General features: G+C 65.8%; 56 protein-coding genes (2 of these 56 running past the window's edge). 28 read left to right on the plus strand and 28 right to left on the minus strand.

Features of this window, described 5'->3' with window-relative positions; translation table 11 throughout:
• Window positions 1–656, minus strand: the 5' portion of a protein-coding gene (locus tag VGT77_RS14405; protein WP_327463776.1) for a ligase-associated DNA damage response exonuclease. 343 nt of this gene lie to the left of the window's left edge; the window shows 656 of its 999 coding nt (coding positions 1–656); its start codon is at window positions 654–656; its stop codon lies beyond the left edge, outside the window.
• Window positions 653–1,105, minus strand: coding sequence for a hypothetical protein (locus VGT77_RS14410; RefSeq protein WP_327463778.1), 453 nt, complete (start codon window positions 1,103–1,105; stop codon window positions 653–655). Before VGT77_RS14410 ends, VGT77_RS14405 begins: the two co-directional genes overlap by 4 nt.
• Before the next feature lie 82 nt (window positions 1,106–1,187).
• Between VGT77_RS14410 and VGT77_RS14415 the strand changes: the two genes are divergently transcribed.
• From VGT77_RS14415 to VGT77_RS14430, 4 genes are all read left to right on the plus strand, one after another.
• A complete protein-coding gene (locus VGT77_RS14415; protein ID WP_327463779.1) occupies window positions 1,188–1,379 on the plus strand; it encodes a hypothetical protein in 192 nt (63 codons plus the stop codon).
• Between the two features lie 89 nt (window positions 1,380–1,468).
• Window positions 1,469–3,877, plus strand: coding sequence for a ligase-associated DNA damage response DEXH box helicase (locus tag VGT77_RS14420; protein WP_327463780.1), 2,409 nt, complete (start codon window positions 1,469–1,471; stop codon window positions 3,875–3,877).
• Between the two features lie 47 nt (window positions 3,878–3,924).
• The gene (locus tag VGT77_RS14425) at window positions 3,925–4,833 is read left to right on the plus strand and encodes a retroviral-like aspartic protease family protein (protein WP_327463781.1); all 909 of its coding nucleotides are present in this window, start codon (window positions 3,925–3,927) and stop codon (window positions 4,831–4,833) included.
• Window positions 4,834–4,935: 102 nt separating this feature from the next.
• Complete coding sequence (locus tag VGT77_RS14430; protein ID WP_327463782.1) at window positions 4,936–6,075, plus strand: dipeptidase; 1,140 nt, start codon at window positions 4,936–4,938, stop codon at window positions 6,073–6,075.
• Here the strand turns inward: VGT77_RS14430 and VGT77_RS14435 are convergent.
• A complete protein-coding gene (locus VGT77_RS14435; protein WP_327463783.1) occupies window positions 6,072–6,683 on the minus strand; it encodes a PEPxxWA-CTERM sorting domain-containing protein in 612 nt (203 codons plus the stop codon). The two genes, VGT77_RS14430 and VGT77_RS14435, sit on opposite strands and share 4 nt — an antisense overlap.
• Before the next feature lie 120 nt (window positions 6,684–6,803).
• On the opposite strand from VGT77_RS14435, the gene pdeM reads away from it, so the two are divergent.
• The 3 genes from pdeM (at window position 6,804) to VGT77_RS14450 (ending at window position 9,102) form a co-directional block, all read left to right on the plus strand.
• Window positions 6,804–7,469 carry a ligase-associated DNA damage response endonuclease PdeM gene (pdeM, locus tag VGT77_RS14440; RefSeq protein WP_327463784.1) on the plus strand — a complete coding sequence of 222 codons (666 nt, stop codon included), beginning with the start codon at window positions 6,804–6,806 and terminating at the stop codon, window positions 7,467–7,469.
• A gap of 110 nt (window positions 7,470–7,579) precedes the next feature.
• Window positions 7,580–8,185 (plus strand): CatB-related O-acetyltransferase, encoded by a 606-nt coding sequence (locus VGT77_RS15650; RefSeq protein ID WP_414713410.1) that lies wholly within the window; start codon window positions 7,580–7,582, stop codon window positions 8,183–8,185.
• Window positions 8,185–9,102, plus strand: coding sequence for a glycosyltransferase family 2 protein (locus VGT77_RS14450; RefSeq protein ID WP_327463785.1), 918 nt, complete (start codon window positions 8,185–8,187; stop codon window positions 9,100–9,102). Before VGT77_RS15650 ends, VGT77_RS14450 begins: the two co-directional genes overlap by 1 nt.
• Window positions 9,103–9,134: 32 nt before the next feature.
• Here the strand turns inward: VGT77_RS14450 and VGT77_RS14455 are convergent, their stop codons facing one another.
• The gene (locus VGT77_RS14455; protein WP_327463786.1) at window positions 9,135–10,025 is read right to left on the minus strand and encodes a SurA N-terminal domain-containing protein; all 891 of its coding nucleotides are present in this window, start codon (window positions 10,023–10,025) and stop codon (window positions 9,135–9,137) included.
• 115 nt (window positions 10,026–10,140) lie between these two features.
• On the opposite strand from VGT77_RS14455, the gene welK reads away from it, so the two are divergent.
• A complete protein-coding gene (gene welK, locus VGT77_RS14460; RefSeq protein ID WP_327463787.1) occupies window positions 10,141–11,154 on the plus strand; it encodes a beta-1,4-glucuronosyltransferase WelK in 1,014 nt (337 codons plus the stop codon).
• On the opposite strand, the gene VGT77_RS14465 is transcribed toward welK, so the two are convergent.
• Both VGT77_RS14465 and VGT77_RS14470 read right to left on the minus strand, forming a co-directional pair.
• Window positions 11,123–12,532, minus strand: coding sequence for an ATP-binding protein (locus VGT77_RS14465; RefSeq protein WP_327463788.1), 1,410 nt, complete (start codon window positions 12,530–12,532; stop codon window positions 11,123–11,125). The genes welK and VGT77_RS14465 overlap by 32 nt on opposite strands.
• 47 nt (window positions 12,533–12,579) lie before the next feature.
• Entirely contained in the window at window positions 12,580–12,852 is a 273-nt protein-coding gene (locus tag VGT77_RS14470) for an XrtV sorting system accessory protein (protein ID WP_327463789.1), read from the minus strand.
• Between the two features lie 291 nt (window positions 12,853–13,143).
• Between VGT77_RS14470 and VGT77_RS14475 the strand changes: the two genes are divergently transcribed.
• The 8 genes from VGT77_RS14475 to VGT77_RS14510 all read left to right on the plus strand — a co-directional run bounded on the left by VGT77_RS14475 (window position 13,144) and on the right by VGT77_RS14510 (window position 21,961).
• On the plus strand, window positions 13,144–14,469 hold the full coding sequence (locus tag VGT77_RS14475; RefSeq protein WP_327463790.1) for an outer membrane beta-barrel protein: 1,326 nt from the start codon (window positions 13,144–13,146) through the stop codon (window positions 14,467–14,469).
• 14 nt (window positions 14,470–14,483) lie between these two features.
• On the plus strand, window positions 14,484–15,350 hold the full coding sequence (locus VGT77_RS14480) for a polysaccharide biosynthesis/export family protein (protein ID WP_327463791.1): 867 nt from the start codon (window positions 14,484–14,486) through the stop codon (window positions 15,348–15,350).
• A gap of 12 nt (window positions 15,351–15,362) precedes the next feature.
• The gene (locus VGT77_RS14485; protein ID WP_327463792.1) at window positions 15,363–16,694 is read left to right on the plus strand and encodes a GNVR domain-containing protein; all 1,332 of its coding nucleotides are present in this window, start codon (window positions 15,363–15,365) and stop codon (window positions 16,692–16,694) included.
• A gap of 4 nt (window positions 16,695–16,698) precedes the next feature.
• On the plus strand, window positions 16,699–17,421 hold the full coding sequence (locus VGT77_RS14490; protein WP_327463793.1) for a CpsD/CapB family tyrosine-protein kinase: 723 nt from the start codon (window positions 16,699–16,701) through the stop codon (window positions 17,419–17,421).
• 5 nt (window positions 17,422–17,426) lie between these two features.
• Complete coding sequence (gene xrtV, locus VGT77_RS14495; RefSeq protein ID WP_327463794.1) at window positions 17,427–18,305, plus strand: exosortase V; 879 nt, start codon at window positions 17,427–17,429, stop codon at window positions 18,303–18,305.
• The gene (gene epsI, locus VGT77_RS14500) at window positions 18,302–19,003 is read left to right on the plus strand and encodes an exosortase-associated protein EpsI, V-type (RefSeq protein ID WP_327463795.1); all 702 of its coding nucleotides are present in this window, start codon (window positions 18,302–18,304) and stop codon (window positions 19,001–19,003) included. Before xrtV ends, epsI begins: the two co-directional genes overlap by 4 nt.
• Window positions 19,004–19,048: 45 nt before the next feature.
• Complete coding sequence (locus tag VGT77_RS14505) at window positions 19,049–20,530, plus strand: undecaprenyl-phosphate glucose phosphotransferase (RefSeq protein WP_327463796.1); 1,482 nt, start codon at window positions 19,049–19,051, stop codon at window positions 20,528–20,530.
• Between the two features lie 252 nt (window positions 20,531–20,782).
• Window positions 20,783–21,961 carry a right-handed parallel beta-helix repeat-containing protein gene (locus VGT77_RS14510; RefSeq protein WP_327463797.1) on the plus strand — a complete coding sequence of 393 codons (1,179 nt, stop codon included), beginning with the start codon at window positions 20,783–20,785 and terminating at the stop codon, window positions 21,959–21,961.
• Between the two features lie 3 nt (window positions 21,962–21,964).
• On the opposite strand, the gene VGT77_RS14515 is transcribed toward VGT77_RS14510, so the two are convergent.
• Genes VGT77_RS14515 through VGT77_RS14525 form a run of 3 tightly spaced genes read right to left on the minus strand, consistent with a single transcriptional unit; the run spans window position 21,965 to window position 24,992 of the window.
• Complete coding sequence (locus tag VGT77_RS14515; RefSeq protein ID WP_327463798.1) at window positions 21,965–23,557, minus strand: cisplatin damage response ATP-dependent DNA ligase; 1,593 nt, start codon at window positions 23,555–23,557, stop codon at window positions 21,965–21,967.
• 27 nt (window positions 23,558–23,584) lie between these two features.
• Entirely contained in the window at window positions 23,585–24,349 is a 765-nt protein-coding gene (gene hisN, locus VGT77_RS14520) for a histidinol-phosphatase (protein WP_327463799.1), read from the minus strand.
• 4 nt (window positions 24,350–24,353) lie between these two features.
• Complete coding sequence (locus tag VGT77_RS14525; protein ID WP_327463800.1) at window positions 24,354–24,992, minus strand: hypothetical protein; 639 nt, start codon at window positions 24,990–24,992, stop codon at window positions 24,354–24,356.
• 85 nt (window positions 24,993–25,077) lie between these two features.
• Here VGT77_RS14525 and ispH point away from each other — a divergent pair, with 85 nt between their 5' ends.
• On the plus strand, window positions 25,078–26,025 hold the full coding sequence (gene ispH / locus VGT77_RS14530; RefSeq protein WP_327463801.1) for a 4-hydroxy-3-methylbut-2-enyl diphosphate reductase: 948 nt from the start codon (window positions 25,078–25,080) through the stop codon (window positions 26,023–26,025).
• On the opposite strand, the gene VGT77_RS14535 is transcribed toward ispH, so the two are convergent.
• From VGT77_RS14535 to VGT77_RS14545, 3 genes are all read right to left on the minus strand, one after another.
• Entirely contained in the window at window positions 25,994–27,913 is a 1,920-nt protein-coding gene (locus VGT77_RS14535) for a PAS domain S-box protein (RefSeq protein WP_327463802.1), read from the minus strand. The genes ispH and VGT77_RS14535 overlap by 32 nt on opposite strands.
• A gap of 95 nt (window positions 27,914–28,008) precedes the next feature.
• Window positions 28,009–29,307: a DEAD/DEAH box helicase gene (locus VGT77_RS14540; protein WP_327463803.1), complete on the minus strand. Its 1,299-nt coding sequence runs from the start codon at window positions 29,305–29,307 to the stop codon at window positions 28,009–28,011.
• A 312-nt stretch (window positions 29,308–29,619) separates the two neighbouring features.
• Window positions 29,620–31,314 carry a hypothetical protein gene (locus VGT77_RS14545; protein WP_327463804.1) on the minus strand — a complete coding sequence of 565 codons (1,695 nt, stop codon included), beginning with the start codon at window positions 31,312–31,314 and terminating at the stop codon, window positions 29,620–29,622.
• A gap of 101 nt (window positions 31,315–31,415) precedes the next feature.
• On the opposite strand from VGT77_RS14545, the gene VGT77_RS14550 reads away from it, so the two are divergent.
• Window positions 31,416–32,717 carry a M20/M25/M40 family metallo-hydrolase gene (locus tag VGT77_RS14550; protein ID WP_327463805.1) on the plus strand — a complete coding sequence of 434 codons (1,302 nt, stop codon included), beginning with the start codon at window positions 31,416–31,418 and terminating at the stop codon, window positions 32,715–32,717.
• Between the two features lie 86 nt (window positions 32,718–32,803).
• Here VGT77_RS14550 and VGT77_RS14555 read toward each other — a convergent pair whose 3' ends face one another.
• Window positions 32,804–35,554, minus strand: a complete 2,751-nt coding sequence (locus tag VGT77_RS14555) for a [protein-PII] uridylyltransferase (RefSeq protein ID WP_327463806.1) — start codon at window positions 35,552–35,554, stop codon at window positions 32,804–32,806.
• 38 nt (window positions 35,555–35,592) lie between these two features.
• Here VGT77_RS14555 and VGT77_RS14560 point away from each other — a divergent pair, with 38 nt between their 5' ends.
• A complete protein-coding gene (locus VGT77_RS14560; RefSeq protein WP_327463807.1) occupies window positions 35,593–36,279 on the plus strand; it encodes a GNAT family N-acetyltransferase in 687 nt (228 codons plus the stop codon).
• Between the two features lie 86 nt (window positions 36,280–36,365).
• Here the strand turns inward: VGT77_RS14560 and mutS are convergent, their stop codons facing one another.
• A complete protein-coding gene (gene mutS, locus VGT77_RS14565) occupies window positions 36,366–38,930 on the minus strand; it encodes a DNA mismatch repair protein MutS (RefSeq protein WP_327464007.1) in 2,565 nt (854 codons plus the stop codon).
• Between the two features lie 104 nt (window positions 38,931–39,034).
• Here mutS and VGT77_RS14570 point away from each other — a divergent pair, with 104 nt between their 5' ends.
• The 5 genes from VGT77_RS14570 to VGT77_RS14590 all read left to right on the plus strand — a co-directional run bounded on the left by VGT77_RS14570 (window position 39,035) and on the right by VGT77_RS14590 (window position 44,496).
• Entirely contained in the window at window positions 39,035–40,081 is a 1,047-nt protein-coding gene (locus VGT77_RS14570) for a type III polyketide synthase (RefSeq protein WP_327463808.1), read from the plus strand.
• Window positions 40,078–40,761 (plus strand): methyltransferase domain-containing protein, encoded by a 684-nt coding sequence (locus VGT77_RS14575; RefSeq protein ID WP_327463809.1) that lies wholly within the window; start codon window positions 40,078–40,080, stop codon window positions 40,759–40,761. Before VGT77_RS14570 ends, VGT77_RS14575 begins: the two co-directional genes overlap by 4 nt.
• Entirely contained in the window at window positions 40,758–41,810 is a 1,053-nt protein-coding gene (locus VGT77_RS14580) for an NAD(P)/FAD-dependent oxidoreductase (RefSeq protein WP_327463810.1), read from the plus strand. Before VGT77_RS14575 ends, VGT77_RS14580 begins: the two co-directional genes overlap by 4 nt.
• A gap of 31 nt (window positions 41,811–41,841) precedes the next feature.
• Window positions 41,842–42,237 (plus strand): peptide-methionine (R)-S-oxide reductase MsrB, encoded by a 396-nt coding sequence (gene msrB / locus VGT77_RS14585; RefSeq protein ID WP_327463811.1) that lies wholly within the window; start codon window positions 41,842–41,844, stop codon window positions 42,235–42,237.
• A gap of 159 nt (window positions 42,238–42,396) precedes the next feature.
• Window positions 42,397–44,496 (plus strand): PBP1A family penicillin-binding protein, encoded by a 2,100-nt coding sequence (locus VGT77_RS14590; RefSeq protein WP_327463812.1) that lies wholly within the window; start codon window positions 42,397–42,399, stop codon window positions 44,494–44,496.
• Here VGT77_RS14590 and VGT77_RS14595 read toward each other — a convergent pair.
• The 3 genes from VGT77_RS14595 to VGT77_RS14605 are packed head-to-tail and all read right to left on the minus strand — an operon-like array spanning window position 44,475 to window position 46,160.
• Window positions 44,475–45,098, minus strand: coding sequence for a SprT family zinc-dependent metalloprotease (locus VGT77_RS14595; protein ID WP_327463813.1), 624 nt, complete (start codon window positions 45,096–45,098; stop codon window positions 44,475–44,477). The genes VGT77_RS14590 and VGT77_RS14595 overlap by 22 nt on opposite strands.
• A gap of 55 nt (window positions 45,099–45,153) precedes the next feature.
• Window positions 45,154–45,591 (minus strand): YcgN family cysteine cluster protein, encoded by a 438-nt coding sequence (locus VGT77_RS14600; protein ID WP_327464008.1) that lies wholly within the window; start codon window positions 45,589–45,591, stop codon window positions 45,154–45,156.
• Window positions 45,579–46,160 (minus strand): SCO family protein, encoded by a 582-nt coding sequence (locus VGT77_RS14605; RefSeq protein WP_327463814.1) that lies wholly within the window; start codon window positions 46,158–46,160, stop codon window positions 45,579–45,581. Before VGT77_RS14605 ends, VGT77_RS14600 begins: the two co-directional genes overlap by 13 nt.
• A 93-nt stretch (window positions 46,161–46,253) precedes the next feature.
• Here VGT77_RS14605 and VGT77_RS14610 point away from each other — a divergent pair, with 93 nt between their 5' ends.
• Window positions 46,254–46,808 (plus strand): ankyrin repeat domain-containing protein, encoded by a 555-nt coding sequence (locus VGT77_RS14610; protein ID WP_327463815.1) that lies wholly within the window; start codon window positions 46,254–46,256, stop codon window positions 46,806–46,808.
• Between the two features lies 1 nt (window position 46,809).
• Here the strand turns inward: VGT77_RS14610 and VGT77_RS14615 are convergent, their stop codons facing one another.
• From VGT77_RS14615 to VGT77_RS14665, 11 genes are all read right to left on the minus strand, one after another.
• The gene (locus VGT77_RS14615) at window positions 46,810–47,262 is read right to left on the minus strand and encodes an MmcB family DNA repair protein (RefSeq protein WP_327463816.1); all 453 of its coding nucleotides are present in this window, start codon (window positions 47,260–47,262) and stop codon (window positions 46,810–46,812) included.
• A 73-nt stretch (window positions 47,263–47,335) separates the two neighbouring features.
• A complete protein-coding gene (locus tag VGT77_RS14620; protein ID WP_327463817.1) occupies window positions 47,336–47,995 on the minus strand; it encodes a cell wall hydrolase in 660 nt (219 codons plus the stop codon).
• A gap of 174 nt (window positions 47,996–48,169) precedes the next feature.
• Window positions 48,170–48,505 (minus strand): DUF1491 family protein, encoded by a 336-nt coding sequence (locus VGT77_RS14625; RefSeq protein WP_327463818.1) that lies wholly within the window; start codon window positions 48,503–48,505, stop codon window positions 48,170–48,172.
• Complete coding sequence (locus tag VGT77_RS14630) at window positions 48,502–48,963, minus strand: PaaI family thioesterase (protein ID WP_327463819.1); 462 nt, start codon at window positions 48,961–48,963, stop codon at window positions 48,502–48,504. The genes VGT77_RS14625 and VGT77_RS14630 overlap by 4 nt, the downstream gene beginning before the upstream one ends.
• On the minus strand, window positions 48,953–49,417 hold the full coding sequence (locus tag VGT77_RS14635; protein ID WP_327463820.1) for a PTS sugar transporter subunit IIA: 465 nt from the start codon (window positions 49,415–49,417) through the stop codon (window positions 48,953–48,955). Before VGT77_RS14635 ends, VGT77_RS14630 begins: the two co-directional genes overlap by 11 nt.
• A gap of 66 nt (window positions 49,418–49,483) precedes the next feature.
• Complete coding sequence (gene hpf, locus VGT77_RS14640) at window positions 49,484–50,062, minus strand: ribosome hibernation-promoting factor, HPF/YfiA family (RefSeq protein WP_327463821.1); 579 nt, start codon at window positions 50,060–50,062, stop codon at window positions 49,484–49,486.
• Between the two features lie 35 nt (window positions 50,063–50,097).
• A complete protein-coding gene (gene dnaQ / locus VGT77_RS14645; RefSeq protein ID WP_327463822.1) occupies window positions 50,098–50,805 on the minus strand; it encodes a DNA polymerase III subunit epsilon in 708 nt (235 codons plus the stop codon).
• Between the two features lie 11 nt (window positions 50,806–50,816).
• Window positions 50,817–51,410 carry a dephospho-CoA kinase gene (gene coaE / locus VGT77_RS14650; protein ID WP_327463823.1) on the minus strand — a complete coding sequence of 198 codons (594 nt, stop codon included), beginning with the start codon at window positions 51,408–51,410 and terminating at the stop codon, window positions 50,817–50,819.
• A complete protein-coding gene (aroE, locus tag VGT77_RS14655; protein WP_327463824.1) occupies window positions 51,407–52,219 on the minus strand; it encodes a shikimate dehydrogenase in 813 nt (270 codons plus the stop codon). The genes coaE and aroE overlap by 4 nt, the downstream gene beginning before the upstream one ends.
• A complete protein-coding gene (locus tag VGT77_RS14660) occupies window positions 52,216–52,770 on the minus strand; it encodes a nucleoside triphosphate pyrophosphatase (protein WP_327463825.1) in 555 nt (184 codons plus the stop codon). The genes aroE and VGT77_RS14660 overlap by 4 nt, the downstream gene beginning before the upstream one ends.
• A 32-nt stretch (window positions 52,771–52,802) precedes the next feature.
• Window positions 52,803–53,621, minus strand: coding sequence for a pyruvate, water dikinase regulatory protein (locus tag VGT77_RS14665; protein WP_327464009.1), 819 nt, complete (start codon window positions 53,619–53,621; stop codon window positions 52,803–52,805).
• A gap of 277 nt (window positions 53,622–53,898) precedes the next feature.
• Between VGT77_RS14665 and hemE the strand changes: the two genes are divergently transcribed.
• From hemE to rho, 3 genes are all read left to right on the plus strand, one after another.
• On the plus strand, window positions 53,899–54,918 hold the full coding sequence (hemE, locus tag VGT77_RS14670; RefSeq protein WP_327463826.1) for a uroporphyrinogen decarboxylase: 1,020 nt from the start codon (window positions 53,899–53,901) through the stop codon (window positions 54,916–54,918).
• A complete protein-coding gene (locus VGT77_RS14675) occupies window positions 54,918–55,361 on the plus strand; it encodes a CopD family protein (protein ID WP_327463827.1) in 444 nt (147 codons plus the stop codon). Before hemE ends, VGT77_RS14675 begins: the two co-directional genes overlap by 1 nt.
• Before the next feature lie 133 nt (window positions 55,362–55,494).
• A protein-coding gene (rho, locus tag VGT77_RS14680; RefSeq protein ID WP_327463828.1) for a transcription termination factor Rho crosses the window boundary here: on the plus strand, window positions 55,495–55,520 show its 5' portion. Its footprint extends 1,231 nt past the window's final position; the window shows 26 of its 1,257 coding nt (coding positions 1–26); it begins with the start codon at window positions 55,495–55,497; its stop codon lies off the right edge, out of view.

The following is a 55,520-nucleotide window of genomic DNA, read 5'->3' on the forward strand; positions in this document are numbered from 1 at the left end:
GGGCGGAGTTCGCCGAGCGGGACGCGGTGCTGGGCATAAAGATCGCAAAGCCGCTGCAGCGCGCCATGGATGTAGATCGGGTCGTCATGGCCGCGCAGCCGCAGTTCGGTAATGACACGCTGCGCCTTGCCGAGCGCGTAGGCGCCGACCAGCACGCAGCGATCGGGGTTGGCGTGGAGCGCCGCCAGGAGTTTGTCGATCTCGTCCCCGGTTTCGGGGTGGAGGAAGACCGGCAAGCCGAAAGTCGCTTCGGTGATGAAGATGTCGCAGGGCTGCGGCTCGAAGGGCAGGCAGGTCGGATCGGGGCGGCGCTTGTAATCGCCCGACACGACGACCCGCTCGCCGGCATGTTCCAGCACGATCTGCGCAGAGCCGAGGACGTGACCGGCCGGCACGAAGCTGATCTCGACATCGCCCATGCGGATGGTTTCGCCATAGGCGACGGGGTTGGCGGCCTGCGACCCGTAGCGCGCGTCCATGATGGCGAGCGTCTCGGGCGTAGCCCAGACCGCCTCATGGCCGCCGCGCGCATGGTCGCTATGGCCGTGGGTGACGAGCGCTCGCGGCTTGGGTGTCGAGGGATCGATCCAGGCGTCGGCCGCGGGGACGTAGATGCCGTCCGGATAGGGCTCAATCCAGGCGCCGAGCGGCCTCATTCCTTGTCGAGCGAAACGCCCGCGGGCTCGTCTTCGTCGGCGCGGGCGGGGCTGCGGCCGGCCAGAAAGCCGCCGAGCGTCGCCGCCGCCAGCTTGTCGGCATAGGAAGCGGCCATCGTCGCAAGTTCGAGCCGGTCGGCATTGCCGAACAGCAGGATGATCAGCAGATCAAGGAGGATGAAGGCGAGGCCGGTCATCAGCCCGGTCATCGTCGCCTCGCGTCCATGGAAGGGACGCCCGGCGAGCCAGCCCGCCCCAAGCGCGACGAGCCCGCCGACGATCAGGTCGACGCCGACCGCGCGCGAGATTGCCTGGCGCTGGAACTCCGCCGCCGCGTCGCGGGAGCCGGGCACGCCGACCAGGAACAGCAGCACGATGGCGCTGAGGATCGCGGAGACGATCAGGGCGAGCACGGCAAAGAGGATGGCGCGGGAGAGCGGCTTGGTCATGGGCGTATCGCTAGCGCAACCCGCTTGGATCGCAAACCGTTCCGCTTCGTTGACGAGTTCGACTAGAGCCAAGGAGTGAGACGTGGGCACCGCATGGATCGTGACTTTGGGGATCGGCACCATCTTGCTGGGGCTGATCATGTTCCTGGCGATGCAGCGCAACCGCAAGCATGAGAGCCCGGAAGAACTGGCCCGCACCGATGCCGGCACGCGGGAGATCTATGCGCGCGAAGATGCGGAGGAGCACCGGCGCGACGACGGCGTGGAGCGTTAGCTTCCTGTGCTCCGGCGAAGGCCGGAGCGCTGTTCGGATGAGCTCGGGCGCTGCTACGCAGAGCTCCGGCCTGCGCCGGAGCACAGAAATTGGTTGAGCTTCCTCCCCAACTCTCCGCCTGGTTCGCCAGCAAGGGCTGGGCGCCCAGGCGGCATCAACTGGAGATGCTGGAGGTGGCGCGGCGGGGGGAGCATGGGCTGCTCGTCGCCGCGACGGGCGCGGGCAAGACGCTGGCGGGGTTCCTGCCCAGTCTGGTCGAGCTGATCGAGGAGCCGACCGACGCGCTGCACACCCTTTACGTGTCTCCGCTCAAGGCACTGGCGGTCGACGTGCAGCGCAACCTGCTGACGCCGATAGAAGAGATGGGGCTCGACATCAGGGTCGAGACGCGGAGCGGGGACACGCCGTCCGACCGCAAGGCGCGGCAGCGCGTGCGGCCGCCGCAGATGCTGCTGACTACGCCCGAATCGCTGAGCCTGCTGCTGTCCTATCCGGACAGCTTCACGATGTTCTCCGGGCTGCGCACCATCGTCGTCGACGAGGTGCACGCCTTTGCGACCGGCAAGCGAGGCGACCTGCTCAGCCTGTGCATGGCGCGGCTGCAGCGGATCGCGCCTGGGCTGCGGCGGGTCGCGCTGTCTGCGACAGTCGCCGATCTGGACGATTATCGCGCCTGGCTGGCGCCGGACGGGGACATCAACACCGTCACCTTGGTCGAGGGCGAGCAAGGCGCGGACCCGAATATCTCGATCCTTATCCCAGAAGATCGCATTCCCTGGGCCGGACATTCCGGACGCTACGCCGCGGCGCAGGTGATGGCGGAGATCGAGACGCACCGCACCACCATCGTCTTCTGCAACACGCGTAGCCTGGCCGAGCTGATCTTCCAGGATCTGTGGACGGTCAACGAGCTGAAGCTGCCGATCGGCATCCACCACGGCTCGCTCTCCCGGGAGGCACGGCGCAAGGTCGAACTGGCGATGGCCGAGGGGCGGCTGCGGGCGCTGGTTGCGACGGCATCGCTCGACCTCGGCGTCGACTGGGGCGATGTCGACTGCGTGATCCAGATGGGGGCGCCCAAGGGCGCGTCGCGGCTGCTGCAGCGCACGGGCCGCGCCAATCACCGGCTCGACGAGCCGTCCGAGGCGATCCTCGTCCCCGGCAACCGCTTCGAATATCTGGAAGCGCGCGCGGCGCTCGATGCGGTCGAGCAGGGCGAGCTGGACCATGAAGTGTTCCGGTCGGGCGCGCTCGACGTGCTTGCCCAGCACATCATGGCCTGTGCCTGCGCCGCGCCGTTCAGTGAGGCCGAGCTGCTGGACGAACTCCGCTCGGCCCTCCCCTATTCGGCGCTGACAGACGAGCGCTTCGGCCAGGTGCTGAGCTATATCGAGTCGGGCGGCTATGCGCTCAAAGCCTATGACCGGTTCAAGCGGCTGACCAAGGGTCCGGACGGGCTGTGGCGGGTCACTCATCCGAAGTTCGTGACGCAGCACCGGCTGAACGCCGGCATCATCGTCGAGGCGACGATGCTGAACGTCCGCTTCAAGAACGGGCGCAGCGTCGGCAAGGTCGAGGAAGCGTTCGCCGCCACACTGTCGCCCGGCGACACTTTCTTCTTCGCCGGGCTGGTGCTGGAAGTGGAGCGGCAGGAGGTCGAGGACCTGATCGTCAGGGCGACGTCCAAGCCGGCGCGCATCCCGACTTATGGCGGCGCGCGCATGCCGATCTCGACCAACTTGGCAGACCGGGTGCGGGCCTTTCTTGCCTCGCCCGAGGAATGGCCGCGCTTTCCCGACGATGTGCGCGAATGGCTGGAGATGCAGGCGCGGCGCTCCGCCCTGCCCGCCCCCGACCAATTGCTGATCGAGACGTTCGAGCGGGAGAAGCGCCACCATATGGTGGTGTACAGCTTTGAAGGATGGAACGCGCACCAGGCGCTCGGCATGCTTGTCACCAAGCGGATGGAAACTTTCGGCCTGAAGCCGCTCGGCTTTGTCGCATCCGACTATGCGATCGCGACCTACAGCCTGGAGCCTGTCGCCGACCCGCGGCCGCTCTTTTCCGCCGACATTCTTGAGCATGAGTTCGTCGACTGGGTTCAGCAATCCTCGCTGCTGAAGCGCGCCTTTCGCGAAGTGGCGGTGATCGGCGGCCTGGTCGAGCGCCAGCATCCGGGCAAGCGCAAGACCGGCAAGCAAGTGAGCTTTTCGACCGACCTCATCTACGACGTGCTGCGGCGTTACGAGCCCGACCATCTGCTGCTCCGCGCCGCCTGGGACGATGCGCGGGCGAAAATGACCGATGTCGGCCGCCTCGCCCGGCTGCTCGACCGCGCCCAAGCAACGATGCTGCACGTCGATTTGCCCCGCGTCAGCCCGCTCGCCGTGCCGGTGCTGGTGCTTATCGGCCGTGAGCGGGTGAGCCAGGCGAGCGCCGAGGACTCGCTGTTGATCGAAGCGGAAGCGCTGGTCGCCGAAGCGATGGCGACGGATTGAGCTTCTGACAGCTTAGGTTACTCTCTCGCTCCAAGAGGAGAGACAAGATGCTGAGCCTGATCCTGGCCATGGCGATGACGCCGCCCGCCGAGGCGCCGGAGGATATCTCCTCGGTGGCGCTCGGCGCGGACGGCTCGAGGCGGATGACGGTGCAGGTCCGGGTCCATGACAGCGCCCCGCTCCCGTTCGTGATCGACACCGGCGCCGAACGCACGGTCATTTCGCGGCAGTTGGCCGACCGGCTCAACCTGCAAAAAGGGCCGGTTCGCAACCTCGTCACCGTCACCGGCTCGGGCAAAGTGAACACGGTGATCGTGCCGCATCTCGAGCTGTCCGGCACCAAAGTGAAGGAGATCGAGGCTCCGGCGCTTGACCGGGCCCATATCGGCGCGCCCGGCATGCTCGGCATCGATGCCTTGAAGAGCCGGCGCGTGACCATCGACTTCAGGAAGAACGAGATGCGGGTCACGCCGGCCCGTCAGGTGGAGGATGTTGATCCCGACACGATCGTCGTTTCGGCCAAAAGCAAGTTCGGCCAGCTGATCCTGGTCGATTCGCGTTTCATGGGCGAGCGCGTGCGGGTGATCGTCGATACCGGCGCGCAGACCAGCATCGGTAATCTGGCGCTGCTCCACCGGCTGCAGCGGCGCAACAAGATCGGCCCGCTGCGCGCAGTAACATTGAGCGGCGTCACCGGCGAGACGGTGTCCGCGCAGTTCGCAACGGTCGACCGCATCCAGATCGGCGGGGCCGACTTCAGCAACATCCCCGTCGCCTTCACCGACGCCGAGCCATTCAAGCGCTTCGGTCTCGCCAATCAGCCGGCGCTGCTGCTCGGCATGGACGCGCTGCGGCTGTTCGATCGGGTGTCGGTCGATTTCGCGAACAAGCAGGTGCGCTTCATGCTGCCCGACGGCGCGGCGCTCGGCGCGCGGGTCTTGCTGGCGAGTCGTTGATTCCTCGTCATCCCGGCCTTGAGCCGGGATCCCGCTTTTCTTCTCGGGTTTCTTGAAGGAAGAAGCGGGACCCCGGCTCAAGGCCGGGGTGACGGAGTAGAAATGTCACTTCTTCTTGCTGTTCTTCTCGCCACGCCGTCGCTGCACGATCGGATCATCACTCTCGACACGCATCTCGACACGCCGGTGAACCTGGGCCGGCCGGGCTGGAGCTTCGCCGAGCGGCACGGCTTTGCGGACACGATCACGCAGGTCGACCTGCCGCGGATGAAGCAGGGTGGGCTCGATGGCGGCTTTTTCGTCATCTACACCGAACAGGGGCCACTGACGCCCGCAGGCTATGCGGCCGCCAAGGCACATGCCTGGCGGCGCGCGGCCTGGATCCGCGCAATGGTGCGCGAAAATGCCCGCGAGATGGAGCTCGCCTTCACGCCCGCCGACGCGCGCCGCATCGCGAAGGCCGGCAAGCGCATCGTCCTCCAGTCGATCGAGAACAGCTATCCGCTGGGGGATAGCGTCGCCGCACTGCGCGACTTTCACGAAACCGGCGTGCGCATGGCGGGGCCGGTGCACAATGGCGACAATCAGTTCGCGGACGCCGCCAACAAGGGCAAGCGGACATGGGGCGGCCTCAGCCCGCTCGGCCGTGAATGGGTGAAGGAAGCCAATCGGCTCGGCATGCTGATCGACCTGAGCCACGCCTCAGACGAGGCGTTCGACCAGGTGCTGGAGCTATCGACGGCGCCCGTCGTGCTGTCGCATTCGGGACCTAAGGCTTTGTTCGATCACCCCCGAAATCTTGATGATGCGCGGATTAAGCGGCTGGCGGCCAAAGGCGGCGTGATCTTCGTCAACTCGGTGTTCCTGGCGAAGATGGACGCGCGGCCGGAGAGGGACCAGGTCGGCGCCGAGCTGATGGAGAGTGTCAGCCCCCGCGAGCAGCGGGAGATCGGCGCCAGGCACGCCCAGCTGGAGCAGACCGGGCCGAGCAATCCGGTCAGTTTCGAGCGCTACATGCAGAGCCTGCTTCACGTGCTGAAGCTTGTCGGCTCCGATCATGTCGGCATCGGGATGGACTGGGATGGCGGCGGCGGGCTGATCTCCATGCCCGATGTCAGCCGCCTGCCGCGGATCACGGCTGCGCTGAAGACGGCAGGCTATTCGGACGCCGACGTCGAGAAAATCTGGAGCGGCAATCTGCTCCGCGTCATGGAGCAGACGCAGGCGCGGGCCAGCCGCTAAGCCAGTACCGGCCGGGGCCTCCGGCGCAACGCCGCGCCCGCGAACGCAAAGCCGCCGATCATCATCGCCCAGCTCGCCGGCTCGGGCACCGCTGTGATCGACACATTGTCGAGGCCGGTGTTGAGCGAACCGCCATTGGTAGAGACGAAAGTAAAGCGCGTGACCTGAGTGAGCGTGCTGCTGAACGAGACGGTCGAGAATTTATTTGCCGGCGAAGCATCCGCGAGGAAGGTGAAGGAAGCGACTGTCGCGTTTCCGTTGAATAGTGTCACGGTCGCGGGACCCAGATCATTCAGGTAGACGTCCATGGAGATTGAGCGTGCGGCAAAAGCAAGGGTCACGTCGAAGGACTCATCGCCATTGGCCACGAGGATCGAACTCGTCGTCGGATTGTTGCCGGGGCCGGAATTATTATAGCCGGGCGAGGCGATGAAGACGTTGGCGAAGGGCGACCCGGCCGCGCCGGTGAATGTGCCCACGGGCGAAACGATCGACGGCAGCGGCGTATCTTTCGGTGCCAGCGTTCCGAACCTCTCGGTGATCGTCAAGGGCGAAACCGGTGCGGCAAGCGCGATCGCGGTGGCAGCCAGCAGAAACTTCACGGACATGGGCACCCCTCCCCTTCCTGAGTCGGCGTTAACCACAACTCATTTCGGCTCTCGGGCCTAAGCGCAAAAGTTTCGCTTCCGTCCCGTTGCAGGACGGGCGGAGAACGGTAAGGGATGTGCATGGTTCCCTTTTCGTTCGCCGGGCATGAGCTGATCGCGCTGAAGGACGGTGCGCTGTTCTGGCCGGCGCGACGGGCGTTGATCGTCGCCGACCTGCACCTGGAGAAAGCGAGCTGGTTCGCGGCGCGCAGCGGCCAAATGCTGCCACCTTATGATTCGCAGGCGACGCTGACCGCACTGGCGGCGCTGGTCCGGACGACACAGGCGGCGGAAATCTGGTGCCTGGGCGACAGCTTTCACGACAGCGAAGGCTGCGAACGATTACCCCCCGAGGCGCGGCGCATGCTGACCGATTTGACGAGCGCCACGCGCTTCGTTTGGATCACCGGCAATCACGATGCCGCGCTGGTCGACCATTGCGGCGGCGAGATCATGATCGAGGCGGAGGTGGACGGGCTGGTGCTGCGCCACGAGGCCGAGGCGCGGGAGACCCGGCCGGAGCTGTCCGGGCATTTTCATCCCAAGCTGCGGCTCAGCCATCGCGGGCGAAACGTCGCGCGGCGCTGTTTCGTGCTGACGCAGACCAAGCTGATCCTGCCGGCGTTCGGGGCGCTGACCGGAGGGCTCGATGCCCATCACCCTGAAATCATTCGCGCCGTGGGACGCCGGGCGGAGGCGCTGGTGCCGCTCGCCGATCGCCTGCTCCGCTTTCCGCTGGTCGCCTGACGCTTTTTTTGCACGGCGCGCGCGCCTATGCACCTGTTGGTAGCATCAGCGCGTCAAAGGCGGCGCGGCGGGAAACGGGGTGCAGCGGCCTGATGGGTCTGGGGACGGCATTGGACGAGTTTGTCGGGCGGCTGCGTGTGCGGCTGGCGAAGCTGCGCGGGGAGGAGCCGCCGCTCGATACGACGGCTCGCCACTTCCCGCATTATGAGATCGGACGCGGCACCTATGGGCGCCCCCGCATCCTCAGCTATCCCAATGACGCGAAGCTGAAGATCGGCGCCTATTGCTCGATCGCAGCCGACGTCCGCATCTTTTTGGGCGGCGAGCACCACCCGGAATGGGTGACGACCTATCCGTTCGGCGCCCTGTGGCGCGAGCATGCCCATCCCGATCAGCCGAAGAGCCGCGGCGACGTGGTGATCGGCAATGACGTCTGGATCGGACGCGAGGCGATGATCATGTCCGGCGTGACGATCGGCGATGGCGCGGTGGTGGCCGCGCGGGCGCTGGTCGCCAAAGATGTACCGCCTTATGCAGTGGTCGGGGGCAACCCGGCCAAACCGATCCGGATGCGCTTTTCCGACGAGGTGATCACGCGGCTGCTGGCGCTGCGCTGGTGGGACTGGCCGGACGAGCGCATCCGCCGCGCCGCGCCTCTGCTGCAAAGCCCGGACATAGAGGCGTTCCTGAATGCGGCCGAAGAAGGGCGCATCTGATGCAGTTGACCATCGGCATACCGACCTTTCGCCGCCCGGCGATGCTGCGCGAGTGCCTCGATTCGCTGGTGCCGCAACTGGAAAGCGGCGTGGAGTTGCTCGTTGTCGACAATGATCCGGGCGCCAGCGCGCGAGAGACAGTCGAAGGCTATGGCCGGACCGATGTCCGCTATGCGCATGAGCCGAAGCCAGGCGTCGTCCAGGCGCGCAACCGGGCAGTGCGCGATGCTGCCGGCGCCTATCTGGGCTTCATCGACGATGACGAGGTCGCGCGGCCGGGCTGGATCGCGGCGCTGCTGCGGCATGTCGAAATGGGCGTGACGGCAAGCTTCGGAATGGTCGTGCCGCGCTATCTGGGCGAGGTCGCGCCGGGGCTTCAGGGGCTGCTCGACGATCTCTACACCCGCGACCTGAAGCGCGCAGCCGATGCCGACATTTCGGACCGCTGGATCCATGTCGGCACCGGCAACTCGCTCTTCCGCAAGACAGAATGTTTCGTTGAGACCGAACCATTTTCAGCCAAGCTGAACGGAACCGGCGGCGAGGATGTGTGGCTGGTCCGCTCGCTGGTCGAACGTGGGCTGACCTTGCGCTGGAACCCTGAAGCGGTCGTCGAGGAGCAGATTCCGCCCGACCGCTCGACCCAGGCCTATGTGAGCAGCCGCAAGTTCCGGCACGGCCAGCAGCGGATCATCATGATGCGTGGTGCGGGCGGCCCGAAAGGCTGGGCCAAGGCGGCGATCTGGATGGGTGTGGGGGCGGTGCAATATGGCCTGCATGGCGGCCGGGCGCTCGCGATGCGGGCCGTAGGTCGACCGGGCTGGCGCAGCGCCGCCGTGCGCGCCAGCGGCGGCCTGGGCAAGCTGCTCTGGTGGAAGCTCTGGGACGAAACGCCCTATGCGGGCTCGCCGGGCTGAAACGAAAGGGGCGGCCGAAGCCGCCCCGATCCTTACTTGCTGGCCCCGACGGCGCCGCCGGCCTGAGCCGGCTTCTTCGGCGGACCGAAACCGGCCTGATACTTCACTTCGCTTTCAGCCTTCTTCACCTTGGGTTCGAGGTCGCGCTTGATCAGCTCGTTGAACTTGCGCTGCTGGATCATGCCGGCGGCGAGCTGCTGGGCCTCGTTGCCGGTCAGCGGCTGGACCTTGGTGTCGGTAATCAGGTTTGCGACCATCACCTGTCCCGCCGGGATGATGAAAATGTCCTCGCGGTTCATCTTCAGAACCTGGCTGACCAGTTCCGGATTGGCGCGGGCGACGTCGAGCGTGGCGGGCGCGCGGCGATATTGCAGGCCGTCCTGCTTCAGCATCGCCTCGACTTCCGCCATCGTCTTCAGCGGCTGATATTTGCGCAGGATGTTCGGGTCACGCGGCGTCTGGAACTGAATCTGGTCGACGGTGAAGATCTTCCGTTCGGCGAACAGGTCCGGATTCTGCGCCATGAAGGTCGCTATCTCGGTCTGGGTCGGCTGCTTCACGGCCGAGCTCATCTGCCGCTGCAGCATCTGGACGAGAATGCCTTCTTCGGCGCGGCGCTCTTGCAGCAGGAACATCGGCGTCTTGTCGAGGCCGCGTTCGCGCGCGACGTCGGCCAGGATACGGCGGTTGACGACCTGCTGCAGCGCCTGCTGCTCGACCTGCTTGCGCTGCTCGGGCGTGATGTTCTGCGGCAGCTGCGCGCCCTGCAGTTCGGCATTCAGCTCGTGAACGGTGATGTCCTTGCCGTTGACGGTCGCAACGACCTGGCCCTTTTCCAGCTCACCGCCGCCTTCCTTGTCGCCGCAGCCGCTGACCAGCAGCGCGCTTCCCGCCATCAACGCCGCCGTAAAGATTTTCCGCATAGATCACTCCCCATCGGGCGCGAGGCGCCGCCGATTTGACGCCGCTCTCTTAGCAGGCAAATGGGCGGGCGGAACCGAAAATAACGTTAAGCCCAGGGCAAGAACCGGAGGTCGCGTGACGAAGAACAGGCTCAAGCTTTGCCTTGCGGCGTCCGGCGGCGGCCATGTCCGCCAGTTGCTGGACCTAGAGCCGGCCTGGCGCGAGCATGACTATTTCTTCGTCACCGAAGACACGGCGCTCGGCCGCAGCCTGGCAGATAAGCATCCGGTGCGCTTCGTCGACCATTATGCGATCGGCCAGGCGAAGCTCGGCCGAGGTGCCGACATGGTGAAAGGCGCGCTGCGCAACGCCGCCCAATCCGCGCGGATCGTCATGAAGGAGCGGCCGGACGCGGTGATCACGACCGGCGCGGGCGCGATGTACTGGACCGCACTCGTCTCGCGCGCGCAGGGCGCCAAATTGGTACTGATCGAGACATTTGCCCGATTCGACGCGCCTTCCAAATTCGCCCGCGGCGTCAAGCCGTTCGCGACCGAGACGATCGTCCAGTCGCCCGCGCTGAAGGAACATTGGCCGGACGCGACCTTGTTCGACCCGTTTCGGCGGCTGGAGGGTACGCCGCCCGAGAAGCAGCCGCTGCTGTTCGCGACGGTCGGCGCGACGCTCGGCTTTCCGCGGCTGGTCGACGCGGTGCTCGACCTGAAGCGGCGCGGCGAGCTGCCGGAGCGGGTGATCCTGCAGATTGGCGATGTCAATCTGCCGCAAGACCTTCCCGAGGGCGTGGAGGTGCATCGCTCGATCCCCTTCGATCAGGTCCAGGCGATCCTGAAGGATGCGGCGTTCGTCGTCTGCCACGGCGGCACCGGATCGCTGATCACCGCCCTGCGCGCCGGCTGCCGGACCATCGCTATGCCCCGTCGCTTTTCGCTCGGCGAGCATTATGACGATCACCAGGAGGAGATCACCGCCGCCTTCGCCGCGCGTGGACTGATCGAGATCGCGCTGGAGGCAGGCGATCTGGGCGCCTGTATCGAACGGGCGCGGGCCAAGCCGCCGGTGCTGGCGACGACCGACCTGACGCCGCTGTCAGACTATCTCAAGACGCGACTGAGCGCGTGGGCGGCGTAACCTTGTCGGAGTCGAGATTGTCGCGAGCCACGCGCATCCAGAGATAGGTCGGCAGCGGCTCCTCGCGGAAGCGGAAGCGGGCGCCGTCGCCTTCAGCGGCGCGCTCCGCCACGCCGGCGAGGGTCAGTTCGTTCAGCTCCTTGAGCATCCGCTCAGGGGGGCAGTTGTCGCAAAGCGACAGCGCGTCCTCGGGCGTGAACCAGCCATCGGGGGTGCTCGCCGCGCGAGCGGCCGCATGGATGACAGTCCGATGCTGTGGTCCCAGGAAGGGCTCCACCGCCGCAATCAGGCGCGGATCGATGCGGCTCGCCGATTCCTCGACGACCTTGTCGAGCGCCGCCCAAACGTCCCCGAGCTCGATGCGCATCCGCTCGGCATCGAGCGCGATCATCGAGGCGTGATGGCTGACGAGGCGGACCAGATATGGCGAACCGTTCGACAGCGACTCGATTGCCTTCACCGCATCCTCGTCGAACGCGACGCCCGCGCTCTTCTCGCCGATGCGAATCAGCGCCCGCACTTCCTCGCTCGACAGGCGCGGCATTGGCAGGCCCATGATGTTGCGCCGGATCGACGGAATGTAGCCGATCAGCTGCTGGAGGTTCGAGGCGACGCCCGCCAGCACCAGCTGCACGCGCGCCGCGCGGTCCGACAGGTTCTTGATCAGCTCGGCGACGCTCTGGCGGAACTGGTCGCTTTCCGCGCGGTCATATTCATCGAGAATGATGATGACGCGCGTGCCGGTCACATGGGACAGCAGCTCGCCCAGCTGGCGCGCATCGAAATCTTCGGTCAGCCTGTCTGCGACACTGCCCTGGTTTTCGCTGATCGCGGTCGGATCGATGTCGCGCAAATAGAGCTGCGGAATGTCGCGAAGGACTGCGCGGAAGATATCCTCGAAGCTCGAAAAAGCGCCGCAGGATGCATAGACGACCACGTAACGCGACTCGCGGGCGATGTCGGCAAGGATGTGGACCAGCGACGTCTTGCCGATGCCGCGCTCGCCATAGATGACGACGTGACTACGCTGATCCTCCAGAATTTCGATCAGCCTTGCCAGCACGCCGAGCCGGCCGGCGAACTTGCTCCGCTCGGTGACCGGCTGCGCGGGCGTGAAGACATCGCGCAGGGTCATGCGCGCCTTGGCGAGCCGCGAAGTCTCGCCGCGGGGAAGGCCGCGCTCCACCGCCGAGGAACGGAAGGTCGGGAAGCTCGAATCGAGCGGAGTGGCGGCGGGCTGCGCCTCGGCTGCCTGCGCCTCCAGCGCAGCCTGGCGCGCGCGCCGGCGCTCGATCAGCTCGGCCCGGTCCGGCCGCGTCTGTTCCGCGGCGTTACGTCCGCGACGAAACCAGCCGAAAATCCTGTTCCAAAACGCCACGCTTCAACCTCGCACCATCATCATCACGTTCGGCGGCATGCCAGAGCCTAGCTCTTGCCCTGTCCTTGAAACGGCTTGATGACGTAAAAAGTATAGACCAGCACCGCGACGATGCCCAACGCGCCCAGCACCAGATAAGCGACATTGTCGTTTTCGAGCCCCTCGTTGCCGAAATAGTTCGAGACGGCACAGCCGATCGACGGGGGCAGGTAGCTGAGGATCGAGTCCTGGGGCTCGCCGTCTCCGACCGAACGCTGCAGGAAAATCACGATCAGCCCGGCGAAAATCGCCACCGTCACCCAGTCATAGATGGTCTGCATGCTACCTCGTGCGCCTAAACGGTGCGATCAGGGCATCCCGCTAACATCGAACTTCGCCGATGACAAAGTCCAACAATCCGCAGTCACCCCGATCTCTCAGGGGAAAGGAATGCAGGAAAGGGTGTTTAGATGCTATAAACAGGTGAACAACTAGCAAACCAGTGTCTCCGAATCGCCACAGGCGCAGCCGATATGCGCGGCGGCGGTGGTCCGGCGATTGCGGCTCGTCTGACAAAGCGATAGCCGCTTGGGTGGCGGGGACCGGCGCGCTGGACGAAGAAGGACAAAGGGTTGACGAAATCACGTTGGCTGGTGCTGCTTCTCACGGGCGCGGCGAATGCCGCCCTAGCTCAAACTACCGCGACCCGGCCGCAGACGTTCGGCGCAGCACCACGGGTCAATGCGGGTGCACCGAGCCGGCAGATCGATATTCGTGCTTCGGTCGAGGCCAGTTACGACAGCAACGTCTTTGGTGTCGGCAGCGGCGGTCTCCTCAATCGCCGATCGAGGGACGATTTCTCGCTTACGCCGTCGCTGCTGCTCAATGTGACGCTGCCGTTCGGCCGCAACTCCGCCTTTATCCGCGGACAGATCGGCTATGACTTCTACGTCAAGAACTCGCAGCTGAACCGCGAACGCATTTCGCTCGATGGCGGCGCGAACCTGGCCGTTGCGGGCAGCTGCGTCGTCAGCCCGAGCGCAGGCTACGCACGGCTGCGTTCCAACGCCGGCGACATCTTCGTCGCCGACGCTGATGGATTTCGTGCGCGTAACAATGTTCAGGAGAGCACCTCCTTCGGCGCGCAGGCGCAATGCGGCAGCGCAACGGGCATTTCGCCGAGCATCGGCTACCGCCATATTTCGGTGCGCAACAGCTCGGCCTTTTTGGAAGGGCTCGACTCCGATCAGGACGTGATCGACGGATCAATCGGCTACCAACGCCCATCGCTCGGCCGAATCGCGCTCTACGGCAGCTATGCCAAGGCGGAGTATCTGGGGCGCGACGTAAACGGCAATGTCCGTAGGCTGCCGATTGCGGACTTCCCGATCAATCCAGCTTTCGACCCCGATGCGCTTGATGGCGTCACCAATTACTCGGCGGGCATTCGCTTCGAACGCAACATCGGATCGCGCATCTTCGGCGCGGTGGCGGTGGGCTATAGCTGGGTCAATCCAAAGTCGGCCAATGCGCGCAAGTTCCGCGGCAACAACTATTCCCTTAACCTCGGACTGAGGCCAACGGATCGGTTGAGCATCGACCTTCTCGCATCCCGTTCGGCCGACGTGTCCAACACGGTGTTCGCGACCTATTCGGTCACCGAAGTCTATAGCCTGAACGGCACTTACCGCTTCAATCCGCGGCTTAGCCTTAACTTCGGCAGCTCCTATCAGACCCGCGATTACCGCACGAACTTCGATTTTGGCCAAGGCCAGGTCTTCACCTTTCTGGACGAAGACAAGTTCACGCGCGGCTATGTCGGGGTCGCATATGATCTCAATCGACGGTTAAGGCTAACTGGTCTATTCAGCCAGCAAGGCAGAAAAGCGAACAACAGCTTGTTCAATTATACCAATTCGACGGTGACGGTGGGCGCCAGCTACCGTCTCGGCCGCTGATCCGGCGAGGGACCATGAAGATTGTGAAGCATATTCTGGGTGGGATGGCTCTGTTGGCGGCAAGTGTCGCGACGGCTCAGCCGCCGGCCCCCGTGCCGATGCCGCAAGGCGCCAATCTGCAGGCGCAGACCAGCCCTGCCCGCCCGCCCGCCCCCGCCACCCAGCAGCAGCGCGACGTGACTGCCGGCTATGTGCTAGGCGCGGACGACGTGGTGGAGGTCACGGTCCTCGGACAGCCTGAATTCGCCACCCGCGCCCGGGTCAAGGCGAACGGCACTATCCAGCTGCCCTTCATCGGTGAGCAGAAGATCGCTGGCGAAACCGCGCTAACGCTGGCGCCGAAGATCGCCGAGAAGCTGCGTTCCGGCGGCTTCTACGCCAAGCCGGTCGTCAATATCGAGATTGCCAGCTTTGCCAGCCGCTATGTCGTGCTGCTGGGCGCCGTGGCTCAGGCCGGGCTGCAGCCGGTCGACCGCGACTATCGCCTGTCCGAGATCATCGCCCGCGCCGGCGGCCTGCGCGATACGGGCGCCGACTTCGTGACGCTCACCCGCGCCAATGGCGAACAGCGTAATTACCCGTTCGAGAAGCTCGCTTCCGGCGGTCCGGACGACGATCCCTGGGTGAGCCCCGGCGACAAGATCTTCGTGCCCGAGGCCGAGCTCTTCTACATCTACGGCCAGATCAATGCGCCGGGCGTCTACCCCATCCGTGGCGGCGAAATGACGATCCGCAAGGCGGTCGCCCGGGGTGGTGGCTTCACCGCCTCAGGCTCGGCCAAGCGCATCAAGCTCTTCCGCGATGGCGAGGAGACCAAGGCCAATCTCGACATGGTCATCAAACCGGGCGACGTTCTCGTCGTTGGCGAACGGCTTTTCTAAGGACACGCGCTCATGAGTTTCGCTCAATTCCTGCGCATCCTGGCGGCGCGTAAGGCGATCATCCTGGCGACGCTGATCGCCTGCTTCCTGGCCGCGACGATCACCGTCCAGCTGCTTCCGGAGCGGTATGAGGCGCGCAACCGCGTGCTGATCGACTTGAGCCGGCAGGATTTGATCGGCAGCGGGCCGATGTCGGCCAGCGCTATCTCCTCCTATGTCTCGACACAGGTCAAGCTGATCAAGGACGTGCAGACCGCCGGCATTGTCGTCGACCAACTCGGCTGGACGTCGGACCCCGCCTACCAGGCTGCGTTCGAGGCGGCGGGCCGTCCAGGCGGCGACATTCGCGACTGGCTGGCGCAGCGCATTATCGAAAATACCGAGGCGAATTTCGTCGAGGCGAGCAGCATCATCGAGATCAGCTATCGCGGCAACGATCCCGCTTCGACCCAAGGCATCGCCCAGGCGATCCGAGAAGCCTTTCTGAAGCTCAACCGCGACCAGAAGACGAACAATGCGCAGCGCAGCGCAGCGTCGTTCGAGGAACAGGCACGTCGCGCGCTCGCCGAAGTGACGAAGGCCGAGGAAGAGCGTACCCAATATGCCAAGGCCAATGGCATCGTGCTGCAGGCCGGCAATATCGACCTTGAAAACTCGAAGTTGACCGCCTTGTCGAGCGCCGCCGCGGCGCCGACCGCACCTCAAGTGGTGCCGGGCGTGCAGGCGAACCCGCAGGTGGCGATCTTGCGCCAGCAGGTGGAAACCGCCCGCCAGACCTTGGGGCCCAACCATCCGCAACTCCAGGCGATGCAGCGGCAGCTTGCCGCGTTGCAGGCGGAGTCGGGGCGGTCCACCGGCAGCGTGATCCAGGGCACCAGCCGCGCCGAGATCGAAGGTGCCTATCAGGCGCAAAAGGCACGCGTGCTCGCCCAGGCCGACAAGATCGACCGGCTGAACCAGATGCAGTCGGACATCATCGTCAAGCGCGACCAGTATCAGAAGCTCGTCGCCAAGGCCGAGGAAGCGAAGGCCGAGGCGTTGAGCCAGACGCCGCTTGAGCCGATGGGCAACACCAACCTGCCCGACCAACCGGTCTGGCCGAACAAGCCGCTGGTGATCTTCGGCGCGATCGCGCTGGGCCTCGTGCTGGGTGTGCTGCTCGCGCTGCTCGTCGAACTGCTGGCCCGCCGTGTGCGCAGCGAGGACGATCTGGAGTTCGCGACCGGCGCGCCGGTGCTGGCCGTGGTCGGCCAGCCCAAGCAGGACAATTTCCTGGTGGCCTGGGTACGGCGACTGATCGACCGCGAGGGCGCCAGCCGGCGCCGCGCGCTGGCGGAGGCGTGACGAGATGAGCATGAAGATGGCGCTCCAGGAAATGGAGCAGGACGCGGTCGCCCCGGCGCGCGCGCTCGAACGGGTCGAGCTTTCGCCAAGCCATGCGCCGGCGATCGAATCGGTAATGATCAACGATCCGCAAGGTCTGGAGGCGGAATCGATCCGTGCGCTGCGGACGCGTTTGGCCGCTCAGCATCTGCGCGAAGGCCGGCGGTCGCTCGCCGTCTGCGCGGCCGCCGCGGAAGCGGGCTGCACCTATGTCGCCTTGAACCTGGCCGTCGCCATGGCCCAAGCGGGCGTGCGCACCGCGATCGTGGATGCCAATCTGCGCAATCCGATGATCGCCGATCTGTGCAGCCTGCCGCTCTCCATGCCGGGCCTGGCCGATTATCTCTCCAATGACGGGGTCACTCTGGCGGACATCGTCGATGCCGAGCTGATGCCGAATCTTGCGGTGATCGGCGGCGGCGAGCCTCCCCACAATCCGCAGGAATTGCTGTCCGGCGCGCGGTTCCGCGGGCTCGTCGACCAGCTGCTCCGCGAATATGACCTGACCATCTTCGACACGCCGCCCGCCAACATCTGTTCGGACGGCCAGCGGGTCGCCACCATGGCGGGCTTCAGCCTGATCGTGTCACGCAAGCACCAAAGCTATGTCGAGGATGTGAAGACGCTCGCCAAACAGCTCCGCGCCGACCGCTCGGTGGTGGTGGGCTCGATCCTGAACGATTTCTGATGGAAATGCCCGCTCGAGCCCTGCGGCCGCAGCCGCTCCTGCTCCAGATGCTGGCCAAGCACTGGCCGCTGCTCGGCGGCATCGCCCTGCTGCTCGTGCCGACGATGATCGGCATTGCGACCCAGTCCTGGACCGGAGAGGCGGGCGTGCACGGCCCGATCGTGCTCGCGACCGGCATCTGGCTGTTCGCGCGACGCTGGAAGGAGTTGCAGAGCATCCAGCAGCCCGGCCGCTGGACATGGACGCTGGCGCTGCTGGTGCCGTCGCTGCTGGCTTATGCATTCAGCCGCGCCTTCGGCTTCCTTGCGACGGAAGCATTGGCACTGGGCGGCGTGTTCGTGGCCATCTTCTATGGCTGGTTCGGTGCCGAAGCGGTCAAGCGCATGTGGTTTCCGCTGCTCTACATGGCATTTGTCGTGCCGATGCCCGGCTGGGTGGTGACGACGCTCACCTCGCCGATGAAGGAATGGGTGTCGTGGAGCGCGACCTGGCTGTTGGGCAAGGCCGGCTATCCGATCGTGCGGGAGGGCGTGACGCTGTACGTCGCGCAATATCAGCTGCTGGTGGAGGACGCCTGTGCGGGCCTCAACTCGCTGATCAGCCTTACTGCCATCAGCCTCTTCTACATCTACATCCTGCACAACGCCTCCTGGCGCTATGCGCTGTTCCTGATGTTCTGGATCATCCCGGTGGCGCTGCTGGCCAATCTGGTGCGGGTGATCATCCTGGTGCTGATTACCTATCATATGGGCAATGCGGCGGCGCAGGGCTTTCTCCACTCGACGGCAGGACTGGTGATGTTCGCGACCGCGCTGATAGGCATCTTCATGGTCGACGGGCTGATGACGCCGGTACGCCGTTTGCTGACGAGGAAAGCGGCATGATCAATCGACGCGAGCTGATCATCGGCGGCGCTTGCCTGGCGACGGCGGCGACCGCCGAAGTGTTGCGCCCGAACCGCCGGGTCTCGCTGCTGGCCGAGGGCCAAAAGCTGGACAACGGCATCCCTCGCGCCTTTGGGCAATGGGAGATGCGCGACAGCGACGGGGTATTGGCACCGCAAAGCGAGGACAGCCTCGCGGCCAAGCTGTACAACCAGACGGTCACGCGCATGTATGCCGGGCCGGACGAAAGCCTAATCATGCTGCTGATCGCTTATGGCAACACGCAGAGCGACACGCTGCAACTGCATCGGCCGGAGGTTTGCTATCCGGCCTTCGGCTTTGAGGTGACCGAAAGCCGGCCCACCGCTCTGCCCCTTGCAGGTGGCGTTGCAATCCCCGGACGCGACCTGGTCGCCGTCTCGCCCGGCCGTGAAGAACGCATCAGCTATTGGACTCGCGTCGGCGAATATCTGCCGGTCGACAATGGCGAACAGCGGCGGATGCGCTTCCGCACCGCTCTTGCGGGTATTATTCCTGATGGCGTACTGGTCCGCATCTCCAACATGCAAGCGGATGCGAAGGCGGGCTTTGCGATGAACGCGCGCTTCGCCGCCGATCTGATCCGGGCCGTCCCGCCGGCCTATCGGCCCGCGCTCGTCACGACAGAAAAAGCGCGCCAGCTGGCGAGCGCCGCCTGACCGAAAGTCCGCGGCGGCCGATCAGGGGCGCGGAACAGGGGATTGATGCTGCAAGAACCGACCATCACCGCCGCCGAAAGCGCCTCGACCGGTATCGCCCGGTCGAGTGCTTCGCGCTCGCCGGTGCTTCTGGAGGTCGGCATTCTCGGGCTTCGGGCGGTCGAAATGCTTGCCGTCGGTGCAACGGCCTGGCTCGCGGCGGGCTTCGCGCTCGAGCTGATCCCGCGCGGCATGGAGGCCGCCTATAGCAATGCCGCACTAATCGCCTGTCTGTTCTACGCGGCGCTGGCCGAGGTGACCGGCTGCTACGATATCGATACCCGCTTTTCCGTCCGGACCGGCTGGACGCGCGTAATGACCGCCTGGCTTTCGACCGGCATGTTCTTGATGACTTTGGGCTTTTTGCTCAAAGTGTCGGAGGATTTCTCGCGCGCCTGGGCGCTGACCTGGTTCGGCACCGGCGCGGCCGCTTTGCTCGGCGTACGTGCGGCGGGCACGATGTGGATGCAGCGCCTTAAGAAACAGGGCGTGTTCAACCACCGCGTGGCGATTTTTGGCGCGGGCTCGCAAGGCGACCGCCTGGCCAAATATATTCTCGGCAACGAAAAGCTGACAATCGACCTGCTCGGCTTTTTCGACGACCGGCTGCCGGAGCGGTTGCCCGAGCGCGAAGTGCATCTGCCGCTCTACGGCAATCTGTCTGACCTGATCGGGCATATCCGGCAAGGCGAGATCGACCAGGTGATCGTCGCCCTGCCATGGTCGGCCGAAAAGCGCCTGCAGGAAGTCGTCGCCGAGCTTGCCATCACGCCGGTCCGGATCCGCCTGGCGCCGGACCTCGCCACCTTCGCCTTCTCGCAGCGCCCAGTAGTCCTGCTCGGCGACCTGCCGGTGATGACGCTGTTCGAACGGCCGATTTCAGGCTTCGACCAAATCGTCAAACGGATCGAGGATCTGGTGCTGACCAGCATCGGCTTGATCTTCGTGCTGCCGCTATTCGCGATCATTGCGATCGCGATCAAGCTCGACAGCCCTGGCCCGGTCTTCTTCCGGCAGGACCGCGAGGGTTTCAACAATCAGCGGTTCCGCATCTGGAAGTTCCGCTCGATGCGGGCCGACCGCTGCGAGGCGGACGGCATCACCCAGGCGCGCAAGGACGATGACCGGATCACGCGCGTCGGCCGCATTCTGCGCCGCACCAGTCTCGACGAACTGCCGCAGCTGTTCAACGTCATGACCGGCGAAATGTCGCTGGTCGGTCCACGTCCCCACGCGCCGTCCACCAAGGCGGGCGATCGCGTCTTTTCCGACGTGGTCTCCCACTATGCGGCGCGGCACAAGGTGAAGCCCGGGATGACCGGCTGGGCGCAGGTTCATGGCTGGCGCGGCGAGACCGACACGGAAGAGAAGCTGCTCAAGCGGCTCGAGCACGACCTTTACTATATCGAGAATTGGTCGGTCCTGCTCGACCTCTACATATTGATGCGTACGGTTGTCACGCTGGCGTTCCAAAAGACTGCATATTGAACGGCTTAGTTCCGCCGCTCGCCGCTTGAGGGGCACGTCTCGGCGCTTTGTAGTCGTGCGTTAACCGGGCGCTCTCTAGCGCCGGTGACATGTCGCGGGGGCGGCACAACAAGCATAAAGAACTTCGTGCTCACTCGAACCTGTCGGGGGGTTCCCGATTAGCGTTCCGAGTGCGCGATACCTTCGATCCAATCTCGGCGCTGTGCCGATTCAGCAACCCGCCGCATACGCGGCCGTCCGGGGGGACGACTCATGGCCATTATCAACGTTACCAATGCAGCCCAGCTGCAGACCGCGCTTTCGACTGCGGTCGGCGGCGACACGATCATGCTGGCGGCCGGGAACTACGGCAATGTCAGCATCTACAACCGGAACTATGCGTCGAACGTTACGCTCCAGGCCTCTTCCTGGAGCAATCGCGCGCACATGGACGGGCTGTTCGTCTCCAAATCGTCGAACATCACCTTCAAGGGCCTTGATCTCGGCCGAGCGTTGAATGCGGGCGAGTCCAAGGAGTTCACGCAGCTTAACTGGATCCGCGACTCGAGCAACATCCGGTTGAACGGTGTGCAGATCCATGGCTCGCGCGACAATGACCCAACCAACGACGGTGTCGGCATGGTCGTGTCGGCTGTCACCAACTTTCGCGCCGATCTCTCCAATTTTTCCGAGCTGTTTCGCGGCATTTTCGTCCAGGCAAGCACCAATGCCACGCTGCAGTCGAACAGCTTCAAGACCATCCGCTCCGACGGTATTCTCGCCGCCGGCAACAATGGCATGATGATCGACGCCAACAGCATGACCGACTTCCGCCCCATCGCGGGAGATCATGCCGACGGCATCCAGTTCTGGAACACCGGCCAGACGGTCGGCTCCAGCAACGTAACGATCCGCAACAACGTAATTGCGCCCGGCGCGACCAGCGGTGAGGGGGTCGGCGGGGTGCAGGGCATCTTCATCTGGGACCCCGGCACGCTCGGCTACAAGAACTTCAATATTCAGAATAATCTGATCTACAGCCACAGCGCATGGAATGGCCTGACGGTGAACGGCCTTCATGGCGGCCAAATCACGGGCAACACCCTGGTGTCGCAGAGCGGCGACCCCGAATATCTCTGGATACGGGCCGAGAACAGCAGCAGCCTGACGTTGAAGGGGAACATCGCCGAGGACGTGGTGCTCAAGAACGTCACCGGCCTGATCGACACGGGGAATATCGACCTGTCCAACACGCCGACGCTGCGTTCGCTGATCCCGGACCCCGATTCTCCGGATACACTCAGCCAGCTGATTACCCCCGGCTATGGTTTCCAAATGCCGGTCGCAACCAACAGCGCCGCCTATGCGACGGTCAACGCCGACGCATCCACCTTCTATGCGCCGGTCTCGCCGGTCCTGGCGCATGTGGAATCCTTCGTCGCCCTGCCCTGATCCTCAGGTCACCAGCCGCCGAAGCGTGTCCACCCGGTCCGCTTCGGCGGCGGGCTTGTCGGTGCGGATGCGGGCGATGCGGGGAAAGCGCATCGCCACGCCGGACTTGTGCCGGCTCGAGCTATGTATCGAGTCGAAGGCGACTTCGAACACTAGGCTCTTCTCCACCTCACGCACAGGGCCGAAGCGCTGGACCGTGTGCTTGCGCACCCAGCGATCAAGCCATTTCAGCTCCTCGTCGGTGACGCCCGAATAGGCCTTGCCGACCGGCAGCAACTCGCCTTCTTCCGTCCAGCAGCCGAAGGTGAAGTCGGAGTAGAAGGACGAGCGGCGGCCATTGCCGCGCTGAGCGTACATGACGACGCAATCGGCGGTGAGCGGATCGCGCTTCCACTTGTACCAAAGGCCGACGCGCCTTCCCGCGACATAGGGGCTGTCGCGACGCTTCAGCATCACGCCTTCGATTGCGGCGTCGCGGGCCCCGGCGCGAATAGCTTCGAGCGTGGTGAAATCCTCCGCCTCGATTAGATTGGAGACGTCGAACCGGTCCGGATCGAGTGCGGCAGCAAAGGCTTCGAGCCGCTGCCGGCGGGCCGTCCAGGGCAGCTCGCGCACATCCTCGGCGCCGTCGAACAGGATGTCGTAGAGGCGGACAAAGGCGGGATAGTCGGACAGCATCTTGCCCGTGACCGCCTTCCGGTTGAGCCGCTGCTGGAGCGCATTGAAGCTCGCCGCCGCGCCGCCATGCTCGTCGGCGCCCTGCGCTTCCCCCTTTACCATCAGTTCGCCGTCGAGCACGCCGGGGGTGCGGAAGGCGGCGGCGATCTCGGGAAAGCCGCGGGTGATGTCGTCGCCGGCGCGGCTGTAGAGCCGCGTCTCGCCGCCGGCATGAACGAGCTGGACGCGAATGCCGTCCCATTTCCACTCAGCCGCATAGTCGGCCATGTCGACGCGCAGATCTTCCAAGCCATGGGCGAGCATGAACGGCCGGAAAACCGGCAGCTCGGAAGCGAGCGGCTGCGGCGCTTGACCTTCCGCCCAGGCGAACAGCGTCGGATAGGGCGGGCCGATGCCGTGCCAAACCTCCTCGACTGCCGCGACATCAAGCCCGAACGCCTCGGCGAGCGCGGTCTTGGCGAGCCGCGCCGTTACGCCGACGCGGAGCGCTCCCGTCGCCATCTTGAGCAGGGCGAACCGCTCTTCGGGCTCCATCCGATCGAGATGAGTGGCGAGCACGCCCGGCGCCTCGGAGCGGGACAGGGCACGGAGTCGCTCCACCACTGCGCCGAGCGACAGATCGAGCGGCGTGTCGGGTACCCGCTCGGGCCGCGGCCAGATGAGCGAGACCGTCTCCGCGGTGTCGCCGACATAGTCGCGGCTGAGCCAGAACAGGGTGGGGTCCACCCGCTCTTCGACCAAGGCGCGGATCAGCGCGGGCTTAACGGCGGGCAGGTCGAGATCGCCGGTCAAGGCAGCGAGCGCCCAGCCGCGGTCGGGATCCGGCGTTGCGCGAAGATAGTCGCCGATCAGCTTCAGCTTGGCGTTGCGCGACCGCGTATAGACCAGCCGTTCAAGCAGGGTCGCGAAGGCGCGCATGGCAGGGACAACCTCCGCCCGATCGTTTCAGTTCCGGGATGACTGCAGCAGGGGCAACACCTGCTCGAGCAAGGCCTGGTCGGCGGCGGCGATCACCTGACCGCCGCTACCTTGCTGAAGGGTCGAGCCCGACCAATCGGTCATGCGCCCGCCCGCGCCTTCGACCACCGGCACCAACGCGGCATAGTCGTAGAGCTGAAGGCCTTGTTCGACCACTAGGTCGACCTGGCCCGATGCGAGCAGGGCGTAGTTATAGCAATCGCCCCCGAGTAGCGTGTCTCCTGTGGCGCCGCGCAGTGCATCGAATGGCGGGCAGAACCACGGCGCGGTGGTGGCGAAGATCGCTTGGCCGAGACTGCGGCCTTTGCGAGTCTTAGCCGGCTTGCCGTTGAAGAAGGTGGGATGCCCTGCGGCGCCGATCCAGCGCTCTCTGGAGATGGGCTGGTCGATCACGCCCAGCACCGGCCGGCCTTGCTCCAGCAGCGCGATCAGCGTGCCGAAGATGGGGCGGCCGGCAATGAAGGACCGTGTGCCGTCGATCGGGTCGAGCACCCAGACCCGCTCCGCATCGCTACGCTCTTCGCCATATTCCTCGCCGATAATGCCGTCGCGCGGCCGTTCGCGGTTGAGTAGCGTGCGGATCGCCGCCTCCGCTTCTTGATCGGCTTGGGTGACCGGCGACGCGTCTCCTTTTACTTCCTGGTCGAACGCTGCGCGGAAGTAGGGCCGGATCGCTGCGCCACTCGCGTCAGCCAGAGCGTGAGCGAGCGCGATATCCGCCCCGGAAGCCACGCGTTTAGCGGGTCACGTTATATTGCAGCTGGTCGGGCGTCAGCTGGAAGCCGACGAGCAGTTCGAAGCTTGCGCGCGCCACGGCCGCGCGGACGCCCGGCTCGCTCATCGGATCGACGGCGGCATCCTCGTCGCCCGCCCGCCGACGGCGCGTGATCTGCTTGCGCACATCCTCGGGCAAAGTGGCGGCGGCACGGGCAATCACGCTCGACCCTTGAGCCGAGGCGGTGGCGCGGTCCTGGCCCGCGGCGAAGCTGATCGCGACGCGGCTTATCCGCTTGGCGACGACGACATTGCCGCCGCGCACGATGGTCACGAAATAGGGAAGCACGACCTCGCGCGGCGCTGTCGCATCTCGGCGGCGGGCCTGCACGTCGAAGGTGGTGGTCGCCACCACCTCAGCGCCGCTCTCATCGCAGCTGGTGCGCAGATTGGTGATGACGGCGGTCACATCGATCGCGCGCGCGTCGCGGCTTTGCGGCGGGTCGAACAAGGTAATGTCGCCGGTGTGGGCAGGGATGCCCACCGCCGGGCAGGCCGAACGCGCGGCGAGCACGCCCCCGTTTGTGATCTCGCCTTCGCGGCTGGCGCAGGCGCCGAGCGTCAAGAGAAGGGCAGCGGCAGACAGGGTGCGAAGCGACAAAGATCGTTCCTCTGGGCGAAGAGTTGGCGAAATCCATAGGAAGGCGCTTTGATGCAGGCAAGCAATCGCTTATCTGAGCGCAGGCATGGCCTCCCTTCCTCCCCTGAAGCTGCTGATTGCCGCCCCGCGCGGCTTTTGCGCCGGCGTGGACCGCGCGATCCGGATCGTCGAGCTCGCAATCGAGCGGTTCGGCGCGCCCGTCTATGTACGTCACGAGATCGTGCACAACCGCTTCGTCGTCGATGCGCTGCGGGCGAAGGGCGCAGTATTTGTGGACGAGCTGGACGAAGTGCCGGATTCCGCGCCTGTGATCTTCTCGGCCCATGGCGTGCCCAAGTCGGTGCCGGCGGAAGCCGAGGCGCGCCGATTGCAGTATCTCGACGCGACCTGCCCGCTCGTCTCCAAGGTGCACAGCCAAGCCGAAAAGCTTGTGCAGGCGGGAAGGCACATCCTCTTCATCGGCCATCGCGGCCATCCCGAAGTGATCGGCACCTTCGGCCAAGTGCCTGAGGGCGTGATGACTCTGGTGGAAACGGTCGAGGATGTGGCGGCGCTCGCTCCGACCGATCCCAACAATCTGGCATTCCTTACCCAGACGACATTGTCGGTGGACGATACGGCCGAGATCATTTCCGCGCTGAAGACCCGCTTCCCGAGCATTGCCGGCCCGCGCGGCGAGGATATCTGCTATGCCACTTCCAACCGTCAGGCGGCGGTCAAGGCGATAGCACCCCTTTGCGACGCGATGCTGGTCATTGGCGCACCGAACAGCTCCAACTCACTGCGGCTGGTTGAAGCGGCCGAACGGGCTGGCACGCGGGCGATGCTCGTGCAGCGCGGATCCGATGTCGACTTCGCCTGGCTCGACGGCGTGAAGATTCTTGGCCTGACCGCCGGCGCTTCGGCACCCGAGTTGCTGGTCCGCGAAGTGGTCGCGCGGCTGGCGGAGCAGTTCGCGATCGAGGAGGAGCAGGTCGAGACCGCTCAGGAGAATATGATCTTCAAGCTTCCGCGCGCGCTGCAGGCGGCTTAGCCAGCGTCCGCGCCAGCGCTTCGACCAGCGCATCGCGACTATAGGGTTTGCGCACCAGTTCGAAGTCGCGCGCATCGCCTTTGAGTACATCGGCGCTATAGCCAGTCGCCAGCAGCACCGGCAGCGCCGGCGCATCCTCGCGCAGCCGCTTAGCAAGTTCGATGCCGCTCAACCCGGGCATTACGACATCGCTGAAGACGAGATCGACGGAACTGCCCTTCAACAACGCAAGCGCTTCGTCGCCGGACGAGGCGGACTGCACCTTGAAGTCCAGATCCTCGAGCAACTGGCGGGCAAAGGCGCTGACCTGCTCATTGTCCTCGACCAGCAGCACGGTCAGGCCGTTCGGAAGCTCGGGCAGTTCCGTCTCGGTAATCGCCGAACTCAACGCAGCATGGCTTCGCGGCAGCAACAGGCGCACGGTTGTCCCCTCGCCTTCGCGGGACTCGATCTCCGCCCGCCCGCCGGTCTGTGCCGCGAACCCGTGTATCTGCGACAGGCCCAGTCCAGTGCCCTTGCCGGTCGGCTTCGTCGTGAAAAAGGGTTCGAAGGCCCGCTCGCTCACCTCGGCGGGCATGCCCCAGCCATTGTCCTGCACCGCGACGCAGACGAAATCCTCTTCGCCCGGCCGGTTCGCCGTCGACAGGGTTATGGTGCCGCCGTCTGGCATTGCGTCGCGGGCGTTTATCGCCGCGTTCAGCAGGGCGGTTTCCAGTTGGGTCGGGTCGGCCTCGATCAGCCAAAGGCCGGGCTGAAGATCCAGCCGCACCTCGATCGTCGAGCCGAGCGTGCGGGCAAGCACATCGGCGAACGCGTCCAGCCGGACGTTCAGGTCGAGCACTTCCGGCTGCAGCGCCTGGCGGCGGCTGAAGGCGAGCAAATGGCTGGTCAGGGTCGCCGCGCGGTCCGCCGTGGAGACGATCGCCTCGACGTAGCGCTGCCGGCGCTCTTCGCTCAGCCCTTCGCGGCCAAGCAGTTCGGCCGAGCCGCGGATCACGGTGATCAGATTGTTAAAATCATGGGCGATGCCGCCGGTCAGCTCACCCAAGGCCTGGAGCTTTTGCGACTGGGCGAGCGCGGCCCGGGTGACTTCCAGCTCTTCCTCGGCGCGCTTCCGGTCGGTGACGTCGCGCGTGATCTTCCCGAACCCGATATGATTGCCCTGGTCGTCGAAGATCGGATCGATGACCACGCTGGCCCAGAACAGACTTCCGTCGATGCGCTTGCGCCATGCCTCGGTCTCGTACTTGCCCTCGCGCAGTGCGGTGGCCAGCGCGCGCTCGGGAATGCCGGCGGCGCGGTCCTCATCGGTGTAGAAGATCGAGAAATGCTTTCCGACGATCTGCTCGGCCGTATAGCCCTTGATGACCTCGGCGCCGGAATTCCAGTTGGTGATGATGCCCTGCGTGTCGAGCATGTAGATGGCGTAATCGCGCACGCCCTGGACCAGCATGCGGAAGCGCTGCTCGCTTTCGTGCAGCGCTCGCTCCGCCTCCTTCCGCTCGGTGATGTCCCGGGTGATCTTGGCGAAGCCGATCACCTCTCCATCGGGTGATTTGACTGGATCGAGGACCACATGCGCCCAGAAGCGCCGTCCGTCCTTGCGGACGCGCCAGCCTTCGGCCTCGAAGCGTCCTTCGCGCGCGGCAGTCTCCAGCGCGCGCCAGGGCAGGCGCGTCGCCAGATCCTCGGGCGTGAAGAACCGCGAGAAATGATGCCCGATGATCTCGTCGGCGCTGTAGCCCTTGAATCGTTGGGCGCCGGGATTCCAGGTCGCGACCTTGCCTTCGCGATCCAGCATGTAGATCGCGTAATCGGTCACGGCGTTGACGAGCAGCTGAAAGCGGTCGTTCGGCGAAATGGAAAAGGCGCCGTTCTGATCGGCCATGGAACGTCCTGCGGAGCCGAACTTGCGTCCGGCCGGGATTGGGCCCCCGCCCGGACGCAGTTCCTATTGGCATCGCACCTTAAATCAAGCGGCGATCAGCCCGCCCGCTTCACCGCGCCCTTATGCGCCCCGACGCTGCCGCTGCGGCGGCGGAACGGGCGGTGCGGACGGTCGCCCGCGGGCCGCGCGCGCTGCTCGTCGTGCCGGCGCTGGGCAGTCGGCTTGGCCTGAACCGGCTTGGGCAGCAAAGCCTTGGCCTTTTCGAAGCCTTCCGGCAGCGGTACCGGCTGCAGCGCCACGCGGGTGAGACGCTCGATCTGCTTCAGATAAGTGCGTTCCTCGCCATCGACAAAGGCGATCGCGATGCCGCTCTTGCCAGCGCGCGCCGTGCGGCCGATGCGGTGGACATATTGCTCGGCCACGTTCGGCAGCTCGTAGTTGAACACATGGCTGACGCCCGACACGTCGATGCCGCGCGCGGCGATGTCGGTCGCGACGAGGATCTTGATCTCGCCCGAACGGAAGGCCTGCAGCGCCTGGGTCCGCTGCGGTTGGCTCTTGTTGCCGTGAATAGCGGCACAGCCGATGCCAGCCGCCTGCAGGTTGCGAACCACTTTGTCCGCGCCATGCTTGGTGCGGGTAAAGACGAGCGCGCGGTCGATGTCTTTGGACTTGAGCGTCAGCGTCAGCAGCGCCGTTTTTTCCGCCTGGTTGACGAAGGTGACGAACTGCTCGACCCGCTCCGCGGTCGAGGCGACCGGCGTCACCGCGACCTTGACCGGATCGGTCAGGAAGCGGTCGCCGAGCTCCGCGATCGTCTTCGGCATGGTGGCCGAAAAGAACAGGCTCTGGCGCTGCTTGGGCAGCATCTTGTCGATGCGCTTCAGCGCGTGGATGAAGCCCAGGTCGAGCATCTGGTCAGCCTCGTCGAGCACGAAGATCTCGACATCGCGCAAAGTCAGCGCACGCTGGTCGATCAGGTCGAGCAGGCGGCCGGGCGTGGCGACGAGCACGTCGACGCCGCCCCGCAGCTTGTTGATCTGCTTGCCGATCGGCACGCCGCCGAACACCGTCTCGACCGACACACGCATGAAGCGCGCATAGTCGCGGAAGCTGTCGGCGATCTGCGCGGCCAGCTCGCGAGTCGGCGAGAGGACGAGCATGCGGCAGCCCTGGAGCGGCCGGGGCTTGGGGTGACGCGCGAAATAGTCGAGGCTTGGCAGCGCGAATGCCGCCGTCTTGCCGGTGCCGGTCTGGGCGATGCCGCACAGGTCGCGGCCCTGGAGCAGCGGCGGGATCGCCTGGGTCTGGATCGGAGTCGGCACGGTATAGCCCTTGGCGGCAAGCGCCTTGGTCAAGGGCTCGACAAGGCCGAGGTCGGTAAACTTGGTCATGAAATACTCGCAATATGCGCTTGGCGGCGCGCAAGGCTGCGCAGCCGCGAGACGCGGGGTTGTTCTGACAACCCGCGTGAAAAGGGAAGCCTGTTGCAGGGAGGCGCTAAGCGGTTCCGGCCGGGCTCTCACAAGAGCTGTTCACGCTGCCAGACCATCGGGGCCGAGCCCCGTGCGCACCGGCCATATGGGGGAGAAGTATGAACAAAGCAAGGTCAGCCGTGACCTCGTCATTGCGAGGAGCCAAAGCGACCAAGCAATCCAGCCGCGCTGAAGCTGGATTGCTTCGCTGCGCTCGCAATGACGAGGCTGTCACAATCGCTCCAACACCAGCCATTTCCGGTCGCCGCTCCAGCGTTTCTCCACCTCCGCCAGCGTCGCGCGATTGTCCCGGCCAAGGCCGGCCTCGGCCTGAGCGCGTCCCCAAAGCGCCCAGGCGCTGCCGGGACGGCGGAGCAGCGCGCGGTCGAACGCGGCCTTGGCCCGGCGCGCATCGCCTGCCTTGAACAACGCGGCGCCGAGTGCGGCTTCGGGCGGATGGTGCCAGGCCGGGGGCTCGCGATAGGGCAGCGCCGCATCCGCCTTGGCCGCTCTGGCAAAACGGCTCGCCGCGCCCTGGTAGTTGCGCGTCGCGAAGTTGATGCGGCCGATCGCCATATGCTCGGCGATGCGGATGAGCGGCAGCGCTTCCTCGTCCGGCTTGTCGCGCATCCGCTCGCGCCGCATCAGGAAGATCTCCTGCCGCGCCTCGGCAAGGCGGTTCTCGCGGGCGAGCGCTTCGGCGCGGAGCGAACGCCAGATCTGGCGCAGCACCGGCTGACCGGCATGCGGCTCCGGCAGCTTCAACAGATCGGCCGCCGTGCCGAACTGCGCGCGCGCCTGCAGCGCCGTGGCGAGCAGCACCTGGGCGAAAACCGGTCCGCGCGGATGGGCGCCCGATGCGGCCTCGAGCTGGGCCGCCGCTGACAAGGCCGTCGCCGCATCGCCGACCTGTTCGGCCGCCGATACGATGAAATGGCTGTGGTGGCGGAAATAGCCGTAAAAGGGCTTCGCCTCGTTCAGCCTTGACGCCATGGCGTCATCGACCTGGATCGCGCGCTTGTTGGCCCGGATCGCCGCGTCGAACCGGCCGACCCGGTAATAGGTATGGCTCGGCATATGGACGAGGTGGGCGGAAGCGGGCGCCGCCACTTCGAGCATATCGGCCGCGCGCTCGGCCTTGCCAGGCTGCAACGAAGCTTCGGTCAGGTGAATGTAGAGGTGCTGTGCCTGAGGCTGGTCGGGATTGCGCGCCAGCACCGTCTCGATCAGCTTTAGCGCGCGGCCGCCCCAAGGCAGCGGCGTGCGTCGGTCCGCCTGCCAATAGTCCCAAGGCCTGACTTCCATTGCCGCTTGGCCGGCGAGCACCAGCACGACATCGTCCGCGGGATGAGCCTCGGCCAGTCGCGCCAGCGCCTCGGCATAGGCGACGCCATGCACCGCCAGCTTGTCATCGGCCGGCGGCGCGGGCGCATAGCGCGCGGCGAGCGCTTCGGCGAGACCGCGTTCGAGCGGGTTCAGCCTGCCTTTCAGCGCCTGTTCGACGAGCCCGCGCGCCCTTTCGATCTTCGCCGGATCGGCAGGCCCGCTGTTCTGATGGGGTCCGAGCGCCAGCGCCTCGCCCCAGCGGCACATGGCGCAGTCCGGATCGATCGCGCTCCCGCGTGCGAAGCTCCGCTGGGCCTTTTCATATTCGAAGCCGTAGATCAGCGCCAAACCCTGATCGAAGTAACGCTGCGCCTCCGCACTCGCCAAGGAAAGCGGGAAGTGCACCTTGGCAAGCCCGTCGATCAACGGCATCGCCTTGGCCGGCGAGCCGGCTACCGGCGCCTTGCAGCCATTGGCCGACTGATATGAGGGCTCCAGCTTCTTCAGCTGATCGGCGGCCTCTTGGGACTGCGCCCCTGAGGGAGCAAGCAGCGGCAGGGCGAGCGCCAGACCTCCGATGCCGAGCCACACCTTGCCCATGCCAATCTCCCCTCTTCAGCCGGGCGCACCCTAACCCCGGAACGGAGGGGACGTAAGTGCGTGTCTCGACTTCGCTCCACAGGGGCGGTTAGGAAGAGCCCATGAAGAAGATCGCCATCGCCCTGCTGCTCACCGCCCTCGCCACACCCGCTGCCGCTGCGCTGACGGCTGCCGAACGCAAGATGAGCGCGACCGTTGATGCGGAGCATGGCCGGTCGGTCGCCCTGCTCGAAAAGCTCGTCAACCAGAACTCCGGATCGCTGAACATCGAGGGCGTGACGAAAGCCGGCGAGATGATGCGCGCGGAGTTGGAGCCGCTTGGCTTCGATGTGAAATGGGTGCCGATGACTGAGGCTAAGCGCGCCGGGCACATCGTCGCCACGCACAAGGGCAATGGCCGGGGCAAGCGCCTGCTGCTGATCGGCCATCTCGACACCGTGTTCGAGGCCGATTCGCCGTTCCAGCGCTTCCGCCGCATCGACGACAACAAGGCCGAGGGGCCCGGCATCGACGATGACAAGGGCGGCATGGTCGTGATGGTGGCGGCATTGAGGGCGATGCAGGCGGCCGGCACGCTCAAGGACGCCGATGTCGAAGTGGTGCTCACGGGTGATGAAGAGGATGTCGGCGAACCGGTCGAAATCGCCCGCCGCGACCTGATCGCGGCCGGCAAACGTGCCGATGTCGCGCTCGACTTCGAAGGTCTGGTGGTGATCGACGGCCAGGACTGGGGCTCGATCGCACGCCGCTCATCGTCGAGCTGGACCCTCAAGGTGACGGCGCAGGGCGGCCATTCCAGCGGCATTTTCTCGGAGCGGGCCGGCGACGGCGCGATCTACGCTGCCTCCCAGATCATCACGGCCTTCCGCAAAGAACTGCCCGAACAGAACCTGACCTATAATGTCGGCCTGCTGCTGGGCGGCGAACGGGCCGAGCTGGACAAGGACCAGATCCGCGGAACTGCGGCCGGCAAGACCAACATCATCCCGCAAATCGCCATCGCCCGTGGCGACATGCGCACGCTTGCCGACGAACAGACCACGCGCGTGCAGGAGAAGATGAAGGCGATCGTCGCGCGCAGTTTTCCCGGCGCCAAGGCCGAGATCAGCTTCGATCAAGGCTATCCGGCGATGGCGCCGACCCAAGGCGCCAAGGAGCTGCTCGCCAGGCTCAATGTCGTGAACCAAGACCTGGGGCTGAAGGAGATGCCGGCGCTCGATCCGCTGCGGCGCGGCGCGGGCGACATCGCCTTTGTCGCCAAGGATGTGGACGGTCTGGTCGGGCTCGGCACCAGCGGCGAAGGTGCGCACGCGCTTGGCGAAACCGTCGATCTCGACAGCATCCGCCGCCAAGCCAAACGCGCCGCGATCCTGATGACGCGGCTGAGCCGGGAGAAGAGGTAATCGTCATTGCGAGCGAAGCGAAGCAATCCAGTGCGGCACTCGAAGCCACTTGGATTGCTTCGTCGCGTCGCTCCTCGCAATGACGATTAGGCCGCAACTTTCTCCGCTTCTGCCCCTTCGGCCGCTTCCAGCAGCCGCTTCTCGAGCGCCTTGAGGCGCGCCGGAGCCGCGATCTTCTCGCCCAACAGGTCGGTCACGTAGAAAGTGTCGACCGCGCGCTCGCCATAGGTCGCGATATGGGCGGAATGGATCGTCACCTTCGACTGGAAGAGGGCATAGGCGAGCGCATAGAGCAGCGCCGGGCGGTCGCGCGCATTCACTTCGATGACGGTGAAACGGTTCGACGCACGATTGTCGATCAGGACATTGGCGGCGATCGGAAAGGCGTCGGCGCGGGGCCGTGGCAACGGCTTGGCGGAGAGACGTTCGGTCAGCGCGCTGCGGTTAACCAGGGCTTCTTCGACGCTGGCCTTGAGCCGCTTCAGCCGCGCTTCGTCGTCGAACGGGCGGCCGAACGGGTCCTGCACCAGGAAGTTGTCGAGGGCCATGCCGTCGCGCGTGGTGTGAATCCGCGCATCGATGATGCTGCCGCCGGCTAGATGGATCGCGCCGGCGATGCGGTAGAAGAGGCCGGGATGGTCGCTAGCATAGATGGTGACCAAAGTCGCGCCGCGCTCCGGATCCGGCGCGGCGTCGATCCGCAGCCCCTCCCATCCGGCTGCATCGATCGACCGGGCGTTGCGCTCGAGCACGTCGACGGGCTCGGCCACCCAATAGGGCTCCGGCAAACGCTTGGCGAATGAGGCGAAGCGCGCTTCGTCCCAGCCGAGGCGCGCCCGCAGCTCGCGCTGCTTCGCCTCGATCCGCTCCTTGCGGCCGGTCTGCTTATGGCCGAGCCGGAGCACTTCCTCGGCCCCGTCGAACAGGTCGGCAAGCAACTGCCTTTTCCACCCATTCCAGACGCCGGGTCCTACGGCGCGGATGTCGACGATCGTGAGCACCAGCAGCAGCTTGAGCCGCTCGGGGCTCTGCACCGCCTCGGCAAAGTCGAGGATCGTCTTGAAATCCGACAAGTCGCGCTTGAACGCGGTCGCCGACATCAACAGGTGGTGCCGCACCAGCCAGGCGACCGTTTCCGTCTCCGCTGGCGAAAGACCGAGGCGCGGACAGAGCGACAGCGCGATCTCGGCGCCGAGCACGCTATGGTCGCCGCCGCGGCCCTTGGCGATGTCGTGGAGCAGCACGGCCACGTAAAGAACGCGTCGCGACACGATCTGCCGTATGACGGACGTCGCGATCGGATGCTCGTCCTTGAGGTCGCCGCTCTCGATCCGGGCCAGCAGGCCGATGGCGCGGATCGTGTGCTCGTCGACCGTATAATGGTGATACATGTCGAACTGGGTCTGCGCGACGACGCGGCCGAAATCCGGCACGAAGCGGCCGAACACGCCGGCCTCGTTCATCCAGCGCAGCACTGTTTCGGGGTCGCGAGGTGACGTCAAAACGTCAAGAAACAGCCCGTTGGCGCGCGGATCGGCGCGGACCTTGGCATCGATCAGCCGCGCGTCGCGCCGGGCGCAGCGGATCGCGGCGGGGTGAATCTCCAGCCCATGCTTGTCCGCTAGCGCGAACATCTCGATCAGCCGCACCGGGTCTTCTTCGAGAAAGTCGTCCGACGGCAAAGCGAGCCGGCCGCGCACCAGCTTGAAGCCGTTCAGCTTGCGTGGGCGGCGGGGGATGGCAGCGAGGGTGAAGCGACGCCCGCGGCTGGCGAATTGCTCGTCGAGGTGGGCGAGGAACAACCCGGTCAGGTCGCCGACCGTCTTCGCCTGCAGGAAATAATATTGCATGAAGCGCTCGACAGCGGATTTGCCGGGCCGCGTCGCGTATTGCATCCGCTCGGCGATCTCGCGCTGGTAATCGAAGGTCAGCCGCTCCTCGGCACGCCCGGCGACCATGTGCAGATGGCAGCGCACCGCCCAGAGGAAGTTCTCGGCACGCTGGAATTGATGAAGCTCCTCGCGGCTGAGGAGTCCGGCGTCCACCAGCCCTGCGACCGAGTCGACGCGGTGGATATATTTGCCGATCCAGAACAGCGCGTGAAGGTCGCGAAGGCCGCCCTTGCCTTCCTTGACATTCGGTTCGACCACATAGCGGCTGTCGCCCATGCGCCGGTGACGCTCATTCCGCTCCTCGAGTTTGGCGGCGACAAAATCCTTATCGGTGCCGGCAACCACCTCGCGGCGGAAGCGCTGCGCCGCTTCGCCGCTGAGCGCTTCGTCGCCCCAGACGAAGCGCGCTTCAAGCAGCGCGGTGCGGATGGTCAGGTCCGACTTGGCGAGCCGCACCATATCGTCGAGCGATCTGCTCGAGTGGCCGACTTTCAGCCCCAGGTCCCAGAGGGTGTAGAGCATCGACTCAATGACCTGCTCGACCCAGCCGGTCTGCTTCCATGGGGTGAGGAAGGCGATGTCCACGTCCGAATGTGGAGCCATTTCGCCGCGCCCATAGCCGCCGACCGCCAGCACCGCGATGCGTTCGCCCGCCGTTGGATTGTTAGCGGGGTAGAGTCGTTGCGTGGTGAAGTCGTAGGTGAGGCGCAAAATCTGGTCGATCAGAAAGGCCTGCGCGCCGGCCGCCTCCAGGCCGCGCGAAGGGTTGAGCAGCAGGCGGTCCGCAATCTCGGTCCGGCCATGGTCGAGCGCTCCCTTCAAGATATCGACCAGTTGCCGGCGGAGCGCGGTGCCATCGCCTCCCAGTTGCGCGAAGCGCTCCGCCAGTGCCCGTCGATCGATGATCGCACGGCGGTAAGGCACGGAGTCGATGCGGCTGGCCATAGACGCTACATAGGCGCACGGAGCAGAAAGGGGGAGAGATGAGCGCACATCCGCTCAACCGGCCAGTCTGGAATGCGCTGGCGACGCGACAATCTGGGCTGTCGATCGGTGATGAACGGGCGCGCCGCTATCGGCCCGAGATCAACCTTTTCGCCGCAGCAGCTGAGACAGGCGATGGCGAAGCGCTTGCTTGGCTTGCGGGCGACAGCGTGATCGGCACCGTGGAGCCGGAGCCGGTCGCGGCTCTTCCGGGCATGACGTTGCAGAAGCAGGCGATCGTCAACCAGATGGTGGCGGAGCAATCGCCCGGCTTGCCGGACGGTTTCCTCTATCAACTGCTCGGCGACACCGATGCGGCCGAGATGCTCGAACTAGCAACAATGACCGAGCCGGGACCGTTCTTCGCGAACACCCACCTGATGGGCCACTTCATCGGCGTGCGGGAGCAGGGGCGACTGGTCGCCATGGCCGGGCAGCGGATGCGGGTGCCTGGCTTCACCGAAGTAAGCGCCGTCTGCACTCATCCGGAGCATCGCGGGCGCGGCTATGCCGGCAAGCTGATGCGCGTGCTGATCGACCGCATCGTCAGCGAGGGCGATGCGGCGTTCCTGCACGTCTATCCGGACAATGCTGGGGCCATCGCCTTGTACGAAGCGCTGGGCTTGCGCTTCCGGCGTCAGCTGCACTTCCAGACCTGGTCCCGGACCCAACCCCGTTTGAGCTGAGCTTGTCGAAGCTCTGGTCCTTCTTTCCGGGGCATGAAGAGAGGAGCAGGCCTTCGACAAGCTCAGGCCGAACGGAGAAGGGTTGATCACTCCCTCGCTAGCGCCTTGAGGCGGTACAGCGTTTCCAGTGCCTCCCGCGGCGTAAGCGAGTCGATGTCGAGGGCTTCCACCTCGGCGCGGATCGCGTCGCATTGTGCCTCTTCGGCCTGGGCGGTGGCGGCGAACAGGGGCAAGTCGTCAAGACCGGCTGCGATGCCGCCGGTTTTTTCGCGCCCTGACTCCAGCCGCTTCAGCACTTCGCGCGCGCGGGCGAGGACCGGCTGCGGCAGGCCGGCGAGCTTGGCGACGGCAAGGCCATAGCTGCGGTCGGCGGCGCCGTCGGCGAGTTCGTGCAACAACACCAGGTCGCCCTTCCACTCTCGCGCGCGGACATGGTGGAGCGACAGGGCGTCCAGCTTGCCCGCGAGGCGCGTCAGTTCGTGATAATGAGTGGCGAACAGGCAGCGGCAGCGATTGCTCTCGTGCACGGCCTCGACCACCGCCCAAGCGATGGCGAGGCCGTCATAGGTGGACGTGCCGCGCCCGACCTCGTCCAATATGACGAAGCTGTTCGGCGTCGCCTGGGCCAGGATGGCAGCGGTCTCGACCATCTCGACCATGAAGGTGGAGCGGCCGCGCGCGAGATTGTCGGAAGCGCCGACGCGGCTGAACAGCCGATCGACCAGGCCGAGCGTCGCCGAAGCAGCAGGGACATAGCTGCCTGCCTGGGCGAGCACGCAGATCAGCGCGTTCTGACGCAGGAAGGTCGATTTGCCGCCCATGTTCGGGCCGGTGACGAGCCAGAGGCGCGAGTCTTCGGACAAGCGGCAATCATTGGCGACGAAGCGGGCGCCGCTCTTCGCCACCGCGGCTTCGACGACGGGGTGACGGCCGGCCTCGATCTCAAGGCAGGGATGGTCGACCAGCGTAGGACGGCACCAGCCCGCCTCGACCGCCCGCTCAGCCAGCCCCGCCGCGACGTCCAGGCGGGCGATCGCATCGGCCGCTGCCGCAATGGCGTCACGCCGGGCCAGCGCTTGGGCAGTCAGGTCCTCGAGATGCGCCGCTTCCGCTGCGAGCGCGTGCGTCCCGGCCTGGGTGACGCGCATAGCCTGCTCGTGCAGTTCGGGCGCGTTGAAGCGGACGACACCGGCGAGACTTTGGCGATGGGTGAAGCCGGAGTCAGGCGCCATCAGCCGGTCGGCGCTGCGGGCGGGCACCTCGACATGATAGCCGAGCACGCCATTGTGGCGGATTTTGAGCGTCGCGATGCCGGTTTGCTCACGATAGCGCGCCTCGAGCGCGGCGATGGCGCGGCGCCCCTCTCCGCCAAGGCCGCGCAGCTCGTCCAGCGCAGCGTCATAGCCTTCGGCGATATAGCCGCCTTGGGACGCATCGAGCGGCGGGCTCGGCACAAGGGCACGGGCAAGGAGATCAACCAGCTCGGAATGACCTTGGAGCGCGGGCAGCAGCTGGGCGAGCAGTGCCGGCGGCTGGTCGATCCGCGCGAGCCGATCTCGCAGGCTGCGCGCCTCCGCCAACCCGTCGCGCAGTTGCGCCAGGTCGCGGGGCCCGCCCCGACCGGCGACCAGCCGACCCAATGCACGGCCAATGTCCGGCATGGCGCGCATCGCGGCGCGGGTGGCGTGGCGCAGCCCCTCGTCATGGAACAGCGTGACCAGATCGAGCCGCCCCTGAATGGCCGGGCGGCTGGTCAGCGGCGCACCAAGATCGGCGGCGAGCAGGCGTGCGCCGGCGCCGGTGACGGTCCGGTCGATGCAATCGAGCAGGCTGCCCGCTCGGCCGCCGCTCTGCGCCTGGGTCAGCTCCAGGCTTTCGCGAGTCGCCGCGTCGATCAGCATATGCTCGGCCGGCGAGCGCTGCTGCGGCCGCTGGAGGAAGGGCAGCGCGCCCTTGCCAACATGCTCGAGATAGGCGACCAGCCCGCCCGCCGCCGCCAGCCCGGCACGGCCGAAGCCGCCCAGCCCATCGAGCGTCGCCACTTCGAACAGCCCGCAGAGCCGGCGTTCCGCGGCGCCGCTGTCAAAGCTGGTCCGCGACCGCTCGACACAGTCGCAGCGGCTCCACCCCTCCGGCGCGATCACCTCGGCCGCGGCATAGTGCGCGAGTTCGGCGTTGAGCAGATCGGGCGCAATCTCCGCAATCTCGAAGCGGCCGGTCGAGATGTCTGCCGCCGCGATGCCGAGGGCGCCCCCCACTTCCGCCAGTGCCACCAGCCAATTGGACTTTCGCGCATCCAACAGCGTTTCTTCGGTGAGGGTGCCGGCGGTGACGAACCGGACAATGGCGCGGTCGACCAGCGCCTTCGAACCGCGCGCCTTGGCGGCTGCCGGCGACTCGGTCTGCTCGGCAATGGCGACCCGGTGCCCTGCCTTGATCAGCCGCGCGAGATAGCTTTCCGCCGCATGGACCGGCACTCCGCACATCGGGATCGGCGCGCCATCATGCTCGCCGCGTGCGGTTAGCGCGATGTCGAGCGTTGCCGCCGCCGCCTTCGCATCGTCGAAGAACAGCTCGAAGAAATCGCCCATTCGGTAGAAGAGCAGGCAATCGCCCGCTTCCGCCTTGAGACGCAGATATTGCGCCATCATCGGCGTGGGAGCGCTGGACATGGCGCCAGTTAACCGCACCGGGCCCGTGTAGCCAACGGGCGCGTTGTGCGGCAGAGTCTCTCATCCACAACAAAGAGCAGTTCGTGGCCCAGGCCTTTATCAATGCGATCGGCACCGCCGTGCCCGGTCAGGACATCCACCAGCCGTTTCTCGACTGGGCGCTGAAGCGCATTCCGGATCCGCGGCAGGCGAAGCTGTTCGAACGGATGGTCGGCCGCAGCGGCCTGCAGCACCGCTGGTCGGTGCTGCCGCCAGCGCCGTGCGGCGGCTCGCCGGCTGAGCCGGGCGGCTTCTACGGCGGCGAGGCGCTCCCGGGGACAGCTGAGCGGATGCGGCTCTATGGCAACGTCGCGCCTGAGCTTGCGTTGCGTGCAATCGGCGAACTGCCGGCCGATCTTCATGACGTCACGCACCTGGTAGTCGCCAGCTGCACCGGCTTCGTGGCGCCAGGCGTGGACCAGATCATCGCACGCCGGCTCGGGCTTTCGCCGGGCGTCGAGCGGCTGCTGGTCGGCTATATGGGCTGCTATGCGGCGGTGGTGGCGCTGCGGTCGGCCCGGCATATTCTGCGCTCCGAACCCAAAGCGCGCGTGCTCGTGGTGACGGTCGAGATCTGCTCGCTGCACCTGCACGAGATGGATCAGATCGAATCGATGCTGGCTGGCCTGCAGTTCGGCGACGGTGCGGCGGCGGCACTGGTCACGTCCGAGAGCGAGGGTCTTGAGCTCGGCCAGCCCTTTTCAATGACGCTGCCCGAGTCTGACTCGCTTATCCGCTGGGACATCACGGACCAAGGCTTCGCCATGCATCTGTCCGGCGAGGTGCCGGGCCGGATCGGTGCCGCGCTGGCGGAGCCGGACGTTCGCGAGGCGATCGTCAATGGCGGCGTCGACCAATGGGCAGTGCATGCGGGCGGGCGTTCGATCCTCGATGCGGTTGAAAACGCGCTGCAGCTGCCGCCGGATGCGCTGGACGATTCGCGCGAGGTGCTGCGCGCCTACGGCAACATGTCGTCCTCGACTCTAATGTTCGTGCTCGCCCGGCAGCTGAAGCGCGAGATCGAGTCGGGGGTTGCCATCGCGTTCGGCCCGGGGCTCGCGGCCGAAGGGTTCCGGTTCAAGAGCGCATGAGCCTCGCCGTCCGCTCTCTGGCCGAAGAGCAGATGGATGCGGACGATCTGTCCTCGGAAACCTATGCGGCGGTGATCGGCGATCTCGCGAAGGTGAACCGCCTCACCATGGCTGCGCGGCCGACGCTCTCCTTCGTGCGGCGCGCCGCGGAAGGACGGCCGTTCCGCCTCCTTGATGTCGGCTTCGGCCATGGCGACATGCTCCGCACCATCGCGCGTTGGGCGCAGCGGCGCAATGTCGCCTGCGAGCTCGTCGGCGTCGATCTCAACCCGCGCAGCGAGCACGCCGCGCGCGCGGCAACGCCCCCGGACATGCCGATCCGCTATGTGACCGGAGACTATGTGGACCTGGCCGGAGAGCAGTGGGACCTGATCGTCTCGAGCCTCGTCGCGCACCATATGACGCATGCGCAGCTCGTCGACTTCCTCCGTTTCATGGACACGCAAGCGCGCATGGGCTGGCTGGTCAACGACCTGCACCGGCACTGGCTGCCTCATGCCGGCTTTCCCCTGCTCGCGACGCTGATGCGCTGGCATCCGATGGTGAAGGCGGACGGCACCCTCTCCATCGCTCGGTCCTACCGCCCCGAGGAATGGGAGCCGATCCTGGCCGAGGCCGGGGTGAGTGCCCGCGTCTACCGCGCATTCCCTTACCGCCTGTGCGTCGAACGGATCTTTTGATTCTTGGCGGTGGGCCGGCCGGTGCGGCCGCGGCGATCACGCTTGCGCGCGCCGGCGCACGGCCGCTGGTGCTCGAACGTCAGCGCGAGACCGGCGATGCCATATGCGGCGGCTTCTTGAGTTGGCGGAGCCTGGCAGCGCTGGGGCGACTGGGGGTCGAAGTTGCCGGTGCGGAAGCTCGGGAGGTGCGGCTTTTCTCCGGCACGCGATCGACGCGCGCGCCGCTGCCGGAGCCCGCGCTCGGCGTCTCACGGCGGCAGCTCGACTCGGCCATGCTCCGGCAAGCGGAAGCGGCGGGCGCGATGGTCGAGCGCGGCGTGCACGTGCGCGAGGCGGACGGACGCCATATTCGAGCGGACAATGAGGCGTTCTGGGCCGAGCGGCTGCTGCTGGCCACCGGCAAGCATGACCTGCGCGGCCTTGCCCGGCCGAAACTCGCCGCGGATCCCGCGGTGGGACTGCGGGTCCGGCTCGGCCCTGCCACGGCGTTGAGCAAGCTGATCGAGGGAGCGATCGAGCTGCACCTTTTCGACCGCGGCTATGCGGGGCTGGTGCTGCAGGAGGACGGCACCGGCAATCTCTGCCTCGCCGTGCGGAAGTCGCGGCTGAACGAAGCGGGCGGCCCCGCGGCGCTGCTACAGGAGATCGGGCGCGAGGTGCCGGCCCTTGGCGAACGGCTCGCCTGGCTCGCCGCAGATGCACCGATCGATGCGATCGCCGCGGTGCCTTACGGCTGGCGCACCGCCGAGACGTCAGGCGGCATTTACCGGCTCGGCGACCAGGCCGGCGTGATCCCGTCCCTTGCCGGCGAAGGCATGGGGATTGCGCTCGCCAGCGGTGTCATGGCCGGCGAGGGAGCGATACGCGGCGAGACGGCGCAGGCCTTTCAGCGCAGGCTCGCAGGCCGCACTCGTCGCCCGATCGCCATTGCCTCGGCGGTTCTCGCAGCAGCCGAGCGGCCAGGCAGCGCCGCAGCACTCGTGAAGCTGATGAGACTCGCGCCCGGGCTCGCTTCCTTGCTCGCGCGGGTGACGCGCGTGAGCCATTGAAGGCTAGGCGCCGCTGTCCCACATCGCAGCCATGGACAAGCTCAACCTTCCCGAGTCGGAGTGGCGGCAGCGGCTGACGCCCCAGCAATATCATGTGCTGCGCGAAGCGGGCACGGAGCGGGCCTTCACTGGTGCGCTCTACGACAACAAGGCCGCGGGCACTTATCGCTGCGCCGGTTGCGGCGCCGATCTGTTCGAGAGCAGCACCAAATATGACTCGGGCTCGGGCTGGCCGAGCTTTACTCATCCCTTCGCGCCCGACGCCGTGACCGAGCATGAGGATGTGAGTCACGGCATGCGCCGCGTCGAAGTGCGCTGCGCCCGCTGCGACGGCCATCTCGGCCATGTCTTTCCGGACGGGCCAGGGCCTGAAGGGCTGCGCTATTGCATCAACAGCGTGTCACTGGATTTCAAACCGAAGGAATGACGACATAGCATCGTCATCCCAAACTTCTTCGGGATAGGGCGTCCGATGCTCCGCGGCTCGACGCTTATCCTGAAAGAAGTTCAGGATGACGATTGGGCGGACAGTGTCCCGTTCATCCTTGTGACAGGGCGGGGAACTCACTAAACCGCCTGCACCCCGATGGCCCCTCCCCCGCGTCCAACCAAGTCACCGCCGCGCAAGGCGCCGCCCACCCGGCCTCGCAATATCTTCAAGCGGCTGCTGATCGCCGGCGGAGCGGGCGCGCTGGTGACGCTCGTCGCGCTGGTGGTCGCAGTCTATCTGCAGGTCTCGACGCTCCCGACCTATTCTGAGCTCAAATCCTCGCCAAACGGGCAGATGATACGCGTCCATGCGGCGGACGGCTCCGTGCTCGTGTCTCTGGGGCCGAGCTATGGCGAGTGGCTGAGCTACGACGAGATCCCGCAGGTGATGAAGGACGCGATGGTGTCGGTGGAAGACAAGCGCTTCCGCTCGCACCTCGGCGTCGATCCGATCGGCATCGCCCGGTCCGTGAAAGTCCGCATCGAACGCGGCCATTGGGCGCAGGGCGGATCGACGATCACCCAGCAGCTCGCCCGCAACGTCTTCCTGACCAATACGCGAACCTTCGGCCGCAAGGCGCGTGAATGGCTGTTGGCGCTCGCCATGGAGCGCAAATTCACCAAGGACCAGATCCTCGAACTCTATTTGAACAAGGTCTATTTCGGCGGCGGCTCCTACGGCATCGACGCCGCGTCCCGCCGCTTCTTCGCTCACGGCGCCGACCGGCTGAGCCTCAGCGAAGCGGCGGTGATCGCCGGCTTGGTCAAGGCGCCGTCCCGATATTCGCCGACGGCCGACGCCGAGGCGGCGATCGGCCGCTCGACCGTGGTGCTGAACTCGATGGTCGAGAATGGCGTGATTACCCGCGCCGAGGCGGAAGGCGCCGAGCGGGTGAAGGTGCGGCTCAACGAGGACGCGAACGAGAACAGCGTCCGCTACTTTACCGATTGGGCGCTGCCCCAGCTTGAGACGCTGATCGACGAGACGATCGAGCCGTTGGACGTCTGGACCACGCTCGATCCGGGCATGCAGAAGGCGGCGCAGGCGGCGATCCGCGCCAATGCGCCCGGAAGTGCGCAGGGTGCCTTGGTGTCGCTCGACCGCGACGGCGCGGTCCGCGCGATGATCGGCGGCAAGGACTATGTGACCTCGATCTACAACCGCGCGACCCAAGCGACGCGCCAGCCCGGCTCGGCCTTTAAGCTCTTCGTCTACCTCTCCGCATTGGAGGCCGGCTACAAACCGGACGACACGGTGGTCGATGAGCCGGTGACGATCGGCGGCTGGAGCCCCCGCAACAGCACGGGCCGCTATTCCGGCTCGATCAACCTGCGCACGGCCTTTACTTACTCAGTCAACACGATCGCAGCGAAGATCGGCCAGGATGTAGGCACTGCCACCATCGCGGACATGGCGCGGCGGTTCGGCATCACCACGCCGATCAACACTCACCCCTCGATGGTGCTCGGCACCTCGGACGTACGGCTGATCGACATGACGCGGGCATTTGCGTCGGTCGCGGCCAAGGGTATCGCCGTGGTGCCCTATGGCATTACCCGAGTGACCACGACCGGCAATCGCGTCCTTTATCGCCACGAGGCAGACACGTCGCGGGTGCTGGTCGCGCCTTGGGTTGCGGCGCAGATGACCGATCTGATGCAAAGCGCAGTTTCCGCCGGCACGGGTCGCGCCGCCAATATCGGTCGGCCGGTCGCGGGCAAGACGGGCACGACGAGCAGCAACAAGGATGGCTGGTTTGTCGGCTTTTCGAGCGGGCTGACGACGGGCGTCTGGATGGGCCGCGACGATGCCCGCGTCGTGCCGGGTCTTCAGGGCGGCACGGCGCCTGCGCGCGCCTTCGCCGCCTTCATGCGCGTCGCGACTGCCAAGCGGCCGGTCGAACAGTTCGAGACCAAGGTCACGCTGCCCGAATGGCAGCTGGAGCCCGATGCCGAAGCCTATTTCGGCGAGGCGGAGCAGCCGGTGCTGACGGACGAGGCAGGCAATCCAGTCAGGCCGGACGCGCGCCCCTATGACGAGCCGCCGCCGGCTGGCGAGGAACAGCTGGACGAGGAGTTTTACGACCGGGCGCTCGGCCGCGGGCCGCCGCCGTCAGAGCCAGACCCCGCCGATGAAGAACTGCCCGTCAGAGACCGCCGGCGCGAAACCGTTCCTCAAGACCGGCCATATCCGTGAAGCGCGGCGCCGTACGCCCGTAGCCAGGCGCGTGCGGCGGCAGGTGACTCGCCGAGCAACTTGCGCTCCAGTCCCTTGAAGGCCGGCCCGTGATTCATGTGCACGCGGTGTGCCACCTCGTGCGCGACCGTGGACCGCCGCACGAAATCGGGCGCGAGGATCAACCGCCAGCTATAGCGAATGTCGCCGCTGGCCGAGCAGCTGCCCCAACGTGAGCGGGTGTCGCCGACCGACACGCGCGCGATCGATACGCCGGCCTTGTTCGCCACCGCGCGCGTCTCCGCCTCCAGCACGCGCCGCGCCTCGGCCTTCAGCCAGCGCAGCACCCGCGCTTCGAACAGCTCCCGGTCGGTCGGGACCAGCAGCGTGTCACCCTCTCGCCGAACCGTCCGGCGGCCTGGATCGGCAAGGAGCGTCAGCGACGCGCCGGCGACGTCCAGGCTCATGCCCGGCACCAACCGGGTGCCGGCCGTGCGCCTGGCCAGTTGCTCCTCGACCCAAGGCCTCTGCTCCTCCGCCCAGGCGTAAGCGCGGCGCAGCGAGGCGTGGCGGGGCAGCGTCAGCCGCACGCTGCCGTCGCGCGGATCGACTCGCAGCCGCATCTTGCGGGCGCTCGCATGCCGTACCACGAGCAGGGGACGGCCACCGAAGTGGGGCTCAGGCTTCGAGAATATGGTCCTCAAGCTCGCCCGCTTCCGTTTCGGATATCGTCCACCCGCGCACCGACATGCCCGCTTTGTGCACCGAATCCGGGTCGCCGCTGTTGAGCGGGTGCCAGTCGGGCAGCGGCTTGCCGTCGGCACGCAGCTTATAGGCGCAGGTGGGCGGCAGCCAGTCGAGCGTGGCGGCCAGCTTGGGCGTCAGCCGCACGCATTCCGGCACATAGGCGCGGCGATGGCGGTAATCGGAGCATTGGCCGCTGTGCCGGTCGAGCAGCTTGCACGCGACATTGGTCGGGAACAGCTCGCCGGTGACTTCGTCTTCCAACTTGTGGACGCAGCATTTGCCGCAGCCGTCGCACAGGGCCTCCCATTGCGCGCGGTCCAAGGCCTCAAGCGGGCGATCTTCCCAGAAGCGCTCGCTCACCGGACCCAGCGCTTCAGCTCGGTTGCAATCGCTTCCGGCGTACCGTCATGCGGGATCAGAGCGATCGGCTTTCCGTCCGGCCCGAACAGGTAAGCCAAGCGGCTGTGGTTCATCAGATAGCCGCTGGCACCCGGTTGCTCTTCTTTCGAATAAATGATCGCATAGGCCTTGGCGGTGGCTGCAATCTGCTCGGGCGTGCCGGTGAGGCCGGTCAGCTTCGGATGAAAGGCCGAAACATATTGCTTCAGCGTCGCCGGCTTGTCGCGTTCCGGATCGACGCTGACGAAGATCGGCGCGACCTTGGCCGCCACGCTGGGCTCCGTCTTTTCCAGCTGCGCATAGCCAGCCATCAGCTTCTGCAGGTCGACGGGGCAGACGTCCGGGCAATAGGCATAGCCGAAGTACATCAGCCGATAGCGGCCGGCATAGTCCCGGTCTGTGACCGCACGGCCGTCCTGGTTCACAAGCGAGAACGGCCCGCCGATCCGTGCGCCGGCTAGCGGCGGCTCGTCGGTGCCGGAAACGGTGCAGGCGCTCAAGGACAGCGCTGCGGCAAGCAGGAAGGGGCGGAAGTTCATCGCACCGGCAGAAATGCTGTGCTAACCTGCACGGATCAAGTGCAGGTGGGTTTGACCGTGACGTTTCGAAGCGCTTTTCTTGCTCTTTCGCTGGTGGCCGCGGCAACGCCGGCGCTCGCGCAATTCTCCGACAGCTTCAACTTTCTGAAGGCGGTGCGTGACCGCAACGGCGCGAAGGCGCTGGAGCTATTGAACAAGGGCGGGCCGACCCTGATCGACACGCCCGACGGCAACACGGGCGAGCGGGCGATCCACATCGCCGTCAAGGAGCGGGACTTGAGCTGGGTCGGCTTCCTGATGCAGAAGGGCGCGCGCATCGACCTGAAGGACCGCGACGGCAATACGCCGCTGATGGTGGCGGCGCGGATCGGCAACCTCGATGCCGCGCGGCTGCTCATCTCACGAGGCGCGCAGGTGAACGCAGCGAACGGCCTGGGCGAAACGCCGCTGATCATGGCCGTGCAGAAGCGCGATCTCGCCATGGCCCGGCTGCTGCTGACCCAGGGCGCCGATCCTGGGAAGCGGGACTTGGCCAGCGGCCTCTCCGCCCGCGACTATGCGGCGCGCGACGGCCGGTCGGAGATGATCGTCAAACTTATCGACGAAATCAAACCGGTTGCGAAGCGCGGCATCGCGGGGCCGAAGTAGCTCAGCGAGTCTCCAGCAGCTCACATTCGGGATCGAGATGGCCCAACAGCCGGCGCGCAGCGCGGCGGGCGAAATCGAGCGTCGCGGCCTTGCGTCGGGGTGCCGGGACGGCACGCTCCGCCGCCTCGCGGGCAATGGCGGCGTCGTAGCGATCGGCGACGATCAGCCCCGCCAGATCGGGCGAGAAGGCGTCTGTCGCGAATGGATCAAGGCAGAAGCCCTGCGGCACTGCCCAAAAGAAGCGGTCGCAATAATCGAGATAATCGTGCCACTTGCCATCACCCAGCAGGTCGGCGCGCGACACCTTGATCTCGACGATCAGGATGCGCCCTTTCGGATCCACCGCCATCAGATCGGCGCGGCGACCATTGGCGAGCGGCACTTCGCACAGCGCGACATAGTCGTGGCGCAGCAGCAGTCGAGAGACGCCGCGCGCCACATCGGCGGCGCTCATCACGGACGGCAAAAGGGCGGGATGGCTTGCCACCCCGCCCTTCTAGAACATGTCGAGAACGCTGCCTAGCGGCTCAGCGGTAGAAAACGTGATTGCCGAGCTGGGCGACGCGCACCTTGTTCCAGCCCGGCGCAACGCGCTTGGCGTGGAAGAACAAGGCCTTGGAGGCGCGGCTGTCCCAATGATCGTTCAGCGCGATCTGGGCGATCGCGACCGCTTCGCGCCACATATAGCTGTTGCGGGCGATAGGCGGGAAGCCGCTGCCGCGCACGAAGGAGAATTGTCCCTTCTGGAACACCACCCCGCAGATGGACGAAGCGAAGCGGCCGGACTTGGCGCGGTTGATGATCACCTCGGCGACGGCGAGCTGGCCCTCGAGCGGCTCGGTCTTCGATTCGAAATAGACCGAGGCGGCGAGGCATTCGGTCTCGCGGTCCAGCTTCTGCGGGATCGACTGAAGATCGACCAGATGATTGAGCGTCGCGGCTTTCGGCCGTGCAGAGACCGGAGCGGGAGCGGCCGTCTCAACCGGAGCAGCTTCCGGAGCGCTCTCGATGCTGGGAGGGACAGGAAGTGGCTCAACCGTCGGAACCGGCGGGAGAATCTGTTCGTTGGTGACGCTCGAGACGGCAGTGTTGACCGTTTCGGCGAAGGACGGGGCAGCTGCCGCGACCCCAAAGGCAGTGCAGAAAGACACAGCCGCGATGCTCGCGGCGCGGTAGAAGGCGACCATATTTCGTTCGTACAGGGCGGTGAGTCGATCAACTGGCAGGTGCGCAAAACAGCCGCGCTTCCTGCTGATCTTCCCCCCGACTGCGCTATCGCTCGCGTCGGGGACCCCGACCCACGGCGATCTGGCGCGTTGGTGTTGAACCCTCTGTCAGCAACATGCCGCAGCGCGTCAACGTTACGGCGCCGATTCAGCGGCGAACCGTTCAGCGTCCGGGACGTCCAGTTCTATTAACCATAAATCGGGATCAAGGACACGGCGCCTCTGTATGTAGCCGTCGCGCTCCGAATCGGACTCTAGATCTTGAGGACCGCAAGGCGTCCAGCGATATCCGCCGTCCAGATCGACGGTTCGTTCCAGCAGCGATTTGAACACGCCGCGCTCACGGCAGACGAGCAGGATCGCGCCTGCGCTCTCATCGCCGCGCGCCAGAACGGCGGCAAAACCGCCCGCCGCCTGCACGCGCCGGAACAGCGCGTCGATGGTCATGCGGGAGGTGAGGCGCGGCGTCATGCGGCCGCCGGAGCGTACCCCTTAAGTGACGACAGCGGGATGCGAGACCGCATGAAGGTGCCGGTGCCGCGTGCCGCTTCCTCGCCGTCAGGGCCGATCAGCCGGGCATCCGCGACAAAGACGCGACGCTGGCCACTGATCCAGCGCCCCTCTGCCACCACGGGTCCGGCGACCATCGGGCGGGTGAAAAGCAGGTTGAACGCCGTGGTCAGCAGGAACCGGTCAGTGACCTTGCTGTTCGCGGCGTAGAAGGCCGCGTCGTCCAGCATCTTGAAGTAGCTGGTACCGTGCACGGCACCCGCAGCATGGTGCACCTGCTCGCCCACTTCGAAAGTTATTCGCGCAAGCCCTTCTTCGGGAATCTCGAGCCTGGACGGAAAAAGCGCATTGATCGGCGCGGCAGCGTAGAGCGATTCGAGCGCCCGGAAATGAGCCTGGGCGCCCGCTTCAGGCGGCATCGCGGGTTTCGGCGCTCGCAAACAGCGCGAATAGGGCGTCGGGCGATCCCGCCCCCCGCAGCTTCGCCACGAAAGCACGGTCGCGCAGCCTCCGGCTGACCTGCGCAAGCGCCTTCAGATGGTCGGCGCCGGCCTCTTCCGGAGAGAGCATCATGAAGACCAGATCGACGGGGAGGTCGTCGATCGCGCCATAGTCAATCGGCCTTTCTAGCCGCACAAAGGCCGCGCGAATTCGGTCCAGCCCTGGCAAGCGTCCGTGCGGAATGGCGACACCGCCGCCGAAGCCGGTGGTGCCCAGCCGCTCGCGATCGTTCAGGCGCTCCAACACGTCGCGGGCTGGCAGCCCCATCGTGCGTTCCGCATGCTGAGCGAGCGCCTGGAACAGCGCCTTCTTATTGGCGGCGGGCAGGTCCGCGAGAACCGCGTCCCCGTCCAGAAACTGAGTGAAGTCCATGTGGAAAGCTGGTCCGATGTGGCGCGCGCCCATTAACGCGCGCGCCGTTCTTGTAAAGAGCCAGCCTCAGGCGCGTTGAGGCTCGACCCACCCGATGGTGCCGTCGCCTCGTCGGTAGACCATGTTGAACACGCCGCTGGCGCTGTTCTTGAACAGCAGGGCGTTGGTGTTGCGCAGATCGAGCATCATCACCGCGTCCGATACGCTGGCGTCGGGCACATCGACTCGCGTTTCCGCCACGATCGGAGGATTGTCGGGGATCTCCTCCTCTTCCTCCGCTTCGGGCAGGCTGAAGACCGTATAGCCGGCCGCGTCGAAGGCCGCCTCCTGGGCCGCGCCCTGGCCATGACGGTCGCGCAGGCGGCGCATATAACGACGCACCTGCTTCTCGATCTTGCTCAGCGCATCTTCGAACGCCGGCTGCGCTTCGGTCGCCCGGCTGCTGCCTTTGAGGACGACGCCATTCGGCACATAGATGATGATCTCGCAATCGAAGCGGTGATCGTGCGGGCCCTTGCCGAAGGTGACGGTCGAAGACACAGCCCTCGCGTCATATTTGTCGGACAGCGCCTGGACTCTGGTCGAAGCGTGCTTCCTAAGCGCCTCGCCGACATCGACCTGATGACCCGATACGCGCACGTCCATGGAAGCCTCCTCCGTCTGTTCTGGACAAACAAACCTCAGGCAGCCTTGGCCGTTCCCATGTCCCAGACGGGATCGGTCAGCTGTGCGAGGAATCGCGCATGCCGCTCCAACTCGGCGGCCGATGCGGCGTGCGGACGCGGCGGCCGAACAGGGCGGGTAATGTCATAGGCGATGGCGTTCTGCCGCACCGCTTCGGCGGCGCTCGGCGCCTCGTGAAGCGACAGGCCGATCTGGCGGCCACCGGTCAGCTCGACATAGCATTGCGCGAGCAATTGGGCGTCGAGCAAGGCGCCATGCTTCACCCGGTGGCTACGATCGACGCCATAGCGGACGCAGAGCGCATCAAGGCTGTGCTTGGCGCCCGGGTGTCGGGTGCGCGACAGCGCCAGCGTGTCGATCATCCGCGAGCGGGGCACGTGCAGCCGGCCGCATTCACCCAGCTCATAGTTCAGAAAGGCGAAGTCGAACGCGGCATTGTGGGCGACGAGCGGGCTGTCCTCCAGAAAGTCGAGCAGCTCCTCGCAGATGTCGCGGAACAGGGGCTGGCCGGCGAGGAAGGTCTCGGAAAGGCCGTGCACCGCCTGCGCCTCGGGCGGCATCGGCCGCTCCGGGTTCATATAGGCATGGAACACCCGTCCGGTCTCGACGCGGTTGAACAGCTCCACACAGCCGATCTCGACCATGCGGTGACCTTCGGAGACCTGGATGCCGGTGGTTTCGGTATCGAAAACGACTTCGCGCATTGCCCTATCGGCTATCGCTCTTTGCCGCCCAACAGACAAGCGATGAGTTGCCGGATCTGCTCGCGAGTCTCCTGATGCGAGACGCCGGTGTCGATGATGTAATCGGCGCGGCGGCGCTTCTCCGCATCAGGCATTTGCAAGTTCAGAATTTGGTCGAATTTCTCGGGCGTCATGCCCGGCCTGGCGAGCACCCGTTCCCGCTGCACCTCAGCGGGGGCGGAGACCACTGCCACCGCGTCGAGTCCGGCACCGCCGCCCTTTTCGAACAGCAAGGGAATATCAAAGACGATCAGCGGTTCGTCGTGGTGCTGGTCCAGAAATGCCTTGCGCATGTCGGCCACGGCGGGATGGACGATTGCCTCAAGTCGGGCGAGCGCCTGAGCGTCGCCCAGCACCAGCTTCCCCAGTTTACCCCGGTCCACGCCCGCCGGGCCAGTGGTGCCGGGAAAGGCCGCTTCGATCTGCCTGACCAGAGCGCCGCCGGGCCCCTGCAACTGGTGCACGGCGGCATCGGCACCGAACACCGGCACGCCCGCTTCCTCGAACATCGCGGCGACTGTCGACTTGCCCATGCCGATCGAACCGGTGAGGCCGAGAATCTTCATCGCGTCAGCAGCGCCCGCAGCTCGTCATCGGCTTCGCGCGGCGGTTCCGCGCCGAAAAAAAGCTCAAAGGCGAGCGCCGCCTGGCCGATCAACATTTCGAGCCCGTCGACCGTTTCCAGGTTGCGATCCTCCGCCGCCTGCAACAGCTCGGTCTGCAAAGGGGCATAGACTAGGTCATAGACCAGCGCGTCTTCTGGCAAGGGCGAGAGCTCGAGGCGAAGCGGCGGCTGCCCGATCATGCCCAAAATGCTCGCATTGACCAGCAGAGACGCGGGCGGCAGCGTTCCCGTCAGCGGCAGCACCCTGCCCTTAAGCGCGAAGGCGGCGAGCAGGCCGGCGGCCTTGAGTGGCGTGCGATTGAGAATGGTGACCTCACCCACCTCCATCCGCGCCAGCGCGAACAGCACCGCCCGTGCGGCACCGCCGGCACCGACCACCGCGACCGCCTTGCCCTTCAGGTCGAGCGCCGAGATTGGCGACCAGAAGCCGGCCGCATCTGTGTTGGTGCCGGCCAGCTCGCCTGCTTCGTCGCGGAAGACAGTGTTGATCGCCCCGATCGTCTGCCTGATGCCGCCCGGGTCGGGCACATAAGCCAGCGCCGCTTCCTTGTGCGGCACGGTGATGTTGCAGCCACGCCAGTCCCGGTCCTCGCTCCGGCTGGCGAAAAAGGCGCCGAGCTCATCCGGGCGCACCTGGGTAGCGCGATAGTCGGCGTCGATCTTCAGCCGATCGAGCCAGAAGCGATGGATCAGCGGCGACTTGGAATGAGCGATCGGATCGCCGATCACCTCGGCATAGGCCCTGGTCATGACGTCAGGACGCCACGGGTGCGCAGATAGTCGAGCACCGGCAGCAAGGGCAGGCCGATGACGGTAAACTGACTACCCTCGATGCGCGAGAAAAGCTGCGCGCCCGGCCCTTCGACCCGATAGACGCCAACGCACCAGCGGGCCTGCTCCCATTCGCGGTCCAGATAGTCGGCGATGAAGGCGTCGGAAAGCGCCCGCACATGCATCGTCACTCGGTCGACGAACCGCCACACCGCGCGGCCCCCTTCGGCGACGACAGCGGCGCTGTAGAGATAATGACGTCGATTGGAGAGCGCGCGCAAATGCTCTGCCGCCTCCTCCCGGCTCTCCGCCTTGTCGAGCATGCGTCCGTCCTGCAGCTCCACGATCGAGTCGCAGCCGAGCACCAAAGCTGTCGGGTCCTTGGCCGAAAGCTTTAGCGCCTTCAGCTCGGCAAGCGCGTCGGCCATGTCGCGTGCCTTCAGGCCTTCCGCGCGCAGACTCGCCTTGGTCGCCTCCTCATCCACTCCCGGCGACACGGCCGCGAACGGCACGCCTGCGCTTTCGAGCATCGCTCGACGACCAGACGACTGCGAAGCCAGGATCAGGCGCACTGGCCGCGTTCGTTGAACAGGTTGATGATCGCCGCGGCCGTCTCCTCGATGGAGCGACGCGTCACGTCGATTACCGGCCAGCCATTGTCGGCGAACATGCGCCGCGCGAACGCGACCTCGCGAGTCACCGCCTCCTGGTCGACATAGTCGGTCTCGGGCGCCTGGTTGAGCGACAACAGCCGATTGCGACGCACCTGCACCAGCCGGTCGACGCTGGTCGTCAGGCCAACGACAAGCGGGTGCTTCAGGCTGAACAGGCTTTTAGGCGGTGGCGACTCGATCACCAGAGGGATGTTCGCGACCTTGTAACCGCGATTGGCCAGATAGATGGACGTCGGCGTTTTCGACGTGCGGGAAATGCCGGCGAGGACGATGTCCGCCTCTTCCCAATTTTCCCAGCCAATGCCGTCGTCATGCGCGATGGTGAACTGGATCGCTTCCACGCGAGCAAAATAAGCAGCGTCGAGCGCATGCTGCCGCCCAGGCCGGGCCATCGCGGTCTGCCCCAGCATGTTCGAAAGCGAGTGCGTCACAGGATCGAGCGGGGCCACCGCGGGTAGCCCCAGCGCATGACAACGCTGTTCAAGCGTGCGGCGCGTGTCGGCATTGACCAGAGTGAAAAGAACGAGCCCTGGATTCTGCGCGATCTCCTCAAGAATGCGCTCCAGGTTGGCGCCGGAGCGGATCATCGGCCAGAAATGCTTGATCGTCTCTACGCCCTCGAACTGGGCGATCGCCGCCTTGGCGATCATCTCCAGCGTTTCGCCGGTAGAGTCGGACAGGAGATGGAGGTGCAGCCGCGTCGTCACCCGCACATCCCTGTGGAAAAGCGGCCGGACAGGCAAGCGGAAGCTCGCCGCAGCAAAATCGACGCCCGGACCCGTTTCAGACTCCTACATCCTCGTCCACAGCCGGAAAAATCCGTCCTCTGCCTGTGGATTGTGGGGAGTGACTGCGCGAATCGGGAACCTTTCTCGATTCCCGCAGAGTCAAATTGTTGGCGGCTGCCGTGGAAATCCGTAAGTCCCCGCCTCCGGCACGCCTACTATCTCCATCATCCTTTTTGAATCTAAGAGAATTGAATAGATGAATCGTCCCTTGCTGAGCGTGCTCCGTGGCGAACGGCGCGATCCGCCTCCGGTCTGGCTCATGCGCCAGGCGGGACGCTACCTGCCGGAGTATCGGGCACTAAGGGCCGACAAGGGCGGCTTTCTCGAGCTGGTGAACGACAGCGAGGCTGCGGCCGAAGTGACGCTTCAGCCGATTCGCCGCTTCGGCTTCGATGGCGCGATCCTGTTTTCGGACATCCTCGTCATTCCGCACGCGCTCGGCCAGAAGCTCGAATTTCTCCCAGGCGAAGGACCGAAGCTGTCGCCGCGGCTGCTCGATGCCACGCTGGAAAGCTTTCAGGCCGCGCCCGAGCGGCTGGAGCCGGTTTATGGCACCGTGCGCCGTGTCGCTGCTGCCTTGGCGCCGGAGGCCACCTTCCTGGGCTTTGCAGGCAGCCCCTGGACGGTCGCCACCTATATGGTCGCAGGCGAGGGCAGCCGCGAACAGGCGGAGGCCCGGCGTTATGCGTACCGCGACCCCGCGGCGTTCGGAGCGATCATCGTAGCGATCGAGGGCGCGACGCTCGATTACCTGTCCAAGCAGATCGAAGCGGGCGTTCACGCGGTACAACTGTTCGACAGCTGGGCGGGCAGCCTCTCCCCGGCGCAATTTGAGCAATGGGTGATCGCGCCCACCGCGCGTCTGACGGCGGCGCTGAAAGCGCGTCATCCGGACACTCCCGTCATCGGCTTTCCAAAGGGGTCGGGCGGCAAGCTCCCGGCCTATGCCCGCGAGACCGGAGTGGATGCGATCGGGCTTGACGAGACGGTCGACCCGGCGTGGGCGCATGCGTCCTTGCCTGCAGAACTGCCGGTTCAGGGCAATCTCGATCCGCTGGCGCTGATCGCCGGCGGTGCCGAGTTCGACGCGGCCGCGAGCCGCATTCTTGACGCTTTCCGTGAACGACCGCACATTTTCAATCTCGGACATGGTATCCTGCCCGACACGCCGATCGCGCATGTCGAGCAGTTGCTGGAGCGAGTGCGGCGAGGCTAATGGCGGGAGTCCTTACGCTGTCCTATCTCTGGCTGAAGGCCGCCCATATCATCTTCGTCATCTTCTGGATGGCGGGCCTGTTCATCTTTCCGCGCTATCTCGTGCATCATCAGGACGCGCTCTCCCGTCCCGCAGAGGCGAAGGACTGGGTGGAGCGCGAGGCCAAGCTCAGAAAGATGATCCTGACCCCGTCTCTCGTCATCACCTGGGTGCTCGGAATATTGGTCGCCTTCTCGATCGGCGCCTGGTCGTCCGGTTGGCTGCACCTGAAGCTGTTCTTCGTGCTGTTCCTGACCGGCTTTCACGGCTGGGCAGTTGCTTACTCCAAGCGACTGGCGAGGGGCGAAGCGCGATGGAGCTCGCGCCAGCTGCGGATGCTCAATGAACTGCCGGCGCTCGCCATCGTGATCATCGTCTTTCTGGTGGTGGTGAAGCCCTTCTGATCGGCTTGACTTGAGTCAGACGCCTGCCTAACTCGCGGCCAATCGTGCGGCGTGTTCCTCGTCCGTGCGTTCTCCCTACCAGATCGTCGTTCCGTACCGGTCTCCTCACCCGAAAACCGACCCAGGGCTCCCCATGCATCTCAAAGACCTGAAGAAAAA

Origin of the sequence: Sphingomonas sp. (genome assembly GCF_035944535.1) — a bacterium.
Classification (GTDB): domain Bacteria; phylum Pseudomonadota; class Alphaproteobacteria; order Sphingomonadales; family Sphingomonadaceae; genus Sphingomonas_B.

What these genes read in the sequence shown, in the direction of transcription:
- VGT77_RS14595 (WP_327463813.1), bottom strand. Translation starts at nt 45,098, where the DNA reads ATGCGGCTGCGAGTCGATCCGCGCGACGGCAGCGTGCGGCTGACGCTG.
- msrB (WP_327463811.1), top strand. Translation starts at nt 41,842, where the DNA reads ATGGACAAGCTCAACCTTCCCGAGTCGGAGTGGCGGCAGCGGCTGACG.
- VGT77_RS14425 (WP_327463781.1), top strand. Translation starts at nt 3,925, where the DNA reads ATGCTGAGCCTGATCCTGGCCATGGCGATGACGCCGCCCGCCGAGGCG.
- pdeM (WP_327463784.1), top strand. Translation starts at nt 6,804, where the DNA reads ATGGTTCCCTTTTCGTTCGCCGGGCATGAGCTGATCGCGCTGAAGGAC.
- VGT77_RS14660 (WP_327463825.1), bottom strand. Translation starts at nt 52,770, where the DNA reads ATGCTCGAAAGCGCAGGCGTGCCGTTCGCGGCCGTGTCGCCGGGAGTG.
- VGT77_RS14515 (WP_327463798.1), bottom strand. Translation starts at nt 23,557, where the DNA reads ATGCGCGCCTTCGCGACCCTGCTTGAACGGCTGGTCTATACGCGGTCG.
- VGT77_RS14605 (WP_327463814.1), bottom strand. Translation starts at nt 46,160, where the DNA reads ATGAACTTCCGCCCCTTCCTGCTTGCCGCAGCGCTGTCCTTGAGCGCC.
- VGT77_RS14455 (WP_327463786.1), bottom strand. Translation starts at nt 10,025, where the DNA reads ATGCGGAAAATCTTTACGGCGGCGTTGATGGCGGGAAGCGCGCTGCTG.
- VGT77_RS14480 (WP_327463791.1), top strand. Translation starts at nt 14,484, where the DNA reads ATGAAGATTGTGAAGCATATTCTGGGTGGGATGGCTCTGTTGGCGGCA.
- hpf (WP_327463821.1), bottom strand. Translation starts at nt 50,062, where the DNA reads ATGGACGTGCGCGTATCGGGTCATCAGGTCGATGTCGGCGAGGCGCTT.
- VGT77_RS14575 (WP_327463809.1), top strand. Translation starts at nt 40,078, where the DNA reads ATGAGCCTCGCCGTCCGCTCTCTGGCCGAAGAGCAGATGGATGCGGAC.
- VGT77_RS14590 (WP_327463812.1), top strand. Translation starts at nt 42,397, where the DNA reads ATGGCCCCTCCCCCGCGTCCAACCAAGTCACCGCCGCGCAAGGCGCCG.
- VGT77_RS14430 (WP_327463782.1), top strand. Translation starts at nt 4,936, where the DNA reads ATGTCACTTCTTCTTGCTGTTCTTCTCGCCACGCCGTCGCTGCACGAT.
- VGT77_RS14555 (WP_327463806.1), bottom strand. Translation starts at nt 35,554, where the DNA reads ATGGCCAGCCGCATCGACTCCGTGCCTTACCGCCGTGCGATCATCGAT.
- dnaQ (WP_327463822.1), bottom strand. Translation starts at nt 50,805, where the DNA reads ATGCGCGAAGTCGTTTTCGATACCGAAACCACCGGCATCCAGGTCTCC.
- VGT77_RS14540 (WP_327463803.1), bottom strand. Translation starts at nt 29,307, where the DNA reads ATGACCAAGTTTACCGACCTCGGCCTTGTCGAGCCCTTGACCAAGGCG.
- VGT77_RS14505 (WP_327463796.1), top strand. Translation starts at nt 19,049, where the DNA reads ATGCTGCAAGAACCGACCATCACCGCCGCCGAAAGCGCCTCGACCGGT.
- VGT77_RS14615 (WP_327463816.1), bottom strand. Translation starts at nt 47,262, where the DNA reads ATGAGCGCCGCCGATGTGGCGCGCGGCGTCTCTCGACTGCTGCTGCGC.
- VGT77_RS14625 (WP_327463818.1), bottom strand. Translation starts at nt 48,505, where the DNA reads ATGACGCCGCGCCTCACCTCCCGCATGACCATCGACGCGCTGTTCCGG.
- VGT77_RS14545 (WP_327463804.1), bottom strand. Translation starts at nt 31,314, where the DNA reads ATGGGCAAGGTGTGGCTCGGCATCGGAGGTCTGGCGCTCGCCCTGCCG.
- VGT77_RS14675 (WP_327463827.1), top strand. Translation starts at nt 54,918, where the DNA reads ATGGCGGGAGTCCTTACGCTGTCCTATCTCTGGCTGAAGGCCGCCCAT.
- VGT77_RS14630 (WP_327463819.1), bottom strand. Translation starts at nt 48,963, where the DNA reads ATGCCGCCTGAAGCGGGCGCCCAGGCTCATTTCCGGGCGCTCGAATCG.
- VGT77_RS14435 (WP_327463783.1), bottom strand. Translation starts at nt 6,683, where the DNA reads ATGTCCGTGAAGTTTCTGCTGGCTGCCACCGCGATCGCGCTTGCCGCA.
- coaE (WP_327463823.1), bottom strand. Translation starts at nt 51,410, where the DNA reads ATGAAGATTCTCGGCCTCACCGGTTCGATCGGCATGGGCAAGTCGACA.
- VGT77_RS14490 (WP_327463793.1), top strand. Translation starts at nt 16,699, where the DNA reads ATGAGCATGAAGATGGCGCTCCAGGAAATGGAGCAGGACGCGGTCGCC.
- VGT77_RS14560 (WP_327463807.1), top strand. Translation starts at nt 35,593, where the DNA reads ATGAGCGCACATCCGCTCAACCGGCCAGTCTGGAATGCGCTGGCGACG.
- aroE (WP_327463824.1), bottom strand. Translation starts at nt 52,219, where the DNA reads ATGACCAGGGCCTATGCCGAGGTGATCGGCGATCCGATCGCTCATTCC.
- xrtV (WP_327463794.1), top strand. Translation starts at nt 17,427, where the DNA reads ATGCCCGCTCGAGCCCTGCGGCCGCAGCCGCTCCTGCTCCAGATGCTG.
- VGT77_RS14620 (WP_327463817.1), bottom strand. Translation starts at nt 47,995, where the DNA reads ATGGTCGCCTTCTACCGCGCCGCGAGCATCGCGGCTGTGTCTTTCTGC.
- VGT77_RS14510 (WP_327463797.1), top strand. Translation starts at nt 20,783, where the DNA reads ATGGCCATTATCAACGTTACCAATGCAGCCCAGCTGCAGACCGCGCTT.
- VGT77_RS14470 (WP_327463789.1), bottom strand. Translation starts at nt 12,852, where the DNA reads ATGCAGACCATCTATGACTGGGTGACGGTGGCGATTTTCGCCGGGCTG.
- VGT77_RS14550 (WP_327463805.1), top strand. Translation starts at nt 31,416, where the DNA reads ATGAAGAAGATCGCCATCGCCCTGCTGCTCACCGCCCTCGCCACACCC.
- VGT77_RS14485 (WP_327463792.1), top strand. Translation starts at nt 15,363, where the DNA reads ATGAGTTTCGCTCAATTCCTGCGCATCCTGGCGGCGCGTAAGGCGATC.
- VGT77_RS14635 (WP_327463820.1), bottom strand. Translation starts at nt 49,417, where the DNA reads ATGGACTTCACTCAGTTTCTGGACGGGGACGCGGTTCTCGCGGACCTG.
- VGT77_RS14535 (WP_327463802.1), bottom strand. Translation starts at nt 27,913, where the DNA reads ATGGCCGATCAGAACGGCGCCTTTTCCATTTCGCCGAACGACCGCTTT.
- VGT77_RS14450 (WP_327463785.1), top strand. Translation starts at nt 8,185, where the DNA reads ATGCAGTTGACCATCGGCATACCGACCTTTCGCCGCCCGGCGATGCTG.
- hemE (WP_327463826.1), top strand. Translation starts at nt 53,899, where the DNA reads ATGAATCGTCCCTTGCTGAGCGTGCTCCGTGGCGAACGGCGCGATCCG.
- epsI (WP_327463795.1), top strand. Translation starts at nt 18,302, where the DNA reads ATGATCAATCGACGCGAGCTGATCATCGGCGGCGCTTGCCTGGCGACG.
- ispH (WP_327463801.1), top strand. Translation starts at nt 25,078, where the DNA reads ATGGCCTCCCTTCCTCCCCTGAAGCTGCTGATTGCCGCCCCGCGCGGC.
- mutS (WP_327464007.1), bottom strand. Translation starts at nt 38,930, where the DNA reads ATGATGGCGCAATATCTGCGTCTCAAGGCGGAAGCGGGCGATTGCCTG.
- VGT77_RS14410 (WP_327463778.1), bottom strand. Translation starts at nt 1,105, where the DNA reads ATGACCAAGCCGCTCTCCCGCGCCATCCTCTTTGCCGTGCTCGCCCTG.